Genomic DNA, 57,183 nt, shown 5'->3' on the forward strand with positions numbered 1-57,183 from the left:
ATCGCCGCCATCGCCGCGGGCCTGCCCGACACGGTCGCCGGTGTGCAGGAGAACCGCTTCTGTGCCTCGGGCCTGGAGGCCGTCAACCTGGCCGCCGCCAAGGTGCGTTCCGGCTGGGAGGACCTCGTCCTCGCGGGCGGTGTCGAGTCGATGTCCCGGGTGCCGATGGCCTCCGACGGCGGCGCCTGGTTCAACGACCCGATGACCAACCTCGAGGTCAACTTCGTGCCCCAGGGCATCGGCGCCGACCTCATCGCCACCATCGAGGGCTTCTCCCGCCGGGACGTCGACGAATACGCGGCCCTCTCCCAGGAGCGGGCCGCCACCGCGATGAAGGACGGCCGCTTCGACAGGTCGGTCGTCCCGGTGAAGGACCGCAGCGGCCTGGTCGTCCTCGACCACGACGAGCACCCGCGCCCCGGCACCACCGCCGACTCCCTCGCCAAGCTGAAGCCGTCCTTCGCGGACATCGGCGAACTCGGCGGCTTCGACGCCGTGGCGCTCCAGCAGTACCACTGGGTGGAGAAGATCGACCACGTCCACCACGCGGGCAACTCCTCCGGAATCGTCGACGGCGCCTCGCTCGTCGCGATCGGCTCCAAGGAGGTCGGCGAGCGCTACGGCCTCACCCCCCGCGCCCGGATCGTCTCCGCCGCCGTGTCCGGCTCCGAGCCGACCATCATGCTCACCGGCCCCGCCCCCGCCACCCGCAAGGCCCTCGCCAAGGCCGGACTGACCATCGACGACATCGACCTCGTCGAGATCAACGAGGCGTTCGCGGCGGTCGTGCTGCGCTTCGTGAAGGACATGGGCCTGTCCCTGGACAAGGTCAACGTCAACGGCGGCGCGATCGCGCTCGGCCACCCCCTCGGCGCCACCGGCGCGATGATCCTCGGCACCCTCGTCGACGAACTCGAGCGCCAGGACAAGCGCTACGGCCTCGCCACGCTGTGCGTCGGCGGCGGCATGGGCGTCGCGACCATCGTCGAGCGCATCTGACCCCCTCCCGACGGATCACACGGAGCACCTCCACATGAGCACTGAGTCCACCACCATCCGCTGGGAACAGGACCGCACCGGCCTCGTCACCCTGGTCATCGACGATCCGCACCAGTCCGCGAACACCATGAACCAGGCGTTCCGCGACTCCCTCGCCGCCGTCACCGACCGTCTGGAGGCCGAGAAGGACTCCATCCGGGGCGTCATCATCACCTCCGCCAAGAAGACCTTCTTCGCCGGCGGCGACCTGCGCGACCTCATCCGCGTCACGCCCGAGACCGCCCAGGAGCTGTTCGACGGCGGCATGGCCATCAAGCGGAACCTGCGCCGCATCGAGACCCTCGGCAAGCCGGTCGTCGCCGCCCTCAACGGCGCGGCCCTGGGCGGCGGTTACGAGATCGCCCTGGCCTGCCACCACCGCGTCGCCCTCGACGCGCCGGGCTCCAAGATCGGCTGCCCCGAGGTCACCCTCGGCCTGCTCCCCGGAGGCGGCGGCGTCGTCCGCACCGTCCGGATGCTCGGCATCGCCGACGCCCTGCTGAAGGTCCTCCTCCAGGGCACCCAGTACAACCCGCGCCGCGCACTGGACAACGGCCTCGTCGACGAGGTGGCCGACAGCCACGAGGACATGCTCGCCAAGGCCCGGGCCTTCATCGACGCCAACCCCGAGTCCCAGCAGCCCTGGGACAAGCCGGGCTACCGCATCCCGGGCGGCACGCCGGCCAACCCCAAGTTCGCCGCGAACCTGCCCGCCTTCCCGGCCAGCCTGCGCAAGCAGACGAACGGCGCCCCCTACCCGGCCCCGCGCAACATCCTGGCCGCCGCCGTCGAGGGCTCCCAGGTCGACTTCGAGACCGCCCAGGTCATCGAGGCCCGCTACTTCGTGGACCTCGCGGCCGGCCAGACCTCGAAGAACATGATCCAGGCGTTCTTCTTCGACCTCCAGGCCGTCAACTCCGGCGCGAACCGCCCCAAGGGCGTCGAGCCCCGCCCGGTCCGCAAGGCCGCTGTGCTCGGCGCCGGGATGATGGGCGCCGGCATCGCCTACTCCTGCGCCCGCGCCGGCATCGACGTCGTCCTGAAGGACGTCTCCCTGGAGGCCGCCCTCAAGGGCAAGGCCTACTCCGAGAAGCTGTGCGCCAAGGCCGTCTCCAAGGGCCGTACGACCCAGGAGAAGGCCGACGCGCTGCTCGCGCGCATCACCCCCACCGCCGAGGTCCAGGACCTGGCCGGCTGTGACGCCGTGATCGAGGCGGTCTTCGAGGACACCTCCCTCAAGCACAAGGTGTTCCAGGAGATCCAGAACGTCGTCGCCCCCGACGCGCTGCTGTGCTCCAACACCTCCACCCTGCCCATCACCGCCCTCGCCGAAGGCGTCGAGCGCCAGGCCGACTTCATCGGCCTGCACTTCTTCTCACCCGTCGACAAGATGCCGCTCGTCGAGATCATCAAGGGCGAGCGCACCGGCGAGGAGGCCCTCGCCCGGGCCTTCGACCTGGTCCGGCAGATCAACAAGACGCCGATCGTCGTCAATGACTCGCGCGGCTTCTTCACCTCCCGCGTCATCGGCCACTTCATCAACGAGGGCGTCGCCATGGTCGGCGAGGGCATCGAGCCCGCCTCCGTCGAACAGGCCGCCGCGCAGGCCGGCTACCCGGCCAAGGTGCTGTCCCTCATGGACGAACTGACGCTGACCCTGCCCCGCAAGATCCGGGCCGAGTCGAAGCGGGCGGTCGAGGAGGCGGGCGGCACCTGGACGGCCCACCCGGCCGAGGCCGTCATCGACCGCATGGTCGACGAGTTCGGCCGCACCGGCCGCAGCGGCGGCGCGGGCTTCTACGACTACGGCGACGACGGCAAGCGCACCGGCCTGTGGCCCGGACTGCGCGAGCACTACACCAGGCCCGGCCACCGGATCCCGTTCCGCGACATGCAGGAACGCATGCTGTTCTCCGAGGCGCTGGACACCGTCCGGCTGCTGGAGGAAGGCGTGCTGACCTCCGTCGCCGACGCCAACATCGGCTCCATCTTGGGGATCGGCTTCCCGGGCTGGACCGGCGGCGTGCTCCAGTACATCAACGGCTACGAGGGCGGCCTGCCCGGCTTCGTGGCCCGCGCGCGTGAACTCGCCCAGCAGTACGGCGAACGCTTCGCCCCGCCCGCCCTGCTGGTGGAGAAGGCGGAGAAGGGGGAGCGGTTCAGCGACTCAGCCCGCGTCTGACCCGCCGGAGCCCGAAGGCCCGGTGAGCCACTCGCCCAGCTCTTCCTTCAGCGACCGCTGGAAGGCGGTGAGGAGCGCCTGCACCACCAGCGGGTGCATATGCGCGGACAGGGACCGCACGTCCTGCGCGTCACGCTCCGCCACCTCACCGCGGAAGAGCCGGGACAGCTCCCGGGCCGCGGCGTGCGCGTGCTCGAGGAGCACCGTGCGCGCCCCGGAGATCGCCTCCTGGGAGAGCGGCACGTCCAGCAGTCCGGCGCCCAGCCGGAGCAGACCGAGGTCGGCCTGGTAGCCGTCGCCCGCTGGCCGGACCACGCCCATGGCCGCGAGCCGATCGACGTCCTCGTCGGCCAGCGGCCGTCCGGCCCGCCGCTCCAGGTCCGCCCGGGTGACGGTCTCCACGGTCTCCGGCGCCCAGGAGGCCACCACGGCCCGGTGGATGGCCAGGTCGCGCGCGCTCAGGTCCGGCGGCAGCTGCCGCAGGTAGCGCTCGATGCCGGACAGTGTCATGCCCTGCTGCTGCAGCTCCTCGATGAGCGCCAGCCGGGCCAGGTGCTCGCGCCCGTAGTGCCCCACCCGCCGCGGACCGAGCACCGGCGGGGGCAGCAGGCCCTTCGTGCCGTAGAAGCGGACCGTGCGCACGGTGACACCGGCCCGGGCCGCCAACTCGTCGATGGTGAGGGTCGGCTCCTCGGTGTCGGTCGTCATGTGCAGCAGTATCGCTGTCTCACCACTGCTGTGAAACCACTCGCGACTCGAGGGACAGCAGTGTGAGAAGTCGCGCTCTGTGACGTACGCCACCGCGTGAGCCGCGGGGCGTGGGGGAAGGTGGCCCCTTGGTCTGTGCCTTTACCGAGGGCGCGGACCTTATGTACGTCCGGAAGCCGAGCGCGACCCGCTCGGGCGCACCAGAGAGTGGATCCACCGTGAGCAAGGACGCCGTGAACACGGCTGCGGCCACGCCGCGTACCGATGCGGCCGCAGTGCCCGCGGACGCGGGCGACGCCGGATACAGCAAGGACCTCAAGGCCCGCCACGTCAACATGATCGCCATCGGAGGCGCGATCGGCACCGGACTCTTCCTGGGCGCGGGCGGCCGCCTCCACAACGCGGGCCCGGCCCTGGCGATCGCCTACCTGGTCTGCGGCGTCTTCGCCTTCTTCGTGGTCAAGGCCCTCGGTGAGCTCGTGCTCTACCGCCCCTCCTCGGGCTCCTTCGTGTCGTACGCGCGTGAGTTCCTCGGCGAGAAGGGTGCGTACGTCGCCGGCTGGATGTACTTCCTGAACTGGTCGACGACCGGCATCGCCGACATCACCGCGATCGCGCTCTACACGCACTACTGGAGCCTGTTCACCGACATCCCGCAGTGGGTGCTCGCGCTGGTCGCCCTCGCGGTGGTCCTGGTGGTGAACCTGATCTCGGTGAAGATCTTCGGCGAGATGGAGTTCTGGTTCGCGATCATCAAGGTCGCGACGCTCGTCGGCTTCATGCTCGTCGGCATCTTCCTGCTCGCCACGCAGCAGGAGGTGGGCGGCCAGACCCCGGGCCTGAGCGTCATCACCGACAACGGCGGCGTCTTCCCGCACGGCATGATGCCGGTCGTCCTGGTCATGCAGGGCGTGATCTTCGCGTACGCGGCGCTGGAGCTCGTGGGTGTCGCCGCGGGCGAGACCGCCGAGCCGGAGAAGGTCGTCCCGCGCGCGGTGAACTCGATCATGTGGCGCGTGGGCCTGTTCTACGTCGGTTCGGTCGTCCTGCTGGCCCTGCTGCTGCCGGGTTCGGTCTACTCGGCCGACCAGAGCCCCTTCGTCACCGTGCTGTCGAAGATCGGCGTCCCCGCCGCGGGCGACGTGATGAACCTGGTGGTCCTGACGGCCGCCATGTCCTCCCTCAACTCGGGCCTCTACTCCACGGGCCGGATCCTGCGCTCCATGGCGATGGCGGGCTCCGCCCCGAAGTTCACCGCACGCATGAACCGCAGCCAGGTGCCCTACGGCGGCATCCTGCTGACCTGCGGGGTGTGCGTGCTCGGCGTCGGCCTGAACTTCCTCGTGCCGGCCCAGGCCTTCGAGATCGTGCTGAACGTGGCCTCCCTCGGCATCATCAGCACCTGGGTGATCATCATGGTGTGCCACCTGGTCTTCGTCCGCCGCGCCAAGGCGGGTCTGATCAGCCGCCCCTCCTTCCGCCTTCCGGGCACCCCCGTCACGGAGATCGCCACGATCGTCTTCCTGCTGGCCTGCCTCGGCATGATGTGGAACGACCCCGAGGTGGGCCGCAAGACCCTCCTGCTCATCCCACTGATCGCTGCGATGCTGGTCGCAGGCTGGTTCGGCGTCCGCCGCAGGGTGTCCCGGACGGCGGACCAGGAACTGTCACAGCTGACGAAGTAGCGGGACGGGGCCCGTCGGGCCCCGGCGGGCCGGCTCAGCCCTGGCTGTCGAAGGCCGCTGTCAGGCAGGCGGTGAGGCGGTGGGCGAGGGTGCCGTCGGGGTCCAGGCGGGGGTTGAAGACCGCCACGGTGAGGCCCGCCGCCCCGCCGCCCGTCAGCGCCGTGCGCAGGACGGTCTCCAGCTCCTGCCAGGTCAGGCCGTCCGGCTGCCGGTAGTCGACGGCCGGCATGATCGCGTCGTCCAGGACGTCGACGTCGAGATGGATCCAGTACCCGGCGCCCGTGCCGTCACCGGTCAGCACCCGGACGGCGCGCCGGGCCGCCTCGGCCGCCCCGAGGGCGCGCACGGTGTCCAGTTCCATGGCGTGCAGTGCGGGCGGCAGCGGCTGCATCCCGTACCCCGCGGACTCCTCCGCGTCCCGGAACCCCACGGCGACGACGTCCTCGTCCCGCACGAGCGGGCCCCGGCCCTCCAGGTCGGCCAGCACGCGCGGGCCGCGCCCGGTGGCCAGGGCGAGTTCCATGGAGGCCACCTCGCCGGCTGGCTCTGCCGAGGGCTGGTAGAAGTCGCTGTGCCCGTCCAGGAACAGCAGACCGTGCCGCTCGCGGCGGCGCAGCGCGAGCAGGGTGCCGAGCAGCACGCTGCAGTCGCCGCCGAGCACGACGGGGAACCGGCCGGCGTCGAGGACCCCGCCCACGGCGTCGGCCAGCGCGACGGAGTACGCGGCGATGCCACCGGCGTTCAGAACCCCGGTGTCCGGGTCCCGCTCCGGATCGTACGGGGGCGGCTCGACCCGGCCCGCGCGCCGCGCCCCGAGCCCTTCGGCCAGCCCGGCCCCGAGGAGCGCCGCGGGCAGGTCCTCGACCCCGGTGGGGCGCAGCCCGAGCACGGACGGTGCCTCGACGATCGCCAGCTTCCGCACGTCCGGCTCCCTCGTCAGCCGCCTCGCCCTCACACGTCACGGTGTACGGGCCCCACGGTAGACGGCGGGGCCACCTTCGGCAGGCCGGGCGTCACCCTGACGGGGCAGCACAGGGACGCCCCGTGCGGGTGGCTGCCCGCCGCCGGGCCGATCCGGGTGGCGGGCCGTGCCGCGGGGTGCCCGCGGCCGGGCCGCGCCGGACGCCCCCGGCAGCGTGCCCCCAGCCGGGCCGCGCCGGACGCCCCCGGCAGCGGGCTTCCCGTCGCAGGGGCGCGTCGGCCACCCCACGACCCCCCGGATGTCAGTGCCCGTGCACCCCGTTCGTCGCGGCGATCCGCTTCCACGACCTCGGCTGGGACACGCCCTTCGCTCCCTTGGCCACCGCCGCGGCCCGGGCCGCCGGCACCCCCGGCTTCGACGGCTGGAAGAGCCACGTGTCGAAGAGCGCGGCCAGCGGCTTGCCCGAGACCTCCTCCGCGTACCGCCGGAAGTCCGCCACCGAGGCGTTGCCATGGGCGTACTCCGACGGCCAGCCCTTGAGGATCGCGAAGAACGCCTCGTCGCCGACCTTGTTGCGCAGCGCCTGGACGGCCAGTGCGCCACGGTCGTAGACCGCGATGTCGAACTGGTTCTCCGGGCCCGGGTCCCCGGGCTTCACCGTCCAGAACGGGTCGTCGGCGGGATGCGAGGCGTACACGTGGTCCGCGAGTTCCTGCGCCGTGCCCTCGCCCTCGTGCTCGGACCACAGCCACTGCGCGTACCGCGCGAACCCCTCGTTGATCCAGATGTCCTTCCAGCCCTTGAGCGACACCACGTCGCCGTACCACTGGTGGGCCAGCTCGTGGACGACCACCGACACGTTCGACCCGTTCGCGAACTGCCGGGGGCTGTAGAACGGCCGGGTCTGGGTCTCCAGCGCGTACCCGGTGTTCGTGTTCGGCACGTACCCGCCGAGCGCGCTGTACGGATACGGCCCGAAGTACCCGGCCAGCCAGTCCGCGATCTCCCCGGTCCGTTCGATGCTCGCCCGCGCCGCCCCGGCGTTCGCACCGAGGTCCGCGCTGTAGGCGTTGAGGACCGGGACGCCGCCCTCGGTCGTGCCGGTCGTGATGTCGAACTTCCCGACCGCGAGCGTGGCGAGATACGTCGCCTGCGGCTTGTCGGACCGCCAGTTCCAGCGCGTCCAGCCGAGCTTCGAACTCTTCGACTGGAGCGTGCCGTTGGAGATGGCCTGGGTGCCGTCCGGGACCAGCACGGAGACGTCGTAGGTCGCCTTGTCCAGCGGATGGTCGTTGGCGGGGAACCACCACGCCGCCGCCTCCGGCTCGTTCGCCGCGACACCCCCGTCCGGGGTGCGGTGCCAGCTGGTGAAGCCGAAGGCCTGCTTCGACGACGGCACCCCGCGGTAGCGCACGACGACCGTGACGGACGCACCCTTGGTCAACGGGGTCTTCGGCGTGATCTCCAGCTCCTGCTCGCCCGAGGTGCGGAACGAGGCCTTCGACCCGTTGACGCGCACCTCGCCGACGTCCAGCAGGAAGTCCAGGTTGAAGCTCGTCAGGTCCTGCGTGGCGCGGGCGACGAGCGTCGCCGTGCCCTCCAGTTCGTCCGTGGCGGGCTGGTACTTCAGCCGGAGGTCGTAGTGTGAGACGTCGTATCCGCCGTTGCCGTGGGCCGGGTAGTAGGGGTCGCCGATACCCGGCGCGCCGGGGGAGAGGGGGGCGGCCGATGCCGGGATCGCCAGCAGGAGAGAGGCCGCTGCAAGGGCTCCCGGCGCGATGATTCTGCGGTGCACGCAAGGCTCCAAGTCGTAGGGTCCCGAGGTCTTCCGGGGTCTGTCCGGAGCCTATTGACTCCCTGTGCCCCTGATCATGTCCATGGCCCCTGCTGTCACACGATCGCCATTCGGCCGACATGAAGCACCCGCCCCGACCGCTCATCCCGGACACGCCGGCCCGTCAGCTGCCCTCTTCTGCACAGGAGTTCACCGATGTACCGTCCGGCGCATGCCGAAACGCACGCGCTTCACGACCTGGAGACCGCTCGCGACGGCGGCCACGGCCGCCCTCTTGGCCACGCTTCTCACCCCGGCGGCCGCACAGGCCGCACCGGCCGCCCCGCCCGGGAGCGACCCCGTCCACTCCTACGAGAACGCCATCCGCGAGGCCGTCTGGGTGGACACCGGGCTCGACGGCGACCGGGACGGAAAGACCGACCGGGTCGCCGTCGACATCGTCCGCCCGCGCGAAACCGCCCGGCAGGGCCGCAAGGTCCCCGTCATCATGGACGCCAGCCCGTACTACTCCTGCTGCGGGCGCGGCAACGAGAGCCAGAAGAAGACGTACGACGCGCAGGGCCGTGTCGCACAGATGCCGCTCTACTACGACAACTACTTCGTGCCGCGCGGTTACGCCTTCGTCGGCGTGGACCTGGCCGGAACCAATCGCTCCGACGGTTGCGTCGACGTCGGCGGCCGTTCCGACATCCAGTCGGCGAAGGCCGTCGTCGACTGGCTGAACGGCCGGGCCAAGGCCTACACGAGCCGCACCGGCACCACCCGCGCCCAGGCCGGCTGGACCAACGGCCGCACCGGCATGATCGGCAAGAGCTGGGACGGCACCATCGCCAACGGCGTCGCCGCCACCGGCGTCAGGGGCCTGAAGACCATCGTCCCGATCAGCGCCATCTCCTCCTGGTACGACTACTACTTCCAGCAGGGCGCCCCGCTGTACGACTCCGGCCCCGAGTGGCTGTCGGACTACGTCGACAGCCCCGACGCCCGCGCCAAGTGCCAGGCCGTCCAGCAGAAGCTCGTCGACGGCGCGCCGCGCACCGGCGACCGGACCCCGCTGTGGACCGAGCGCGACTACGTGAAGGCCGCGCGCAAGGTCACGGCCAGCGTCTTCCTGGTCCACGGCATGCAGGACCTCAACGTCCGCATGAAGCACGTCGGCCAGTGGTGGGACGCCCTCGCGAAGAACGGAGTCGAGCGCAAGATCTGGCTGTCGCAGACCGGCCACGTCGACCCCTTCGACTTCCGGCGCGGCGCGTGGGTCAAGACGCTGCACCGCTGGTTCGACCACGAACTCATGGGCATCGACAACGGCATCGACCGCGAGCCCATGGCCGACGTCGAGCGCGCCCCCGACCGGTGGGAGACCTCCAGGACCTGGCCGCCGAGCGGCACCCGGACCGCCACCCTGCGTCCCGACCGGGGCGCCCAGTCCGGTGTCGGCACCCTCGGACTGCGCCGCGGCCACGGCACCGAGACCTTCACCGACGACCCGCAGCGGAGCGAGACCGACTGGGCCGCGCGGATCGACGAGCCGACCCCGGAGAAGGCCGGGTTCAGCACCCGACCGCTCACCCGGGACCTGCGCCTGGCCGGCTCCTCCCGGGTCACGGTCACCGCCACGCCCTCCACCCCGACGGCCCACCTCTCCGCCGTCCTCGTGGACGTCGGCCCCGCCACCATCCGCGACTACGCCGACACGGGCGAGGGCGTCACGACCCTCACGAACCGCACCTGCTGGGGCCCGAGCACTACCGGCGACAGCTCCTGCTTCAAGGAGACGAAGGCGAAGACCGCCGACGTCGGCTACACCGTCGTCAGCCGCGGCTGGGCCGACCTCGGCAACCACGCCTCCGACCACAAGGGCTCCCCGCTCACGCCGGGCAAGCGGTACACGATCACCCTCGGCCTCGCGGCGACCGACCATGTCGTCCCGAAGGGCCACCGCCTCGCACTGATCGTCGGGGGCACCGACCAGGGCCTCATCGACCCTCCCGCCGACAAGCCCGAGCTCACGCTCGACCTCGCCCGCACCTCGGCGCGCGTCCCGTTCACCGGCGGCGCCGCGGCCTTCGCCCGCGCCACCACGGGCAGCCACTCCGCCCTCTCCGGCGCCAGGCTCCTGGACGGCGTGCGGGAGCCGCGCACCACCCACCGCGTCCCGGAGGCGAGCCGGTGACCCGTGCAGGTGCCCTCGTCCTGACCACCGCGGCCCTCACGGCCTCCCTGGTCACCGCCCCGGCCCAGGCGTCCTCCGACTCCCCGCCGCGCACCGGCTTCGAGCAGTCGAACGGCGCCCGCTGGACCACCCAGCCCGAGGAGCAGGACTTCCTCAAGGCCGTCGACCGGGCCAGTGGCCGTGTCTCCATGACGCGCTTCGGCACGACGAAACAGGACCGCCCGCTCCAGCTGGTGCGGATCGGCAACCGTCCGAGCTCCAACAAGGTGCTGCTCGTCTGCAGCCAGCACGGCGACGAACCCTCCGGCCGCGAGGCCTGTCTCACCACCGTCCGCGACCTCGCGTACGCCCGCGACAGCCGCACCCGGCGTTTCCTGGACCGCACCACGGTCCTGGTCGTACCGACGGCCAACCCGGACGGCCGGGCAGCGAACACGCGCGGCAACGGCGACGGCGTCGACATCAACCGCGACCACCTCGCCCTGAAGACCGCGGAGGGCCGCGCCCTGGCCGCGGTCATCCGCGACCAGCGCCCCGGCATCGTCTACGACCTGCACGAGTACGGTGCCACACCCCGGTTCTACGACAAGGACCTCTTCGACCTGTGGCCGCGCAACCTCAACACCCACGATGCCGTCCACGACGAGGCCAGGATCCTGTCCGAGGCGTACGTCCGGCCCGCGGCCCGGCGGGCCGGCCACTCGACCGGGACCTACGGCATCTGGACCGACCCCGAGACCGGCGAGCCGGTCAAACAGGTCGCCGGAGACGGACAGGAGCGCATACTGCGCAACATGTCCGGTGTGAAGCACTCCGTCGGGCTGCTCATCGAGAGCCGCGTCGACCCGCTCAGCGAGGCGGAGAAGGCGGACGAGGCGCTCAACAACCGGCGCCGGGTCACCTCTCAACTGGACGCGCTCCAGGGCATGTTCGGATACACCGATGAGCGCCGGGCGCGCATCGGGGCGACGACGGCGCGGGCCCGGCTCGAGGGCTACGCCGACACCGGTCCCGTCTACGTCGGCGGCGCCGACAACGATGCGCCCGAACCGGATGAAATCATCCCGAACCCGCCCTGTGGCTATCGGCTCACCGCCGCCCAGTACGCCGAGGTGGGCGACGAACTCGCACTGCACGGAGTACGCGTGCGCAAGGACGGCGAGGGTGTGCTCGTGCCCCTGCGTCAGCCCCTGCGGGCACTTGTGCCCCTGCTGCTCGACGACCGGGCCGAGTACCACCTGACCGGAGGTTCATCCGAAACCGCATGCTGAGAGGGGTGAAATTCCGCCACACGTGGTAGCAGCGTTACGAGGACCCGCGTCCTCACCTGCTGTCCCGATGAAAGGTGCCGCCTGTGACGCAAGAACGACCAACCGACAAGGACTCCCCGGAGGGAGCCGCGCTGCCGGGGTCGGAAGCGGGACTGCCCGGTCAGGACCGGCCGCAGACCGACCGCATCGTCTTCGGCGTCACGGCGGTCCTCACCCTCGCCTTCGTGATCTGGGGCGCGACGGCGACCGACTCGCTCGAAGACGTCTCCACCAGCATGCTCGGCGGGCTGATGCACAACGGCGGCTGGGCGTTCATGCTCGCCGCCTCCGGCTTCGTCGTGTTCGCCCTCTGGCTCGCGATGAGCCGCTACGGCCGTATCCACCTCGGTGCGGAGGGCGAGGAGCCCGAGTTCCGCACCGTGTCGTGGGTCGCGATGATGTTCAGTGCGGGTATGGGCATCGGCCTGATGTTCTACGGCGTGAGCGAGCCGCTCTCGCACTACGGCACGCCCCCGCCGGGCACCGACCCGGCCGACTCCGGCGAACGCATGGAGACGGCCATGGCCACCACCCTGTTCCACTGGACGCTCCACCCCTGGGCGATCTACGCGGTGGTCGGCCTCGCCATCGCCTACAGCACCTTCCGCAGGCGCCGGCGGCAGACCATCAGCGCCGTGTTCACCCCGCTCATCGGCAAGAAGAACGCCAACGGCGGCATCGGCCGGGCCATCGACGTCCTCGCGATCATCGCGACCGTCTTCGGCTCCGCCGCCTCCCTGGGTCTGGGCGCGCTCCAGATCGGCTCCGGTGTCCAGGAGCTGAAGTGGATGGACGAGGTGAGCACCGGGCTGCTCGTCACGATCATCGCGGTGCTGACCCTGGCCTTCGTCGCGTCCGCCATCTCCGGTGTGGAGAAGGGCATCCAGTGGCTGTCCAACACCAACATGGTGCTGGCGCTGATCCTCGCCCTGTTCGTGTTCGTGGCGGGCCCGACCATCATCGTCCTGGACCTGCTGCCGACCTCGGTGTTCGCCTACCTCGGCGACCTTCCCCAGCTGGCCGGCCGGACCGAGGCGAGCGGGGGCGAGGGCGTCGCCGACTGGCTGGGCAGCTGGACGGTCTTCTACTGGGCGTGGTGGATCTCCTGGACGCCGTTCGTCGGCATGTTCATCGCCCGCATCAGCCGGGGCCGCACGATCCGCCAGTTCGTCGGCGGAGTCATCCTCGTGCCCAGCACGGTCAGCCTGATCTGGTTCGCGATCTTCGGCGGCTCGGCCATGAAGATGCAGGAGGAGGGCCGGCTCGGCAAGGAGGCGACACCGGAGGGGCAGCTCTTCGACGTGCTCCAGCAGTTCCCCGTCGCCACCGTCACGAGCCTGCTCGTGATGATCCTCGTCGGCATCTTCTTCGTCTCGGGCGCCGACGCGGCCTCCATCGTCATGGGCACCCTGTCGCAGAAGGGCGCGCTCGAACCGGGCCGGTTCGTGGTGGTGTTCTGGGGCGTGGTCACCGGTGCGGTGGCCGCGATCATGCTGCTGGTCGGCAGCGGCCAGGGCGACGCCCTGACCGGTCTGCAGAACCTCACGATCCTCGCGGCCGCGCCGTTCGTCGTCGTGATGATCTTCATGTGCGTCGCCCTCATGCGCGACCTGCGCCGTGACCCGGTGATCGTGCGCGAACAGATGGGCTCCGAGGCCGTCGAGATGGCCGTGATGGAAGGCCACAAGAAGTACGACGGAGAGTTCGAGTTCCGCGTCGGCCCGGGCCGCGGCCCGGACGTCGAAGGAGACCCGATCGGCAAGCACTGATCCGCACGGCGACGGCGGCCCGGGTGCTCGGCACCCGGGCCGCCCGCTGCCGTCCGCACGAGCCCCACGGCCGGCTCACGGGTCCCCTCACCCGGCCGGAACCGGAGGCCGGACCAGGTGCCGCGCGTCTCAGCCGGTGACCAGCCGGGCCGCCTCCTGCGCACACCCCCAGGCCACGGTGACGCCCGCGCCGCCGTGGCCGTAGTTGTGCACCAGGAGCCGCCCGTCCGGCAGGGTGTCACGCTCCAGCCGCACCGCGGGCCGGGTGGGCCTGAGGCCCACCCGGTGCCCCAGCACCCGGGCCCCGGCGATCTCCGGCCGGAGGGCCGCGCAGCGGCGGACGATCGCCTCCGCCGTCGCGGGGTCGGGCTCCGGCGACCACGCGTCCTCCTCGGAGGTACCGCCGAGGACGAGCCCGCCCGGCTGCGGGAACAGGTACGCGTGGTCCCCGGCCACGTCGGTGGAGACCAGCCAGGTGTCGATCCCGGGGTTCTCCACCACGACCAACTGCCCGCGCACCGGCCGCACGGAAGGGTCCGGCACGAGCTCCCGCGCGGCGAGTCCCGTGCAGTTGACCACGACCGGCGCGTCCGCCTCCGCGAAGGCGGACACCGTACGCGTCTCGACCACACCGCCCGCCGCGACGAACCGCTCCCGCAGCCACGGCAGATGGACCGGCATGTCGATGAGCGGCAGCCGAGCCCACAGGCCCGTGCCCGCGTACTCGTCGGGCGTGGCCGCCCGCAGCCCCGGCACCCGGCCCGCCAGCCATGCGCCGGCCTCGTCGAGGAGGGTCTCGCCCTGTACCCCTTCGACCATCCGTACGCCGGCCGGTTCGGTCCCCGCGGCCAGCTCCTCGTACACCTCCAGCGACCGCAGCGCCCACACGCGTGCCGTGGCGACCGGCTCGATCCGGTACGGCCACCACAACGCGCCCGCAACGGCGGAGGTGGTCGCCCCTACGGCGTCCCGCGTCCACACCCGCACCCGCCGGCCCCGCTCCGCCAGGGCCAGGGCGGTCGTCAGCCCGATCACCCCGCCGCCGACCACCACGATCTCGCCACTCAGCTCACTCGACATGCCGGGACCGTAGCGGAATCCGTCATGCCGTGCTCACATCACGCGCAGTGTGGGGATACTCACCGTATGTGTGCCGAGTACGCGACCTTCGGCCTGGCGCCCGCGATGCGGGCCGGGGGAGTCCGCAGCGACGGTGGTTACCGGGTCCACCGGGATTTCGTCGACTTCATCGTCGACGGACGCCCCCTGCTGTTCCAGCTCTCCGACCTCGACGCGGTCTCCCCGCTCGCCGCCGACGTCCCACCCGCGATCTTCACGGCGCAGGTCCGCAGCCTCCTCCTGGAGAGCCCGGCCCCGCTGCCCGACGGCCGCTACGTCGTCTACGGCTGCCCCGAGTGCGAGGACCTGGCCTGCGGCGCCGTCACCGCGGTGATCCGCAGCGACGGCGAGGACGTCATCTGGCAGGACTTCGCCTGGCAGACCGACGACCACGCCGACCTGGAGCTCAACGGCTACCACGGCATAGGTCCGTTCCGCTTCCGCGGCCCCGAGTACCGGACGGCGCTCGGCGCCCTGCTGAACGGCTCCGAGCCCGAATCCCGGCGCCGCGTCCTGCTGATCGGCGCTCGCGTCGCCGTCCTCGCCAAGCTGGCCGCCGCCTTGCGCACCATCGGCGTCGGCGCCGACATCTCCCAGAACGCCGACGGCGTACCCGCCGGCGAACTCCGCGGCTACGGCGCCGTCGTCCTCGGCCACGCGGCCGGGGAGCAGGAACGTGCCGCCGTCCGCCGCGCCTTCGAACGGGCAGGGGTCCCGGTCGCCCACGTCGACGGCCTCGCCCCGATCGTTCCGCTCCTCGTCGCCCAGGTCGAACATGCCCTGGACCGCACCCCGGCCGGCCGGCGCCGCCTCGCCGGCCTCACCGCGGCCGACGGCACAGCCGACGTCGAGGTCACCTCCCCGTGCCGGGTCACCCTGACCGCGTACCGCCTCGACCGGCTCTCCCGCACCCACACCCATGAGATCTTCGACGGCGTCCTCGAAGCGGGCCGCCACCGCCTCGCCCTCGACCCGAAGACGGCCAGGGGCCGCTCGTACGTCGTGGCGCGCACCTCCACCGGCGTCCTGGCGGCGGCCGTGCGGCACTGAGCGGCCCGGCGGCCAGTGCCGCGGCAGGCGACGTCCGCCCGTGAGGGCCGGGCGTCGCGACGAGGCGAACGTCGCCTGGCGCGGTACTAGGATCGACGCCCTGATGACTGCCACCCTCGTCGCCAAGAACCTCGCCGCCGGCCACGGTGACCGCTCGCTGTTCACCGGGCTCGACCTGGTCGTCGCCCCCGGCGATGTGATCGGCCTGGTCGGGGCCAACGGAGCAGGCAAGTCCACCCTGTTGCGGATGCTCGCCGGGCTCACCGCCCCCGAGCAGGGCGAACTGCGCCTGTCCCCGCCGGCCGCCACCGTCGGCCACCTCCCGCAGGAACCGGACCGCCGGCCCGGCGAGACCGTACGGGCGTTCCTGGCCCGCCGCACCGGCGTCGCCGAGGCCCAGCGCGTCATGGACGAGGCCACCCAGGCCCTGGTCGACGGGGCGCCCGGCGCCGACGACGCCTACGCCGCCGGCCTGGAGCGCTGGCTCGGCCTGGGCGGCGCAGACCTCGACGAACGCGCCGAGGAGGTCGCCGACGGCCTCGGTCTGGCGGTCGGCCTGGACCAGCCGATGACGTCCCTGTCCGGCGGCCAGGCGGCCCGCGCCGGACTCGCCTCCCTGCTCCTGTCCCGCTACGACGTCTTCCTCCTGGACGAGCCGACCAACGACCTCGACCTGGACGGCCTGGAGCGCCTGGAACGCTTCGTGCGCGGTCTGCGCGCCGGAACGGTGGTCGTCAGTCACGACCGCGAGTTCCTCACCCGCACCGTCACCAAGGTTCTCGAACTCGACCTCACCCAGCGGCAGATCAACCTCTTCGGCGGCGGCTACGAGGCCTACCTGGAGGAGCGTGAGGTCGCCCGCCGCCACGCCCGCGACGAGTACGAGGAGTATGCCGACAAGAGGGCCGCCCTCCAGGACCGCGCGCAGACGCAGCGCTCCTGGATGGACAAGGGCGTGAAGAACGCACGCCGCAAGGCGGGCAACGACAACGACAAGATCGGCCGCAAGTTCCGCAGCGAGGCCAGCGAGAAGCAGGCCGCGAAGGCCCGCCAGACCCAGCGCATGATCGAGCGCCTGGACGTCGTGGAGGAGCCCCGCAAGGAATGGGAACTGCGGATGGAGATCGCGTCCGCGCCGCGCTCCGGCGCGGTCGTCGCGACCCTGCGGGACGCCGAGCTGCGCCGCGGCGACTTCGTCCTCGGCCCGGTGTCCCTGCAGATCGACTGGGCGGACCGGGTGGCGGTGACGGGAGCGAACGGCGCCGGCAAGTCCACGCTGCTCGCCGCCCTCCTCGGCCGTGTCCCGCTGGACGCCGGGCACGCCGCGCTCGGCTCGGGCGTCCTGCTCGGCGAGGTCGACCAGGCCCGCAAGCTGTTCCACGGCGAGGAGTCGCTGCTCGACGCCTTCCGCACGGCAGTCCCGGACACCGAACCGGTCGAGATCCGCACCCTCCTGGCCAAGTTCGGCCTCAAGACGGACCACGTCCTGCGCCCCGCGGCGAGCCTCTCCCCGGGCGAGCGCACCCGGGCCGCGCTGGCACTGCTCCAGGGCCGGGGCGTCAACCTCCTGGTCCTCGACGAGCCGACCAACCACCTGGACCTGCCGGCCATCGAGCAGCTGGAGGCCGCCCTCGACGCCTACGAGGGCACCCTCCTGCTGGTCACCCATGACCGTCGCATGCTGGACGCCGTGCACGTGAACCGCCGCCTGGAGGTGGCGGACGGCAAGGTGACCGAGCGCTAGCGGGCCGTCAGACGTGTGGCCAGCTGCGGGTAGTCGACGACGAATCCCTCCTCGTCGAACTCCAGATCGCTGCGGAAGTCGCCCGAGGAGAAGCGGACGCGCCCTGGTCGCAGATGCGTGTAGGTCTGCCGCGACGGCCGCACGGCCAGGTCCGGCACCGACACCCAGGCCATCAGGAACTCCCGCTCCCCGGGCACCCGGTGGAGCCCGTGCCGGAGCACCGGCATGGTGTTGGTGAGCGGGCACAGCCCGAGGTCGCAGTCGAGTGCTCCGTCGACCGCGGGCAGCGGCTCGCCGTCCGCGGTCCACCGGCCGTGACCGTCGTGCCGCAGGTCGAGCGTGCGCAGGCCGCCCGCGGTCTCGGCCGTCACCCGCAGGCTACGGGTCACGAACCCGTCGGCCGTGTCGAGTTCGTACGTGACCCAGTACGGCTCGGGTTCGGTCCCGACGGCCCGCCCGCGCGCCCGCAACACGCCTTCCCCTTGCTCGGGCCAGGCGGTCTCGAACCCCCGGCCGGCGAACACTTCCCAGGTGATGGCGGACATACCTTCACTCTAAGCATGAAAGTGGGGTGAAGCCCCGCCATTCAGGGGCGCGGGGAACTGCGCGACCAGCCACAACGGACCCGCAGCTCCCCACGACGCCGGTCGTCAGCGACGACCGCCCTTCGGATCCACCAGCCCCGCCCGGCGCAACGCGTCAGCCATCGCACTGTTGGCCGGCGGCGCAGCCTGCCGCTGCTGACCACCGCGACCGCCGCCGCCCTGCCGCTGCTGCGGCGGACGACCGCCGCGCTGCCGGCGCTCACCCGGGCCGCCGCCCTGCTGCCCCTGCCGCGCCGCCTCGTCCTCCAGACGCAGCGTCAGCGAGATCCGCTTGCGCGGGATGTCGACGTCGAGGACCTTGACCTTGACGATGTCGCCGGGCTTCACCACGTCCCGCGGGTCCTTCACGAACGTCTTCGACATGGCGGAGACGTGCACCAGGCCGTCCTGGTGGACGCCGACGTCGACGAACGCCCCGAACGCGGCGACGTTCGTCACGACGCCCTCCAGGATCATCCCGGATGACAGGTCGGAGATCTTCTCCACGCCCTCCTTGAAGACGGCCGTCTTGAAGGCCGGGCGCGGGTCACGGCCGGGCTTCTCCAGCTCCTTGAGGATGTCGGACACCGTCGGCAGACCGAACGACTCGTCCACGAAGTCCTGCGGCTTCAGCGAGCGCAGCACCGCCGTGTTGCCGATCAGCGCGGCGACCTCCTGCCCGGCGGTCTTCACCATGCGCCGGACCACCGGATAGGCCTCCGGGTGCACGCTCGACGCGTCCAGCGGGTCGTCACCGCCGCGGATCCGCAGGAAGCCCGCGCACTGCTCGTACGCCTTCGGGCCGAGCCGCGCCACCTTCTTCAGCTCACCGCGGGCCTTGAACGGCCCGTTCTGGTCCCGGTGCGCCACGATGTTCTCGGCGAGCCCGGAGGTGATGCCGGAGACCCGGGCGAGGAGCGGGGCCGACGCCGTGTTGACGTCCACGCCCACGCCGTTCACACAGTCCTCCACCACCGCGTCCAGCGAACGCGACAGCTTCACCTCGGACAGGTCGTGCTGGTACTGGCCGACGCCGATCGACTTCGGGTCGATCTTCACCAGCTCGGCCAGCGGGTCCTGGAGCCGCCGGGCGATCGACACGGCGCCGCGCAGCGACACGTCCATGTCGGGCAGTTCCTGCGAGGCGAAGGCGGACGCCGAGTACACGGACGCGCCGGCCTCGGACACCATCACCTTGGTGAGGTTCAGCTCGGGGTGCTTGGTGATCAGTTCGCCGGCGAGCTTGTCGGTCTCGCGGGAGGCGGTGCCGTTGCCGATGGCGACCAGCTCGACCGCGTGCTCCTTCGCCAGCCGGGCCAGCTTGGCGATGGCCTCGTCCCACCGGTTGGCCGGGACGTGGGGGTGGATGACGTCCGTGGCGACGACCTTGCCGGTCGCGTCGACGACGGCGACCTTCACGCCGGTACGGAAACCGGGGTCGAGGCCGAGCGTGGCGCGGGTGCCCGCCGGGGCGGCGAGCAGCAGGTCGCGCAGGTTCGCCGCGAAGACCCGCACGGCCTCGTCCTCGGCGGCGGTGCGCAGCCGCAGCCGCAGGTCGATGCCGAGGTGGACGAGGATGCGGGTGCGCCACGCCCAGCGGACGGTGTCCTTCAGCCACTTGTCGCCGGGGCGGCCCCGGTCGGCGATCCCGAACCTGTGGGCGACGATCCCCTCGTACGAGGAGGGGCCGTCGGTCTGCTCCTCGGGCTCCAGGACGAGATCGAGGATCTCTTCCTTCTCCCCGCGCAGCATGGCGAGGACACGGTGCGAGGGCAGCTCCGTGAACGGCTCGGCGAAGTCGAAGTAGTCGGCGAACTTCGCCCCCGCCTCCTCCTTGCCCTCCCGCACCTTGGCGGCCAGCCGCCCGCGCACCCACATGCGCTCGCGCAGCTCGCCGATGAGGTCGGCGTCCTCCGAGAACCGCTCCGTGAGGATGGCCCGGGCGCCGTCGAGGGCTGCCTGCGGATCGGCCACGCCCTTGTCGGCGTCGACGAACGCGGCGGCCGCGGCGAGGGGATCGACGGACGGATCGCCCAGCAACCCCTCCGCCAGCGGCTCCAGTCCCGCCTCACGGGCGATCTGCGCCTTGGTGCGCCGCTTGGGCTTGTACGGGAGGTAGATGTCCTCCAGGCGCGCCTTCGTCTCGGCGCCCCGGATGCTCGCCTCCAGCTCCTCGGTGAGCTTGCCCTGCTCGCGCACCGAGTCCAGGATCGCCTTCCGGCGCTCCTCCAGCTCCCGGAGGTAGCGCAGCCGCTCCTCGACGCTGCGCAGTTGCGCGTCGTCGAGCATCTCGGTCGCTTCCTTGCGGTAGCGGGCGATGAAGGGCACCGTGGAACCGCCGTCGAGCAGTTCCACGGCGGCCCTGACCTGCCGCTCCCGTACGCCGAGCTCCTCGGCGATCCTGCCTTCGATGGACACTGCGTTGATGGACCCGTTGGACCCGGGTGTCGTCACGATCCCGTACCGCCTTCTCCACTGAGGTTGCGCGGCAATTGTGGCAGGTGACACCGACACCCGGGGATCAGGGCGGTACCCGGCAGGTCGCGGTCCGGATCAGGCCCTGCGGGTGGAGGACGAGGCTCCGCCGAACAGGCGGGCGAGGGCCCGGAAGGGCAGCGTCACAACGGTGGCGATGGCGCCGCCGATCTGGCGCAGCACGTCTGCGATGGCACGGAACACGGAAATTCCCCTTTCTCCACTGCCGGCCGCGCGGCCGGTGGAGTGCGGGTACCTCACAGACGCGTCACTATGCGTCATCCCTTGCCGATGAGATCCGCGGGGAAGGCCCCCGCCCCGAGCGCCGCGTGCGCGAACATCCCGCCCAGCTCGGTCAGCCGGGCCACTCCCTCCGGGCCCAGGTGCTCGTACGGGGCGCGGTCCAGACGGTCCGTCGCGTCCTCGATCTCCCGGCGCAGGGACGCGCCCTGCTCGGTGAGGTCGCCGGAAGCCTCCAGCAGTCCGCGTCCCCGCAGCCGTGCGCTCGCCGCGTTCCACTCGTCCCGGCTCCAGCCCCGGGTGCCGCACACCCACTTCGGGGTCATGCCCTTGCCCGTCGCCGTGTGGGTCACCATGGCCTCCAGCCCGTCGAGGCCCGCGGACGTCAGGGCTGCCAGGTGCCCGTCGCCCCGGTGCTCGCGCAGCAGGGTCGCCGCGTGCCAGTAGGCGAGGTGCGGCTCCTCGGGGACGGGCAGATCGGCGTGCGCCGAGTACAGCGGCCGGGCCGCGCGCGAGCAGGCCTCGGCGGCGCGCAGGGCGAGCCGTGCCGCCTCGGCCATCTCCGCCGATGCCAGGGCCTGCGCGCCGAGCAGGCGCCGCAGGGTCGCGTCGACCGCGCGCATGCGTGCCGCCAGGACCTGCGCGGGTGCGGCGGTCTCCCACACCGCCGGCACGTACCGGGCGACGAGCTCGTGCTTGTAGTTGTAGAAGGCGGCCGTCACGGCCCCCGCCCCGACCGGTCCGAAGGCGGCGGCCCGTACGGCGAAGTTCACGGCACGCGGGTCGGTGACCCCGACGGCGCCCAGCTCCCGCCCGAGGTCGGGGGAGAAGTAGTGCGCCGCGTGCAGCGAGTTGAGCACGTTGTGGCAGCGCCGGCCGGCGCGCGGCTCCAGAGCGGTGGTCGTCATGCCGGGCAGGTTACCAACCGCTTGGTATGTCCGTCAGGGCCGTGTGTCCCGTGGCAGGAAAGGTGGGGTACTCGTCCTTGCGGCCATGCTCGGCCGCCGCGAAGAATCGACGGCATGGCCCCCCGCACGGTTCTCGCCGTTCTCTTCGACGGCCTGCAGAGTCTCGACGTCACCGGGCCCGTGGAGGTCTTCGCGGGCGCGGAACTGCTCGCACCGGGTACGTACCGGATCCGCACCGCCTCTCTCGACGGGGCCCCCGTGCGGACCACCAGCGGCCTGACCCTCGTGCCCGACGGGTCTCTGACCACCGCACCGGACCCGGACATCCTCCTCGTCCCCGGCGGCACGGGCAGCCTGCGGCCCGACCCGCGCCTGGTGGCCTGGGTGCGCGAGAGGGGCCCGCGCGCCGGCCGCCTGGTCTCCGTGTGCACCGGCGCGGCCGTGCTGGCCGCGGCGGGCCTGCTGGACGGCCGCCGCGCCACGACCCACTGGGCGTACTGCGACCGGCTCGCCCGCGAGCACCCGTCCGTCACGATCGACCCCGACCCGGTCTACGTACGCGACGGACACATCGCCACCTCGGCCGGAGTCACCGCCGGGATCGACCTGGCCCTCGCCCTGGTCGAGGAGGACCTGGGCCGGGACTCCGCTCTCACCATCGCCCGCCACCTGGTGGTGTTCCTGCGCAGACCTGGGAGCCAGGCCCAGTTCAGCGCCCAGCTCGCGGCCCAGACCGCACAGCGCGAGCCGCTGCGGGACGTCCAGCGCTGGATCACCGACCACCCCGACGCGGATCTCTGCGTCGAGACCCTGGCCGCCCGCGCCCGCCTCTCACCCCGCCACTTCGCCCGCGCCTTCCGCGCGGAGACCGGTATGACACCGGGCCGCTACGTGGACCGCGTCCGCCTCGAACACGCCCGGCGCCTCCTGGAGGACACCGCCGACGGCGTCGAGGAGATCGCCCGCGCCAGTGGCTACGGCACGCCCGAGGCCATGCGCCGTGCCTTCGTCAGGACCCTGGGCACGCCCCCGGCCGAGTACCGCCGCCGCTTCCGCCCCGCGACCACGCCCTGAACCCCCGAATTCCGCCTGCTGAAGGGACCCCATGCAGATCGCCGTCGTCCTCTACGACCGCTTCACCGCCCTCGACGCCGTCGGCCCCTACGAGACCCTCGGCCGGCTCCCGGACGCGGAGACCGTCTTCGTCGCCGAGGAAGCCGGCCCCGTGCGCAACGATTCCGGGAACCTCGCGCTCGTCGCCGACCGGTCCCTGGCCGATGTACCCCACCCCGACATCATCGTGGTCCCCGGCGGCCCGGGCCCGCTCCCCCTCGCGGCGGACGGTCCCCTGCTCACCTGGCTGCGCACCGCCGACGCCACCAGTACCTGGACGACGTCCGTGTGCACCGGCTCCCTGCTGCTCGCCGCGGCCGGACTGCTCCGGGGCCGCCGCGCGACGTCCCACTGGCTGGCCCTGGAGGAACTGAAGCGCCACGGCGCCGACCCGACGGGGGAGCGGGTCGTCACCGACGGCAAGTACGTCACGGCTGCCGGTGTCTCCTCCGGCATCGACATGGGGCTGACCCTGCTCGGCCGGATCGCGGGCGACGACCACGCGCGGCTCGTCCAGCTCGGCACCGAGTACGACCCGCAGCCTCCCTACGACGCCGGATCACCCGAGAAGGCCCCCGCGCACCTCGTCGAACTGTTCCGCGAGCACTCCGGGGTCATCCTGACGTAGGCACGCTCCAGTCGAACCGCGGCTGCCGGCGCTCCAGGAACGCGGCGACACCCTCCGCGGTGTCGCCGCTCGCGCGGGCCTGCCCGGCCCAGTGCGCGTCCCGGTCCGTACGCCCGTCCGCGAACTCCTTGGCAGCCGCTTGCGTCAGCTGCGAGCGGGACACCAGGATCCGGGTGAACTCCTCGACCCGCTTGCCGAGTTCGCCCCCGGGCAGCACCTCGTCCACCAGCCCGGAGCGCAGCGCCCTCGGCGCGTCGATCAGCTCGCCGGAGAACAGCAGGTACTTGGCGGTGGCCGGCCCCACCAGGGACACCAGCCGCCGGGTCGAGGACGCCGGGTACACGATGCCGAGCTTCGCGGGGGTCACACCGAACAGCGCTCCCTCCTCGGCGAACCGCAGATCGCAGGCCGCGGCCAGCTGCGACCCGCCGCCCACGCAGTGGCCCCGGATCGCGGCCAGCGTCGGCTTCGGGAACGCGGCCAGCGCCTCCTCGGCCCGCACGGCCAGCCCCTGCGCCTCCTCCGGCGAGCCCCGCAGCGTCGAGATGTCGGCCCCGGCGCAGAACGTCCCGCCCTCGCCGGTCAGCACCAGCGCCCGCACGGCCGCATCGCCCGCGAGCTCCTCCAGCAGCGGCGGGAGAGAGCGCCACATGGCGGCCGTCATGGCGTTGCGCTTCTCGGGATGACGTATGACGACCGTCGCGACCGACCCGGTCGCACGGCACTGCAGCTGCGGCTCCATGCGCCGGATGCTATCCGGACGCCAAACCCGTACAACCCGAATAGTTCGCCAAGACGGCACAACAGGGACAGGACCAGTCCCACAACTGACCGTGTCATACGCCAACGGTCAGAAGCGTTCGATACCTGCTGACTTGTGTTCAGTCACGGGTGCGAGGCGCATCGTTCCCAACACTCGAGGTGTGGCGACAATCGAGCGCGAGGGTGGCGACCGGACTATGGACGACCAGGGGCGTGGGTTCGGTCCGCGCCCGGAGGGCGGTGCGGCGCCCCTCGGCCCGGCGCCCGCGGACCCGCTGCCGTACGAAGGGGTCTGGAGGTTCACCGCACCGGCGGTCGAAGCCTCGGTCCCGCAGGCACGGCACGCCGTACGGGACCTGCTGCGGCGTCAGGGAGTGCCGGTCTCGGACGACCTGGCCCAGGGGCTGCTGCTGATCGTCTCGGAGCTGGTGACGAACGCGGTGAAGCACGCGGCGGTGCTGTCGCCGACGATCGCCGTCGAACTGGCCGTCGGCGCCGACTGGCTCCGGGTGTCCGTGGAGGACAACCACCCCTACCGGCCCACCGCCCTGGAGACCGACCACGGCCGGACCGGGGGGCGGGGGCTGCTCCTGGTGCGCGAGGTCACCCGGGAGGCGGGCGGCATGTGCGAGGTCGATCACACCGCGAGCGGCGGCAAGGTGATCTGGGCCGCCCTGCCGCTCAAACCCGCGCGCTTCGCGTAGGGCCCGTCGCCGGGCCCCGGTCACCAGCCGGCCGAGGGGCCCGTCAGCTCCCTGATCGCCGGCCGGGCCGCGTCCAGGACGGTCATGAACCAGGACGAGAACGTGTCCTTGGCGTGCCGCTCCGCCAGCTCCGGAGGGGTCACGAACACCGTCGACGCCACCTCCTCCGGGTCCGGCCGCACCACGGCCTGCACCATGCCGACGAAGAGGTGGTTGTACTCCTGCTCCACCAGACCGGACTCAGGGTCCGGGTGGTTGTAGCGGACCGTGCCCGCCTCGGCCAGCAGCGACGGGGAGGCGCCGAGCTCCTCGAACGTGCGCCGCGCCGCCGCCGCGAAGGGCGCCTCGCCGGGGTAGGGGTGGCCGCAGCACGTGTTGGACCACACACCGGGGGAGTGGTACTTGCCCAGCGCGCGCTGCTGGAGCAGCAGCCGGCCGTACTCGTCGAAGAGGAACACGGAGAACGCCCGGTGCAGCTGTCCGGGCGGCTGGTGGGCGGCGAGCTTCTCCGCGGTGCCGATCGTCACGCCGTCCTCGTCGACCAGTTCCAGCAAAATCGCGTCTGCGGTGCCGTTCGACGGGTTGTGCGTCGCGGTGGCAGGTGTGATCGGCATACCCATCCTTCACATCGGTCTTCGCGCCCCAAGTCTGCCGTACGAATCCGGCACTCCCGGCACTTCGCGGCCGGCCCGCATGTCCCGCGCGGCGACGCGGACCGTGGCGGCACCGGTCGGACACCGGAAAGGGACCCGGTAGAGGATCGTGCCCGGCCAGGCAGGCGGAAAATCGTCCCCACCGGCTCTGTGGGGCTCAGGACGCGGGCGCGCGGCGGAGGGTTGCGTTCTCCGGCGCACAGGTGGCGCAGTGCGCCCCCCGCCTCACGCGTCTCCCGGCCACCGCGTCAGTGACAGAGCCGCGCCTCGTGCTCCGCGTGCCCGCTCGGTTCCAGCTGGAAGGTGCAGTGCTCCACGTCGAAGTGGTCACCGAGACAGCCCTGGAGCTCGTGCAGCATCTTCTCGTGCCCTATCGCGTTCAGGGCCTCCGGGCTGACGACGACATGCGCCGACAGCACCGGCATCCCGGAGGTGATCGTCCAGGCGTGCAGGTCGTGGACGTCCTCCACGCCGTCCGTGGCGAGGATGTGCGACCGCACCTCCGCCATGTCGACGTCCTTGGGAGCGGCCTCCAGCAGCACGGACAGCGTCTCGCTCAGCAACCTCCACGTGCGGGGCGCGATCATCAGCGCGATGACGAGCGAGGCGATCGGGTCGGCGGCCTGCCAGCCCGTGAGCATGATCACCACGGACGAGACGATCACCGTGACCGAGCCCAGGGCGTCGGCCGCCACCTCCAGGAACGCGCCGCGCACATTCAGGCTCTCCTTCTGCCCGCGCATCAGCAGCGACAGCGACACCAGGTTCGCCACCAGGCCGATCGCACCGAACAGCAGCGCCAGCCGGCCCTCGGTCTCCGCCGGCGTGATGAAGCGCTGGACCGACTCGTACACGACGTAGCCGCCGGCCCCGAGCAGCAGCAGACAGTTGGCCAGGGCGGCGAGGATCTCGGCCCGGGCGTAGCCGAAGGTGGCCCGCTCGCTGGGCGGCCGGTTCGCGAAGTGGATCGCGAGCAGCGCCATGCCGAGGCCCAGGGCGTCCGTCGCCATGTGCGCGGAGTCCGCGACGAGCGCCAGCGAGTCGGCCAGGGTACCGCCGACGACCTGCACGACCACGATGCCGAGCGTGATGGCCAGCGCGACGCGCAGCCTGCCGCGGTACGCCGAGGTCGCCGTACCGCCGGCCGCCGCGCCGTGCGCGTGCCCGTGATCGTGCCCAGCCCCCATGAGAAGTCAGCCTCCCTGCGTCCGCCTGATCGTGCTCGGGGACCCCAGTGAACTACGGGGAGGGGGTATCCGCAACGCGGCACTGAACACCGTTGTCATGTGCTCTGACCTGCGGAAACGAAGAGCAGGTCAGGACGCTTGCCCGGGGCGGGAGCCGTGGTGCAGCAGCCAGCCCCGCCAGGCCGACTCGGTCATCTCACGCACCCCGCGCCGGGCGGTCCAGCCGAGCTCGGCGGCCGCCCGGGCGGCCGAGGCCACCGCCCGGGGTGCGTCGCCGGGGCGGCGCTCCTCGACGAGCGGAGGCCGGCGGTCGCCGGTGACCTCACCGATGACCGTGACCAGTTCACGGACCGAGACGCCCTCGCCACGGCCGATGTTGACCGTCAGATCACCCTTGCCGCCGCCCCCGGCCAGTCGCCGGGCGGCCGCCAGATGGGCCTCGGCCAGGTCGGCCACGTGAATGTAGTCACGGACGCAGGTGCCGTCCGGGGTCGGGTAGTCGTCGCCGAAGATCCGGGGCGCCTCGTCGCGCGTCAGCCGGTCGAAGACCATCGGGACGATGTTGAAGACGCCTGTGTCCGCCAGCTCCGGCGCGGCGGCGCCCGCCACGTTGAAATAGCGCAGACATACGGTGGAGATCCCGTGTGCCTCCCCCGCCGCCCGCACCAGCCATTCCCCGGCCAGCTTGGTCTCGCCGTACGGGTTCACCGGGGCGCAGGGCGTGTCCTCCGTGATGAGGTCCACACCCGGGTCGCCGTACACGGCGGCCGACGAGGAGAACACGAAGCGCTCGATCCCGGCCCCGGCGACCGCGTCCAGCAGGGTCGCCAGACCGCCGACGTTCTCCCGGTAGTACCGCGTGGGCTGCGCGACGGACTCGGCCACCTGCTTGCGCGCCGCGAGGTGCACCACCCCGGTGACGCCGTGCTCGGCGAAGACCTGCCGCAGCAGGTCCCCGTCCAGCGAGGAGCCGCGCACGAGCGGTACCTCGGCGGGGAGCCGCGCGGGCACCCCGGCCGACAGGTCGTCCAGGGCGAGGACGCTTTCCCCGGCCTCGGTCATGGCCCTGGCCACATGTGCTCCGATATAGCCGGCACCGCCGGTGATCAGCCACGTCATGGTCGCCCACCCTATGCGGCCCCGGACACCGCCCGCGCAATGTCCTCGTTGTCCGCTTAAGGACGCGCGGTTTGTGAGGCGGGCCCCGGATCCACGATGATGATCGCGGCAAGGGCTCGTGCGAACCACGTCGATCCAGCCGCCGAACGGGCGGTGAACGTGGCCCTCCCGGCATCCGATAGCCTCTGCCGACATGCCGCCCGGGAGCCACCGGAGAAGGCGCCCCCACCATGTACGTCACCGGCGCGGAAGCGCCGGTACCCAGGGAGTGAATTCGGTTGCCGACCGCCATCCTCACCGGCCAGCCGGTCCCCGGATCGTCGATCGAGGCCGACCTGCGGTCCCTCGGGTTCGACCTCCGGACCGCGACCGACGCCGCCGAGGCCGAGACCCTCCTCGCCGAGGTGCCGGGCGACGAGCGGGTCGCCCTGGTCGACGCCCGCTTCGTGGGGCACCTGCACGCGCTGCGCCTCGGCCTCACCGACCCCCGGTTCCCGCTCGCCGCGATCCCCGGTGCCGTCACCGCCCAGCCCGCCGGGCGCCAGGCGCTGACCCGGGCGATGGCACGCGAGAACTCCGCGGGCGGCGGCACCACCCTCGTCGACAGCCTCGCCGACCGCATCCTCACCGCCCTGGACGCCGACGGCACGGCGGTGCACCGCCCCGAGCTGGGCAGTCTCGTCGCCGCCGTCCCCGCCGACCCCCAGGCGCGCAACGAGGCACGGCAGGCGGTCACGGACATCGACGACGAGGCCGTACGCCTGAAGTCCGCCGTGAAGGCCCGCGACGGCTTCTTCACCACCTACTGCATCAGCCCGTACTCCCGCTACATCGCCCGCTGGTGCGCCCGCCGCGGCCTGACCCCGAACCAGGTCACCACCGCCTCGCTGATCACCGCCCTCATAGCGGCGGCCTGCGCGGCCACCGGCACCCGCGGCGGCTTCGTCGCGGCCGGCGTCCTGCTGATCGCGTCCTTCGTGCTGGACTGCACCGACGGCCAGCTCGCCCGCTACTCCCTGCAGTACTCCACGCTCGGCGCCTGGCTGGACGCCACCTTCGACCGGGCCAAGGAGTACGCCTACTACGCGGGCCTCGCGCTCGGCGCGGCCCGCGGCGGTGACGACGTCTGGGCCCTCGCCCTCGGCGCCATGGTCCTGCAGACCTGCCGGCACGTCGTGGACTTCTCCTTCAACGAGGCCAACCACGACGCCACCGCCAACACCAGCCCCACCGCCGCCCTCTCCGACAAGCTCGACAGCGTCGGCTGGACGGTCTGGGTCCGGCGGATGATCGTCCTGCCCATCGGCGAACGCTGGGCCATGATCGCCGTCCTGACGGCGGCCACGACGCCCCGCATCACCTTCTACGCACTGCTCGTCGGCTGCGCCTTCGCCGCCACGTACACCACGGCCGGGCGGGTGCTGCGCTCCCTGACCCGCAAGGCCAGGCGGACCGACCGGGCGGCCGCTGCCCTGGGTGACCTCGCCGACAGCGGTCCCCTCGCCCGGGGCTTCGCCGAGGCGCTGAGGAAGCCCGCCCGCGGGCTGCCGGGCTTCGCCGCCCCCGCCGTCGCCCTGCTCGGCGCTCTCACCGTCGTCCTCACCGCGGCGCTGACGGACTTCGGCGGCCCCTGGCCCCCCGTCGCGGCCCTCGCCTACGCCCTGACCTCCGGCCTCGCCGTGGCCCGCCCCCTCAAGGGCGCCCTCGACTGGCTGGTCCCGCCGTTCCTGCGCGCCGCCGAGTACGGCACCGTCCTGGTCCTGGCGGCCAAGGCGGACGTGGGCGGAGCCCTTCCGGCGGCATTCGGGCTGGTGGCCGCGGTCGCCTACCATCACTACGACACCGTCTACCGCATCCGCGGCGACGCCGGAGCACCCCCGGCCTGGCTGGTGCGCTCCATCGGAGGGCAGGAAGGGCGGACGCTGCTCGTCACCGTCCTCGCCGCGCTGCTCACCGCCTCGCAGTTCAAGGTCGCGCTCACGGTTCTCGCCGTGGCCGTGGCCCTGGTGGTGCTCGTCGAGAGCATCCGCTTCTGGGTGGCCGCCCACCAGGGCGGCGCATCCGCCGTACACGATGAAGGAGAAACCGCATGATCGGCCTCGTGCTCGCGGCCGGCGCCGGCCGGCGCCTGCGTCCCTACACCGACAGCCTCCCCAAGGCACTGGTGCCGGTCGGCCCCGCGGGCATAGACGGCGAACCCACCGTCCTCGACCTGACCCTCGGCAACTTCGCCGAGATCGGTCTCACCGAGGTCGCGATCATCGTCGGCTACCGCAAGGAGGCCGTGTACGCGCGCAAGGAGGCCCTGGAGCAGAAGTACGGCCTCAAGCTCACCCTCATCGACAACGACAAGGCCGAGGAGTGGAACAACGCCTACTCCCTGTGGTGCGGGCGTGACGCCCTCAAGGACGGCGTGATCCTCGCCAACGGCGACACGGTCCACCCGGTCTCCGTCGAGAAGACGCTGCTCGCCGCCCGCAGCGACGGCAAGAAGATCATCCTCGCCCTCGACACGGTCAAGGACCTGGCCGACGAGGAGATGAAGGTCGTCGTCGACCCCGCCAAGGGCATGACGAAGATCACCAAGCTGATGGACCCCGCCGAGGCGACCGGCGAGTACATCGGCGTCACCCTGATCGAGGGCGACGCCGCCCCCGAGCTGGCCGACGCCCTCAAGGCCGTGTGGGAGACCGACCCGCAGCAGTTCTACGAGCACGGCTACCAGGAGCTGGTCGACCGTGGCTTCCGCATCGACGTGGCGCCGATCGGCGACGTCAAGTGGGTGGAGATCGACAACCACGACGATCTCGCCCGGGGCCGGGAGATCGCATGCCAGTACTGACGAGGCTCATCCCCTCGCCGCTCGTCGTGGACATCCGCGCGGGTGCCCTCGACGACCTGGCGTGCGTCCTCGCCGACGAGCGCATCTCGCACTCCGGCCGTCTCGCCGTCGCCGTCAGCGGCGGCTCCGGCGCCAGGCTGCGCGAGCGCATCTCGCCGAGCATGCCCGGCGCCACCTGGTACGAGGTCGGTGGCGGCACTCTCGACGACGCGGTCCGGCTGGCGAGCGACATAAAGGCCGGTCACTTCGACGCGGTCGTCGGCCTCGGCGGCGGCAAGATCATCGACTGCGCGAAGTTCGCCGCGGCACGCGTCGGCCTGCCCTTGGTCGCCGTGCCCACGAACCTCGCGCACGACGGCCTGTGCTCGCCGGTCGCCACCCTCGACAACGACGCGGGCCGCGGCTCCTACGGCGTGCCGAACCCGATCGCCGTCGTCATCGACCTGGACGTCATCCGTGACGCGCCGGTCCGCTACGTCCGCGCCGGCATCGGTGACGCGATCTCCAACATCAACGCGATCGCCGACTGGGAACTGGCCAACCGCGTCAAGGACGAGAAGATCGACGGACTCGCCGCCGCCATGGCCCGCCAGGCGGGCGAGGCGGTGCTCCGGCACCCGGGCGGGATCGGCGACAACGACTTCCTCCAGGTACTCGCCGAGGCGCTCGTCCTCACCGGCATCGCGATGTCGATCTCGGGCGACTCGCGGCCGGCCTCGGGGTCGTGCCACGAGATCAATCACGCCTTCGACCTGCTGTTCCCCAAGCGTGCCGCCTCCCACGGCGAGCAGTGCGGTCTCGGCGCGGCCTTCGCGATGTGGCTGCGCGGGGCGCACGAGGAGTCGGCGTACATGGCGGAGGTCCTGCGCCGGCACGGCCTGCCCGTGCTGCCGGGCGAGATCGGCTTCACGACGGACGAGTTCGTCAAAGCCGTCGAGTTCGCCCCGGAGACCCGGCCCGGCCGCTACACCATCCTCGAACACCTCGACCTGAACACCGAACAGATCAAGGACACGTACACCGACTATGTCAAGGCCATCGGTAGCTGAACTACGCCCCGTCGTTCACCCCGCCGGGGTGAAGGACCGGCGCAGCGGTGAGCACTGGATGGGACGCCTCTACATGCGTGAGGTGTCCCTGCGGGTCGACCGCTACCTGGTGAACACCAGGGTCACGCCCAACCAGCTCACGTACCTGATGACCGTTTTCGGTGTGCTCGCGGCCCCGGCACTGCTGGTGCCGGGGATCCCGGGCGCCGTCCTCGGCGTGGTGTGCGTCCAGATGTACCTGCTGCTGGACTGCGTCGACGGCGAGATCGCGCGCTGGAAGAAGCAGTACTCGCTCAACGGCGTCTACCTGGACCGCGTCGGCGCCTATCTCACCGACGCCGCCGTGCTCACCGGCTTCGGCCTGCGCGCCGCCGACCTGTGGGGCAGCGGCCGCATCGACTGGCTGTGGGCCTTCCTCGGCACCCTGGCCGCCCTCGGCGCCATCCTGATCAAGGCGGAGACCGACCTCGTCGGCGTCGCCCGGCACCAGGCCGGAAAGCCGCCGGTCCAGGAGACCGCCGCCGAGATGCGCTCCTCCGGCATGGCCCTGGCCCGCAAGGCCGCCGCCGCCCTGAAGTTCCACCGCCTCATCCTCGGTATCGAGGCGTCCCTGCTGATCCTGGTCCTGGCGATCGCCGACCAGGCCCGCGGCGACCTGTTCTTCTCCAGGCTCGGCGTGGCGGTGCTGGCCGGCATCGCGCTCGTGCAGACCCTGCTGCACCTGGTGTCCATCCTCGCCTCCAGCAGGCTGAAGTGAGCGGCATGAAGGTCGGCGCCGTCATCATCACCATGGGCAACCGGCCCGAGGAACTGCGCGCCCTGCTCGACTCGGTCGCCAAGCAGGACGGCGACCCGGTCGATGTGGTCGTCGTCGGCAACGGCTCGCCCGTCCCGGACGTCCCCGAGGGCGTCCGCACCATCGAACTGCCCGAGAACCTCGGCATCCCCGGCGGGCGCAACGTCGGCATCGAGGCCTTCGGCCCCTCCGGCCGGGACGTCGACATCCTGCTCTTCCTCGACGACGACGGCCTGCTCGCGGGCCACGACACCGCGGAGCTGTGCCGGAAGGCGTTCGAGGCGGACCCGAAGCTCGGCATCGTGAGTTTCCGCATAGCCGACCCGGAGACCGGCGTCACCCAGCGCCGCCACGTCCCCCGGCTGCGCGCCGCCGACCCGATGCGCTCCTCGCGCGTCACCACCTTCCTCGGCGGCGCCAACGCCGTCCGCACCCGCGTCTTCGCCGACGTCGGCGGACTCCCGGACGAGTTCTTCTACGCCCACGAGGAAACCGATCTCGCATGGCGGGCCCTCGACGCGGGCTGGATGATCGACTACCGGTCCGACATGGTGCTCTACCACCCGACGACCGCTCCCTCGCGGCACGCCGTGTACCACCGCATGGTCGCCCGCAACCGCGTCTGGCTGGCCCGCCGCAACCTCCCCGCACCGCTCGTCCCGGTCTACCTCGGCGTGTGGCTGCTGCTCACTCTTGTGCGCCGTCCCTCCCGCAGTGCGCTGCGGGCCTGGTTCGGCGGATTCCGCGAGGGCTGGACCACTTCGTGCGGGCCCCGCAGGCCCATGAAGTGGCGTACGGTGTGGCGGCTGACCCGGCTGGGCCGGCCCCCCGTCATCTGACAAGCTCGTATCCGGGAACACCCCGGGAACCCCCGGGCCGTACCCCGGCCCCGGCTCCTGCCGGACCGGCACAGGCCGAGCATCTCGAAGACGAAAGTTTCCACTAGTGAGTGAGACAACGCACGACGCCACGGTCGCGGTGACCCCGCCCGCGGCGCCCGACGAGGGCCTCACGGCGAGGGAACTCGCCGCCAAGCACGGGCTGACCGTGAGCGGCGCCCGTCCGTCCCTCATCGAGTACGTCCGTCAGCTCTGGGACCGGCGGCACTTCATCCTCGCCTTCTCCCGGGCGAAGCTGACCGCCCAGTACAGCCAGGCCAAGCTCGGCCAGCTGTGGCAGGTGGCCACGCCGCTGCTGAACGCGGCCGTGTACTTCTTCATCTTCGGCCTGCTCCTGGAGGCCGACCGGGGGCTGCCCCGCGAGGTGTACATCCCGTTCCTCGTCACGGGTGTGTTCGTGTTCACCTTCACGCAGAGCTCGGTCATGGCGGGCGTGCGCGCGATCTCCGGCAACCTCGGCCTGGTCCGCGCCCTGCACTTCCCGCGCGCCTCCCTGCCGATCTCCTTCGCGCTCCAGCAGCTCCAGCAGCTGCTGTTCTCGATGATCGTGCTGTTCGCCGTCACGATCGGCTTCGGCCACTACCCGGACCTGTCCTGGCTGCTGATCGTGCCGGTGCTCGTGCTGCAGTTCTGCTTCAACACCGGCCTCGCGCTGATCATGGCCCGGGCGGGCGCCAAGACCCCCGACCTCGCGCAGCTGATGCCGTTCGTGATGCGGACCTGGATGTACGCGTCGGGAGTGATGTTCTCCATCCCGATCTTCCTGGCGGACAAGCCGGCCTGGATCGCGAACCTCCTGCAGTGGAACCCGGCCGCGATCTACATGGACCTGATGCGCTTCGCCCTGATCGACGACTACGGCGCGAAGTTCCTGCCCGACCACGTCTGGGCGGCCGCGGGCGCCTGGGCCGTGCTCTTCGCCGTGGGCGGCTTCGTGTACTTCTGGAAGGCGGAGGAGAGGTACGGCCGTGGCTGAGCAGAAGCAGGACGCACGCGTCCCCACCGTCGTCGCGGACGACCTGCACATCGTCTACCGCGTCAACGGCGCCAAGACCGGCAAGGGCAGCGCCACCGCCGCCCTCAGCCGCATCCTCAAGCGCGGCGAGGAGCGGGGCGTGCGCAAGGTGCACGCCGTGCGGGGCGTCTCCTTCGTGGCGTACCGCGGCGAGGCCATCGGCCTGATCGGCTCCAACGGTTCCGGCAAGTCGACCCTGCTGCGGGCCATCGCCGGGCTGCTCCCCGCCGAGCAGGGCAAGGTCTACACCGACGGTCAGCCCTCGCTGCTCGGCGTCAACGCGGCCCTGATGAACGACCTCACCGGCGAACGCAACGTCATATTGGGCGGGCTCGCCATGGGCATGTCCCGGGAGGAGATCAAGGAGCGCTACCAGGACATCGTCGACTTCTCCGGCATCAACGAGAAGGGCGACTTCATCACGCTGCCCATGCGCACCTACTCCTCCGGCATGGCGGCCCGGCTCCGCTTCTCCATCGCGGCGGCCAAGGACCATGACGTCCTGATGATCGACGAGGCCCTGGCGACCGGCGACCGCAAGTTCCAGAAGCGCTCCGAGGACCGCATCCGGGAGCTGCGCAAGGAAGCCGGCACGGTGTTTCTGGTCAGCCACAACAACAAGTCCATCCGCGACACCTGCAACCGCGTCCTGTGGCTGGAACGCGGTGAGCTGCGCATGGACGGCCCCACCGACGAGGTGCTCAAGGAGTACGAGAAGTTCACGGGCAAGTAGCCGGCATCCGGCCAGGGCCCCGACGGAACTGCTCCGGCGGGGCCCGGCGTCTGCAAAGGAAACGTCAACTCCGGCCCATCTCAGGAATCTTGGGGCCAATCGGTGTGTTCTCGTGATGCGCGGTACACCCTGACGAACCGTGTCGCGTTGTACAACGTAAGCTGTACCGGTCCCGAAACACGGCAATCAGGGCGATAATGCGCGACACCGCCCGTCGGACCGCCGTGCGGACGGCTGGGCGGCGTGTCCGAAATAGTGCGTATTGGGTCGGCAGTGTAGAACGGGAGATGTGACGGCGATGGCTACGGAAACTCCCCAGCTCCACGCAGCACGTGCCGTCCCCGCCCCGGGCAGTCGGCGGTGACGGGAACCGGCACGGCGCGCCCCCTCGATCCGGAGCGCGGCACGCTCGACAAGGCCGCCGGCGAGAACTTCCCGGTGGCCCCCTTCTTCCTGCCCCGGGCCTGGCGCACCGACCTCATGGCCGTCTACGGCTTCGCCCGCCTGGTCGACGACATCGGCGACGGTGACCTCGCCCCCGGCGGCGCCGACGCCCGGCTGCTCGGCGTCTCCCCGCAGGGGGCCGAGGACCGGCTGGTGCTGCTCGACGCCTTCGAGGCGGACCTGCGCCGGGTCTTCGACTCGACCCCGCGGCACCCCCTGCTGCGCCGCCTCCAGCCGACCGTGCGCCGGTGCGCGCTCAGCCCCGAGCCGTTCCTCGGCCTGATCGCCGCCAACCGCCAGGACCAGCTGGTCGGCCGCTACGAGACCTACGACGACCTGCTCGCCTACTGTGAGCTGTCCGCCAACCCCGTCGGCCGTCTCGTCCTCGCGGTGACGGGCACCTCGACGCCCGAGCGGATCCGCCGATCCGACATGATCTGCACGGCCCTCCAGATCGTCGAGCACCTCCAGGACGTCGCCGAGGACCTCGCCCGCGACCGCGTCTACCTGCCCGCCACGGACATGAAGCGTTTCCACGTCAGGGAAGCGGATCTCGCCACGGAATCCGCCGGAGCGTCGGTCCGTGCGCTGATTGCGTACGAAGCGCAAAGGGCCCGGGAGCTGCTGAATGAAGGCGCCCCCCTGGTGGGTAGCGTCCACGGCAGGCTGAAGCTGCTGCTCGCAGGGTTCGTGGCGGGGGGGAGGGCGGCCGTCCACGCGATCGCCGCCGCCGGATACGACGTACTTCCCGGCCCGCCCAAGCCCGGCAAGGTCCGGTTGCTGCGTGAGGTGGGCGTGACTCTGCGAGGAGAGGGGTGATCCGGGCCGTGGAGTCGGAACCACACGCATCCCCGCCGGTCCTCGCCGCCTACAGCTACTGCGAGGCCGTCACCGGACGCCAGGCACGGAACTTCGCCTACGGCATCCGGCTGCTGCCGACGCCCCAGCGCCGTGCGATGTCGGCGCTGTACGCGTTCTCGCGGCGGGTCGACGACATCGGCGACGGCGCACTCGCCGACGACGTCAAGGTGGCCCGCCTGGAGGAGACCCGTGCGCTGCTCACCCGGATCCGCGAGGACCGGGTCGACGAGGACGACACCGACCCGGTCGCCGTCGCCCTCGCGCACGCCGCCGGGGCCTTCCCGATCCCGCTCGGCGGCCTGGACGAGCTCATCGACGGCGTCCTCATGGACGTACGCGGCGAGACGTACGAGACCTGGGACGACCTGAAGGTCTACTGCCGCTGTGTCGCGGGCGCGATCGGGCGGCTCTCGCTCGGCGTCTTCGGCACCGAACCCAGGGCGCGCGGGGTGGACCGCGCGCCGGAGTATGCCGACACGCTCGGGCTCGCGCTCCAGCTCACCAACATCCTCAGAGACGTCCGCGAGGACGCTGTCGGCGGGCGGACCTACCTGCCCGCCGACGATCTCGCCAAGTTCGGCTGCTCGGTCGGCTTCAGCGGGCCACGGCCACCGGAGGGTTCCGACTTCGCGGGCCTCGTGCACTTCGAAGTGCGACGGGCCCGCGCCCTGTTCGCCGAGGGTTACCGGCTGCTCCCCATGCTCGACCGGCGCAGCGGCGCCTGCGTCGCCGCCATGGCGGGCATCTACCGCCGCCTGCTCGACCGCATCGAGCGCGACCCGGAAGCCGTGCTGCGCGGCCGCGTCTCGCTGCCCGGCCGTGAGAAGGCCTACGTCGCGGTGCGCGGCCTGTCCGGTCTGGACACTCGGCACGTGACCCGGCGAACCGTCAGGAGGCGTGCGTGAGGCAGACAGAGGCGTACGTGCGGCGGACAGCGGCCGCCGCCGGCGGAAAGCGGCGCGCAACCCTCCGGCCCGGGGCCGCGTCCCTGACGGAGACGGCCCGCCGTGCACCGTTCGAGCAGCACGCCCGGGCCGCGGGGGAGGGCGCGCGATGACCCAGGGCACACGGTCCGCAGGACCGGCCGCACCGGCGCGGCACACCGTCGTGGTGGGCGGCGGGCTCGCCGGTGTCACCACCGCGCTCGCGCTCGCCGACGCCGGTGTGCGCGTCACCCTGCTGGAGGGCAGGCCGCGACTCGGCGGGCTCGCCTTCTCCTTCCGGCGCGGCGACCTCACCGTCGACAACGGCCAGCACGTCTACCTGCGTTGCTGCACCGCCTACCGCTGGTTCCTCGACCGCATCGAGGGCGCGGAGCTCGCCCCGCTGCAGGACCGGCTGGACGTGCCCGTCCTGGACGCCGCCCGGCCCGAGGGGCGACGGCTCGGCCGGCTCCGGCGGGACGCCCTGCCCGTGCCGCTGCACCTGGGGCGCAGCCTCGCCGCCTATCCGCACCTGTCGCTCGCCGACCGCGCCAGGGTGGGCCGGGCCGCGCTCGCGCTCAAGGGGCTCGACCTGACCGACCCGGCGCTGGACACCCGGGACTTCGGCAGCTGGCTCGCCGCGCACGGCCAGTCGGCGCGTGCCGTGCAGGCCCTGTGGGACCTGGTCGGGGTCGCCACCCTCAACGCGGTCGCCTCCGACGCCTCCCTGTCCCTCGCCGCGATGGTGTTCAAGACCGGTCTGCTCTCCGAGCCGGGTGCCGCCGACATCGGCTGGGCGCGCGTCCCGCTGGGCGACCTGCACGACCGGCTGGCCCGCAAGGCGCTCGACTCCGCCGGGGTGCGCACCGAGCTCCGTACCCGCGTCACCTCCGTCTCGCGGACCGGGGACGGGCAGTGGTCCGTCGAGGTACCCGGCGAGACGCTGGAGGCCGACGCCGTGGTCCTCGCCGTACCCCAGCGCGAAGCGCACGACCTGCTGCCGGCGGGCGCCCTCGACGCCCCCGAACAGCTTCTGCGGATCGGCACCGCGCCGATCCTCAACGTCCATGTCGTCTACGACCGCAAGGTCCTCGGCCGGCCGTTCTTCACCGCCCTCGGCAGCCCCGTGCAATGGGTCTTCGACCGCACCGAGGCGTCCGGGCTGCGCGAGGGGCAGTACCTCGCCGTGTCCCAGTCCGCCGCCCAGAACGAGATCGACGAGCCCGTGGCCCTGCTGCGCGAGCGGTACCTGCCCGAGCTGGAGCGGCTGCTGCCGCTGGCCCGCGGCGCCGCCGTGCGGGACTTCTTCGTCACCCGGGAGCGCACCGCGACGTTCGCTCCCACCCCCGGCGTCGGGAGCCTCAGGCCCGGCGCCCGCACCAAGGCATCCGGCCTCTACCTGGCCGGAGCGTGGACCGCCACCGGGTGGCCCGCGACCATGGAGAGTGCGGTCCGCAGTGGTGTGAGCGCGGCGGACGCCGTGCTGGGCGCCCTGGGCCGGCCCCGTCCGCAAGCCCTCTTCGATTTCGAGGAGGCGGCATGATGCCGGCCCAGGCCGGCGCGGCAGGCGGCCCCCGCACCCCCGGTACCGCAACAAGAGGAGAGACTGTGCCCACTGTGCCCCCGGCCTCGAGGACTGCCGAGGCGGTGGACGTGACCGCGCTGCTGGAGCGCGGCCGGACCCTGGCCACTCCGGTACTGCGGGCGGCCGTCGACCGCCTGGCCGCTCCCATGGACACTGTTGCCGCCTACCACTTCGGCTGGATCGACGCCCAGGGCAGGCCCGCGGAGGGGGACGGCGGCAAGGCCGTGCGCCCCGCCCTCGCGGTGCTGTCCGCCGAGGTCATGTCGGCCGCCCCCGAGACCGGTGTCCCCGGCGCCGTCGCCGTGGAACTCGTCCACAACTTCTCCCTCCTCCACGACGACCTCATGGACGGCGACGAGCAGCGCCGCCACCGCGACACGGTGTGGAAGGTGCACGGCCCCGCCCAGGCCATCCTGGTCGGCGACGCCCTGTTCGCCCTGGCCAACGAGGTGCTCCTGGAACTCGGCACCGTCGAGGCCGGCCGTGCCACCCGCCGCCTGACCACCGCCAGCCGTGCCCTGATCGACGGTCAGGCCCAGGACATCTCCTACGAGCACCGCGACCGCGTCAGCGTCGAGGAGTGCCTGGAGATGGAGGGCAACAAGACCGGCGCCCTGCTCGCCTGCGCCAGCTCCATCGGTGCGGTCCTCGGCGGTGCCGACGACCGCACCGCCGACACCCTCGAGAAGTACGGCTACCACCTGGGCCTCGCCTTCCAGGCCGTCGACGACCTGCTCGGCATCTGGGGCGACCCGGTCTCCACCGGCAAGCAGACCTGGAGCGACCTGCGCCAGCGCAAGAAGTCCCTGCCCGTCGTGGCGGCGCTCGCCGCGGGCGGCTCCGCCTCGGAGCGGCTCGGCGAGATTCTCGCCGCCGACGCCAAGGCCAGCGACTTCGAGAACTTCTCCGAGGAGGAGTTCGCGGCCCGCGCCGCCCTCATCGAGCAGGCCGGCGGCCGGGAGTGGACCGCCGACGAGGCCCGCCGTCAGCACACCATCGCCATCGAGGCCCTCGACGCCGTCGACATGCCCGACCGGGTGCGGGAACAGTTCACGGCCCTCGCGGACTTCGTCGTCGTACGAAAGAGATGATCACTATCGGCCGAATAGCCCTCGCGTAGTCGCCGGCCGGTGCCGCGAGTCATCACGCAGCACCGGCCGACGGCGGACCCACAGCAGATGCACACCATGCAGGACTGCACGAAGGGGAAGCCATGACAGCGACGACCGACGGAAGCACCGGGGCCCTGCCACCCCGAGCCGCCGCGGCCAGCGACACCGACACGCACACCCCCGGGGCGGCCGGGGTACCGGAAGCCGCCGCACGCGCCGCCCGGCGTGCCACCGACTTCCTGCTCTCGCTCCAGGACGCCGAGGGCTGGTGGAAGGGCGACCTCGAGACCAACGTCACGATGGACGCCGAGGACCTGCTGCTCCGTCAGTTCCTCGGCATCCGCGACGAGAGGACCACGCGGGCCGCCGCCCTCTTCATCCGCGGCGAGCAGGGCGAGGACGGCACCTGGTCCACCTTCTACGGCGGACCGGGCGAACTGTCCGCCACCATCGAGGCGTACGTCGCCCTCCGCCTCGCCGGTGACGCCCCCGACGCCCCGCACATGGCGAAGGCCTCCGCGTGGATCCGCGCGCAGGGCGGCATCGCCGCCGCCCGGGTCTTCACCAGGATCTGGCTGGCGCTCTTCGGCTGGTGGAAGTGGGAGGACCTGCCCGAACTCCCCCCGGAGCTCGTCTTCTTCCCGAAGTGGGTGCCGCTCAACATCTACGACTTCGGCTGCTGGGCGCGGCAGACCATCGTCCCGCTGACGATCGTCTCCGCGAAGCGGCCGGTACGCCCCGCACCCTTCCCGCTCGACGAGCTGCACACCGACCCGGACCGGCCCAACCCGCCCAAGCCCCTCGCCTCACCGTTCAGTTGGGACGGCGCGTTCCAGCGGATGGACAAGGGCCTGCACGCCCTGCGGAAAGTCGCCCCGCGCCGGCTGCGCAGGGCCGCCATGAACAGCGCTGCCCGCTGGATCATCGAGCGGCAGGAGAACGACGGCTGCTGGGGCGGCATCCAGCCTCCGGCCGTGTACTCGGTCATCGCCCTGCACCTGCTCGGCTACGACCTCGAACACCCCGTGATGCGCGAGGGATTGGCGTCCCTGGACCGGTTCGCCGTGTGGCGCGAGGACGGGGCCCGGATGATCGAGGCCTGCCAGTCGCCCGTGTGGGACACCTGCCTGGCGGCCATCGCCCTCGTCGACGCCGGGCTGCCCCCCGACCACCCGCAGTTGGTGAAGGCGGCCGACTGGATGCTGGGCGAGGAGATCGTCCGGCCCGGTGACTGGTCCGTGAAGCGGCCCGGGCTGCCGCCCGGTGGCTGGGCCTTCGAGTTCCACAACGACAACTACCCCGACATCGACGACACCGCCGAGGTGATTCTCGCGCTGCGCCGGATCACCCACCACGACCCGGAGCGGCTGGACCGGGCCGCCGCGCGCGGCATGCGCTGGACGCTCGGCATGCAGTCGAGGAACGGCGCCTGGGCCGCGTTCGACGTCGACAACACCAGCCCCTTCCCGAACCGGCTGCCGTTCTGCGACTTCGGCGAGGTCATCGACCCGCCCTCCGCGGACGTCACCGCGCACGTCGTCGAGATGCTCGCGGTGGAGGGGCTCGCCCACGATCCGCGCACCCGGCGCGGCATCGAGTGGCTGCTGGCCGAGCAGGAACCGGACGGCTCGTGGTTCGGGCGCTGGGGCGTCAACTACATCTACGGCACCGGGTCCGTCGTCCCCGCCCTGACCGCCGCAGGCCTCCCTGCCGCGCACCCGGCGATCCGGCGGGCCGTCGTCTGGCTGGAGTCGGTCCAGAACGACGACGGCGGCTGGGGCGAGGACCTGCGCTCCTACAAGTACGTCAAGGAGTGGAGCGGCAAGGGCGCCTCGACCGCCTCGCAGACGGCGTGGGCGCTGATGGCCCTGCTCGCGGCGGGGGAGCGGGACTCCAAGGCCGTCACACGCGGCGTCGAGTGGCTCGCCGCCACCCAGCGGGAGGACGGCTCCTGGGACGAGCCGTACTTCACGGGGACGGGCTTCCCGTGGGACTTCTCGATCAACTACCACCTCTACCGGCAGGTCTTCCCGCTGACCGCGCTCGGCCGCTATCTGCACGGAGAGCCCTTCGCCGAACGGCTCCGGGGGAGCGGCCGGGCCGGGGGACTCCGCGCGGCCGAGGCCGGGGAGCACCGCGGGGGCGGCGCCGGTACGCCGCCGCCCGAGGCCCGGGAACACCGGAGGGGCGGCCTCGGCGCGCCGCTCGCCGAGGCCGAGGGGAGCTGATGAGCGCACAGACCGCCCAGGTCCCGCTGCTGATCGCCTGCGCGCTCGGCATCGAGCAGTTCGCCCTGCGCGCGGGCGGCCGGGGCGGGGCCGGCGGACCGGTCACGGTGCTGCGGACGGGCATGGGACCGGCGGCCGCCGAGCGGGCCGTCACCCGCGTGCTGGGCGACCCGGCCCTGCACGCCGCCGCCGTCCTGGCCACCGGCTTCTGCGCGGGACTCGCGCCGGACATGCACCCCGGCGATCTGGTCGTCGCCGAGGAGACCCGGGACCCGCGCGGCACGACGCCCTGTGTCGGAACCGAACTGCTGGTGAAAGAGCTGGCCCGCGCGCTGCCCGGGCGGACCGTGCACACCGGCCCGCTGACCGGCTCCGACCACGTCGTGCGCGGCCCCGAACGGTCCGCTCTGCGGGCTACCGGCGCGATCGCCGTCGACATGGAGTCCGCCGCCACGCTCCTGAGCGCCGTGCGCGCCGGCGAGCGCCCGGTTGCGGCCGTCCGGGTGGTCGTGGACGCTCCTGAACATGAACTCGTCCGGATCGGCACGGTGCGCGGTGGAATATCAGCTTTCCGTGTTCTTCGTTCCGTTCTTCCCGCTTTCTTCGAATGGCACCGTTCCTTGCTGCTCCCCAGGAGGTGAGCCAGATGGCCATGCCGCTCCGACAGTCCATCAAGGTCGCTACATACTTGGCTGAACAGAAGATCCGCCGACGGGACAAGTTCCCGCTGATCGTCGAGCTGGAGCCGCTGTTCGCCTGCAACCTCAAGTGCGAGGGCTGCGGCAAGATCCAGCATCCGGCCGGGGTGCTCAAGCAGCGGATGCCGGTCGCCCAGGCCGTGGGGGCGGTCATGGAGTCCGGCGCCCCGATGGTGTCCATCGCCGGCGGCGAGCCGCTGATGCACCCGCAGATCGACGAGATCGTCCGCCAGCTGGTGGCCAAGCGGAAGTACGTTTTCCTCTGCACCAACGCGATGCTGCTGCGCAAGAAGATGGACAAGTTCACGCCGTCGCCCTACTTCGCCTTCGCGGTGCACATCGACGGCCTGCGGGAGCGGCACGACGAGTCGGTCGCCAAGGAGGGCGTGTTCGACGAGGCTGTGGAGGCGATCAAGGAGGCCAAGCGGCGCGGCTTCCGGGTCACCACCAACTCGACCTTCTTCAACACCGACACCCCGCAGACCATCATCGAGGTGCTGAACTTCCTCAACGACGACCTCAAGGTCGACGAGATGATGATCTCGCCGGCCTACGCCTACGAGAAGGCCCCCGACCAGGAGCACTTCCTCGGCGTGGAGCAGACCCGCGAGCTGTTCAAGAAGGCCTTCTCCGGCGGCAACCGGCGGCGCTGGCGGCTCAACCACTCGCCGCTCTTCCTGGACTTCCTGGAGGGCAAGGTCGACTTCCCGTGCACCGCGTGGGCGATCCCGAACTACTCGCTTTTCGGCTGGCAGCGCCCCTGCTACCTGATGAGCGACGGCTACGTGCCGACGTACCGGGAGCTGGTCGAGGACACCGACTGGGACAAGTACGGCCGCGGGAAGGACCCGCGCTGCGCCAACTGCATGGCGCACTGCGGCTACGAGCCGACCGCCGTCCTCGCCACCATGGGATCGCTCAAGGAGTCCCTGCGCGCCATGCGCGAGACGGTCTCCGGGAACCGGGAGTGATGTCATGACCGCTGTCCCGCTGGGTGTCCCCGAGGTGCCGGTCCGGCCGGTCGCGCGGCGGCGCGTCTCGCGCCGCATCCAGGTCGGTCCGGTACCGGTCGGGGGCGGGGCCCCGGTGTCGGTGCAGTCGATGACGACGACCCGCACGTCGGACGTCGGCGCCACGTTGCAGCAGATCGCGGAGCTGACCGCGTCCGGCTGCCAGATCGTCCGGGTCGCCTGCCCCACGCAGGACGACGCGGACGCCCTCGCGACCATCGCGCGCAAGTCGCAGATCCCCGTGATCGCGGACATCCACTTCCAGCCGAAGTACGTGTTCGCCGCGATCGAGGCGGGCTGCGCGGCCGTCCGCGTCAACCCCGGCAACATCAAGCAGTTCGACGACCGGGTCAAGGAGATCGCCCAGGCGGCGAAGGACCACGGCACGCCGATCCGCATCGGCGTCAACGCCGGATCGCTGGACCGGCGCCTGCTCCAGAAGTACGGCAGGGCAACCCCCGAGGCGCTCGTGGAGAGCGCGCTGTGGGAGGCGTCCCTGTTCGAGGAGCACGGCTTCCGGGACATCAAGATCTCCGTCAAGCACAACGACCCGGTCGTGATGATCGAGGCGTACAGCCAGTTGGCCGAGCAGTGCGACTACCCGCTGCACCTGGGCGTGACGGAGGCCGGACCGGCCTTCCAGGGCACGATCAAGTCGGCGGTGGCGTTCGGGGCGCTGCTCTCGCGCGGCATCGGCGACACCATCCGGGTGTCGCTGTCCGCGCCGCCGGCCGAGGAGGTCAAGGTCGGCATCCAGATCCTCCAGTCCCTCGGGCTCAAGGAGCGCCGGCTGGAGATCGTGTCGTGCCCGTCCTGCGGGCGCGCCCAGGTCGACGTCTACAAGCTCGCCGAGGAGGTCACGGCCGGACTCGACGGCATGGAGGTGCCGCTGCGCGTCGCCGTCATGGGATGTGTGGTCAACGGGCCCGGCGAGGCGCGGGAGGCCGATCTGGGGGTCGCCTCCGGCAACGGCAAGGGGCAGATCTTCGTCAAGGGCGAGGTCATCAAGACCGTCCCGGAATCCAGGATCGTCGAGACGCTGATCGAAGAGGCGATGAAGATCGCCGAACAGATGGAGCAGGACGGCGTGGGGTCGGGGGAGCCGGCCGTCACCGTGAGCTGAACAGCACGGAACCGAAGGGGGCCCGAGCGTGACGATACTGGAGAGCATCCGGGGACCACGCGACCTGAAGGCGCTGTCCGAGGCGGAACTGGGGGAACTGGCTGATGAGATCCGGGAGTTCCTGGTGCACGCGGTCGCCAGGACCGGTGGTCACCTGGGACCCAACCTGGGCGTGGTGGAGCTGACCATCGCCCTGCACCGGGTCTTCGAGTCACCGGCCGACCGGATCCTCTGGGACACCGGTCACCAGAGCTACGTCCACAAACTGCTCACCGGCCGCCAGGACTTCTCCAAGCTGCGCGGCAAGGGCGGCCTGTCCGGCTACCCCTCCCGTGAGGAGTCCGAGCACGACGTCATCGAGAACAGCCACGCCTCCACCGCCCTCGGCTGGGCCGACGGACTCGCCAAGGCCCGTCAGGTGCAGGGCGAGAAGGGCCATGTCGTCGCGGTCATCGGCGACGGGGCCCTCACCGGCGGCATGGCCTGGGAGGCCCTGAACAACATCGCGGCCGCCAAGAACCGCCCGCTGATCATCGTCGTCAACGACAACGAACGCTCCTACGCCCCCACCATCGGCGGCCTCGCCAACCACCTCGCGACGCTGCGCACGACCGACGGCTACGAGCGGGTGCTCGCCTGGGGCAAGGACGTGCTGCAGGGCACGCCCCTGGTCGGCAGCACCCTCTACGAGGCCCTGCACGGCGCGAAGAAGGGCTTCAAGGACGCGTTCGCCCCGCAGGGCCTCTTCGAGGACCTGGGCCTGAAGTACGTGGGGCCGATCGACGGGCACGACACCGGGGCCGTGGAGTCCGCGCTGCGGCGCGCCAAGCGCTTCCACGGGCCGGTGCTGGTCCACTGCCTCACGGAGAAGGGCCGCGGCTACGAGCCCGCCCTCGCCCACGAGGAGGACCACTTCCACACCGTCGGCGTGATGGACCCGCTGACCTGCGCACCGCTCTCCCCGTCGGGCGGTCCCTCCTGGACCTCGGTGTTCGGCGAGGAGGTCGTCAGGATCGGCGAGGAGCGCGAGGACGTGGTGGCGATCACCGCCGCCATGCTGCACCCGGTCGGTCTCGGAGCCTTCGCCGAGCGGTTCCCTGACCGGGTGTGGGACGTCGGCATCGCCGAGCAGCACGCGGCCGTGTCCGCAGCGGGCCTGGCGACGGGCGGCCTGCATCCCGTCGTCGCCGTCTACGCCACCTTCCTCAACCGCGCCTTCGACCAGCTCCTGATGGACGTGGCCCTGCACCGCTGCGGGGTGACCTTCGTGCTCGACCGGGCCGGGGTCACCGGCGTCGACGGAGCCTCCCACAACGGCATGTGGGACATGTCCGTCCTCCAGGTCGTGCCCGGGCTCAGGATCGCCGCGCCGCGCGACGCCGACCAGCTGCGCGCCCAGCTGCGCGAGGCGGTCGCCGTGGACGACGCGCCGACGCTGCTGCGGTTCCCGAAGGAGTCCGTCGGCCCGTCGGTCCCGGCCGTGGACCGGGTGGGCGGACTGGACGTGCTGCACCGTTCTCCCCGGCCGCAGGTTCTCCTGGTGGCCGTCGGTGTGATGGCGCCGGTCTGCCTCCAGGCCGCCGAGCTGCTCGAAGCGCGCGGCATCGGCTGCACCGTCGTCGACCCCCGCTGGGTCAAGCCCGTCGACCCGGCGCTCCCGGGCCTCGCCGCCGAGCACCGGCTGGTGGCCGTCGTCGAGGACAACAGCCGCGCCGCCGGGGTCGGTTCGGCCGTGGCGCTGGCCCTGGGCGACGCCGACGTCGACGTGCCGGTGCGGCGGTTCGGCATCCCCGAGCAGTTCCTCGCGCACGCCAAGCGGGCCGAGGTGCTCGCCGACATCGGCCTGACACCCGTCGAGGTCGCCGGACGGATCAGCGCGAGCCTGGCCGTCAAGGAAGAGCTGTCCAAGGAGCCACTGGAATGACCACCGCCGAATCCGCGTCGGAGTCGTCGCAGGCCGGGGAGTTCGACCTCGGCAAGCTGCTGGCCGAGCGCGGGGCCGAGCGCTACGAGCTGCACACCCGGTACCTCAACCACCAGCTCCCGCGCATGCTGCACACCATCGGCTTCGACAAGGTCTACGAGCGCGCCGAGGGCGCCTACTTCTACGACGCGGAGGGCAACGACTACCTGGACATGCTCGCCGGGTTCGGGGTGATGGGCCTCGGCCGCCACCACCCCGTGATCCGCAAGGCGCTGCACGACGTCCTGGACGCGCAGCTCGCCGATCTCACCCGGTTCGACTGCCAGCCGCTGCCCGGCCTGCTCGCCGAGAAGCTGCTCGCGCACAGCCCGCACCTGGACCGGGTGTTCTTCGGCAACAGCGGCACCGAGGCCGTCGAGGGCGCGCTGAAGTTCGCCCGGTTCGCCACGGGCAGGCCCAGGGTCCTGTACTGCGCACACGCCTTCCACGGCCTGACCACCGGCTCCCTCTCCGTCAACGGCGAATCCGGCTTCCGCGACGGCTTCGCGCCGCTGCTGCCCGACACGGCCGTACCGCTCGGCGACCTGGACGCGCTGGAGCGGGAACTGAGGAAGGGCGACGTCGCCGCGCTGATCGTCGAGCCGATCCAGGGCAAGGGCGTGCTCGAGGGCCCGCCCGGCTGGCTGCGGGCCGCCCAGGAACTGCTGCGCCGCCACAAGGCGCTGCTCATCGCCGACGAGGTGCAGACGGGCCTCGGCCGGACCGGCGACTTCTACGCCTACCAGCACGAGGACGGAGTGGAGCCCGACCTGGTGTGCGTGGCCAAGGCGCTCTCCGGCGGCTATGTGCCGGTCGGCGCCACCCTCGGCAGGGACTGGATCTTCAAGAAGGTCTACTCGTCGATGGACCGGGTGCTGGTCCACTCGGCGAGCTTCGGGTCCAACGCGCAGGCCATGGCGGCCGGCCTCGCGGTGCTGTCGGTGATGGAGAGCGAGCAGGTCGTCGCCAATGTCCGGGCCACCGGGGAGCGGCTCAGGTCCCGGCTCGCGGAGCTGACGGACCGCTACGAGATGCTCGCGGACGTCCGCGGCCGGGGCCTGATGATCGGCATCGAGTTCGGACGGCCCCGGTCGCTCAAGCTGCGCAGCCGCTGGGCCATGCTCCAGGCCGCCCGCAAGGGGCTCTTCGCGCAGATGGTCGTCGTACCGCTGCTGCAGCGGCACCGGATCCTCACCCAGGTGTCCGGCGATCACATGGAGGTGATCAAACTGATCCCGCCGCTGATCATCGGCGAGCGCGAGGTGGACCGGTTCGTCGACGCCTTCACGGCTGTGATGGACGACGCGCACAACGGCGGACTGGTGTGGGACTTCGGCAAGACACTCGTCAAGCAGGCCGTGGCCAACCGCTGAACCACGGCCGACCCCGGGCTCTTTGCCTCTGAGGCAAGGAATTTGCCGGTGAGGCAAGTCTCCGGCTGAATGGAGGCATGAGCTCCTCCGAGACCGAGCGGCCCCGAGGGACCGACTCGCCGGCCGACCAGGCGGACGGTGCGCTGCCCACGGTGGTGGCGCCCCGGCTGCGGGCCCTGCGACGCCAGGCCTCCCTGACGCTGGAGGCCGCGGCCCGCTCCGCCGGGCTGTCGCCCGCCCACCTCTCCCGGCTGGAGACCGGGCAGCGCCAGCCCTCGCTGCCGATGCTGCTGGCACTCGCCCGCATCTACGGTACGACGGTCTCCGAACTGCTCGGCGAGACGGTCGCCGAACGGGACGCCGTCATCCGCGCCGCCGACATGGAACCCACTGCGGCAGGCGGCTGGACCTACTGGCAGGCCGGCGCCCCCGGCCGCGGGATGCAGGCCCTGCGCGTCCACGTCCCCCACGGCTCCCAGGGCGACATCGTGCGCGTCCACCCTGGCGAGGAGTGGCTCCACGTGCTGCGCGGCCGGCTGCGGCTGCGCCTCGGGGACACCACCCACCGGCTGGCGGCCGGCGACAGCGCCCACTTCGACTCGCTCACCCCGCACCGGATCGCCGCCGAGGACCACGACGGCGTCGAACTGCTCTTCGTCCACACCCTGCTGCAGAGCCCCACGGCCGCCCTGTGCCTGGGCTCCAACCCCGGAGACATGACATGAGCAACTTGGAGGAGAAGTTCCCCCGAGCCCTGTGGGTGAGGCTGTTCGTCTATCTCATCGCCGGCCACATCTTCGCCGCCTTCGTGTACCTGCTGTTCGAGGTCGGCGCCAAGTAGCCCCCCGTCACCTCAGTCGAGGAGCCGCTCGCGCAGCCGCTCCCGCGTCTCCGCGGAGAGGCCGAGCCCCTTCTCCAGGTAGGTGCCGACGCCGCCCCACGTCTCCTCGATGGTGTCGAAGGCCGCGCTCAGGTACTCGGCGCGCGCGTCGAAGAGGGGGCTGAGCAGTTCCATGACCTCGGGGGAGTAGGCCGAGGCGGCGGAGCTGGAGCGGTGCACCTTGTAGCGGCGGTGCTTGGCGTTCGACTTCAGGTAGTCCTCGACGATCGCCTCGCGCTCGACGCCCACGGCGAGCAGCGTCACCGCGATGGACAGACCCGCGCGGTCCTTGCCCGCCGCGCAGTGCATCAGCGCGGGGACGCTGTCCTGCGCGAGCGCGTGCAGCACCCGGGAGTGCTCGCCGGTGCGGTGCTTGATGATCGTGCGGTACGAGGCGATCATGCGGCCCGCGCCCTTGCCGTCTGCGAGGATCTCGCGGAGCTGGTCCAGGTCGCCGTCGCGGACCATCTTCCAGAACTCGGCGCCGTCGGCGGGGTCGCTCAGCGGCAGGTTCACATTGCGCACGCCGGGCAGCTCGACGTCCGGCCCTTCGAGCTTCTGGTCGGCCGCGTTGCGGAAGTCGAAGATGGTGTGCAGGCCCAGAGTCGTCAGGAATGCGGCGTCCTCCCCGGTCGCGTGGGCGAGGTGGCCGCTGCGGAAGAGTACCCCCTGGCGCACCCGCCGTCCGTCCACGGTCGGAAGTCCGCCCACATCACGGAAGTTGCGCACTCCGGCCAGCTCGGGCTCGGTCGACGGGACCTGCTGTGTCACGAGGGCTCCTCCCCTTCGGCGCCGCCGGCGCGGCTCGTCGGCGGGCGTCACTCGACGATACGACATGCCTGCCTGGGGCAATGAGTTGTCCACAGGCGTTGCCCGGAGCCCCCGCGGCACTCGATGATGTTGCCGCCTGGTCGCACCTGGTCGGGCTTGTTCGAATCTGTGAGGGCATGATGCTGGACATCTCCGACGACGGTCGTACATGGGTGCTCTCCGGGCCGGCCAGCAGCTACGCCGTCCACGTCACCGACCGGGACGAGCTGCTGCACCTGCACTGGGGCCCCCGCATCGGCCTGGCCGACGCCGAGGCCCTCGCCCGCCGGCCGCTGCCGGACTTCTGGCCCTTCGAGTCCACGCTCGACGGGCGCGAGGAGTACCCGGTCGAAGGCGGTGCCCGCTTCGTCCGCCCCGCCCTGTCCGTGCGCACGGCCGGACGGCGGGGCACCGAGTGGGCCTACCAGGGACACGACGCCGAGGACGGCGAGCTGCGGCTTCGCTTCCGCGACGGCGACCTGGACATCACGCTGCGCTACCGGATGCGCCCCTCGGCGGATGTCGTCGAGCGCTGGGTGACCCTGGGCAACCGGGGACCGGCCGTCGAGCTGCTGCGCGCCGACTCCGCCACCTGGACCCTGCCCGACCGCGACACCTGGCGGCTCTCCCAGCTGCACGGCCGCTGGGGCGCCGAGTCCCGGCTGACCCGCTCCGGCCTCACCCACGGCGAGAAGGTCATCGGCAGCCGCCGTGGTCACACCTCCCACCAGCACCTGCCGTGGGTCGCCCTCGACACCGAGGCCACCGAGGAGCACGGCGAGGTCTACAGCTGCGCCCTGGGCTGGTCCGGGTCCTGGCGCATCGCCGTGGCCCAGCTCCCGGACGCGCGCGTGCAGATCACCGGCGGTGCCGGCCACGACGACTCCGGCCTGCTGATGCTCGGCACGGGCGAGTCGTACACGACCCCCGTCTTCGCCGGGCTCTACAGCGACGGCGGCTTCGGCGGGGCGAGCCGCGCCTGGCACGCCTACCAGCGGGCCCATGTGATCCCGGACGCCGGGCGGGACCGGCCGGTGCTGTTCAACTCCTGGGAGGCCACCGAGTTCGACATCTCCGAGGAGCAGCAGCGGGCGCTCGCCGAGCGGGCCGCGGCCATGGGTGTCGAGCTGTTCGTGGTCGACGACGGCTGGTTCGGGGCACGCACCAGCGACCGGGCCGGCCTCGGCGACTGGACCCCGAACCCCGGCCGTTTCCCGGGCGGACTGAAGCCGCTCGCCGACCACGTGCACAGCCTCGGCATGCAGTTCGGGATCTGGGTGGAGCCCGAGATGGTCAACCCGGACAGCGACCTGTACCGGGCGTATCCCGACTGGGTTCAGTACCAAACAGGACGAAAGCGGACGGAATTCCGTAATCAGCTCGTACTGAACCTCGCGCGTGAGGACGTCCGGGAGTACCTGTGGGAGCAGCTCGACGGGCTCCTTTCCAGTGCGCCGATCGACTACGTCAAGTGGGATTTCAACCGCTGCTTCACCGACGCCGGATGGCCGGACGACGCCTACCCGCAGCGGCTGTGGGTCGACCACGTCCACGGCCTGTACGCCTTGCTGGACCGGCTGCGGGCCGCCCATCCGGGGGTGGCCTTCGAGTCCTGCTCGGGTGGCGGCGGCCGGATCGACCTCGGTGTGCTGAGCCGCACGGACCAGGTGTGGACCTCCGACAACACCGACCCCCTCGACCGGCTCGCCATCCAGCACGGCTTCAGCCAGATCCATCCGGCCCGGGTCATGGCCGCCTGGGTCACGGACAGCCCGAACGCCATGCTCAACCACCGGGCCAGTTCGCTGCGGTTCCGGTTCGTCAGCGCCATGGCCGGGGTGCTCGGAGTCGGCGGCGACCTCACGCAGTGGACGCCCGGGGAACTCGCCGAGGCGGGCGAGTGGGTGGGGTTGTACAAGGAGATCCGACCCCTGGTGCAGCGCGGCGACCTGTACCGGCTGCGGCCCCCGCAGGGCGGGCTGAGCGCCGTGCAGTACGTCCTCGGCGACGAGACCGTCGTCCTCGCCTGGCTCCAGGCGCAGCGCTACGGCGAGTCCGTTCCGGCGCTCCGGCTGCGCGGACTCGACCCGGAGGCATCGTACGAATGCCTCGAAACGGGCGAAGTTCACCGTGGGGGGCTCCTGCTGCACCACGGGTTGCGGGTCGGTCTGCGCGGAGACCTGGATGCCACGGTCGTCCGGCTTAAGCGGAAGTAGTCGTTCTGTCCGAATGGGGAATTTCGGCCGCTAAGGCATGACGTGCCCCGATCGTAAAGGAGATGGGGTCGGGGTGCGTGACCATCGTCATATTCGTGACGATCCGCTGTCGCCATGTTCACGTAATCCCCGTATTGTTCAGGGGTATTGAGCAAAGCGGGAGATCGGTAATCCACGCTCGGTGACAGCGCACGTGCCCACGTGTCGGGAAAAATGTCGTCAGCGGCAACCGCAAGCTTGTCCCATTGCGTCTCGGTCGCTTACGTTCCACACCAATCCGGACGGACGCCTAATCCTGCCGCCGCCCGGAGCCCGCACACACTGACCCGAAGCACGGCAGGAGCGGGGGACCCACAGGTAAGACGCCTGTTCCGGTTCCCGGAACGGCTTGGGGTTCAGCCGCGCCCCCGCGGCCGGGCATCTCCAGCCCGCACCCGACAGCTCACCTCGCAGGCGACGGAGAGGAATTCGCCATGCCCGCGAAGGGTAAGCACCGCCGTCCCAAGACCCAGCGTTTCACCCGCTCCATCGCCGTCGCCGGAACCGGTGGGGCCGCTCTCGCCCTGCCGCTCATGGGGGCCGCCGGCGCCCATGCCGCTACGCCGCAGTCGGCTCCGGAAAAGGCCGTGCAGTCCGCTCCGGCCACCGGGAAAAAGGCCGCCGAAAAGAACCATGGCGCCCACACGTACACCGTGAAGGCCGGAGATTACCTCGCCAGGATCGCCGACCAGCAGAATGTCAGCGGCGGTTGGAAGAAGCTCTACGCGGACAACCGTGAGGCCGTGGGCTCCGACCCCTCGCTGATCCACCCGGGCCTGAAGCTCTCGATCGGCAAGAAGGCGGCGACCGCCCCGAAGGCCTCGGCCCCCTCCGCGCCGAAGGCCTCGGCCCCGAAGCCCTCCGCCGCCGAGTCGGCCCCGAAGGCCCAGAGCGCCGCGAAGCCGGCCGCCGCCAAGCCCGCCGCCGAGAGCAACTCCAGTGGCTACACCCTGCCGGTGGCCGGTGTCACTGTCGGCACCCCGTACCACATGTCCGGCAGCATGTGGTCCAGCGGCTACCACACCGGTGTCGACTTCGTCGTTCCGACCGGCACGTCCCTCAAGGCCGTCGGCGCCGGCACGGTCGTCTCCGCCGGCTGGGGCGGCGCCTACGGCAACCAGGTCGTCATCAAGCTGAACGACGGCCACTACGCCCAGTACGCCCATCTGTCCCAGCTCTCCGTGTCGGCCGGTCAGACCGTGACCGCCGGACAGCAGGTCGGCCTCTCCGGAGCGACCGGCAACGTCACCGGACCGCACCTGCACTTCGAGATCCGCACCACGCCGGACTACGGTTCGGACGTGGACCCGGTCGCCTTCCTGCGCTCGCACGGCGTCTCCGTCGGCTGACCCACCGCACGACCACCTGCCTGACACGCCTCCGAAGGCCGGACCCCGATCCCCGGGTCCGGCCTTCGGTGTGTGCGCGTGGGGGCGCCCGCCCCAGGGGATCGACAGGCGACGGCAGTTGGGGCGGAGTACGTGCTCGCCTGGACCGCGACCCCGTCGCCGAGGGCGGGGCCGACGACCGGGTCTCGGACCTCGGCAACTTCTGGAACGCGACGACGTCCGCTCCCCGGACGACCTTTTCGCGACCCCGCGCGGCGGGTCCCTCGACGAGTACGACCACCTCACGACGTACTACGCGGGCTGCACGAGTGGCCACTTCGCCTTCCGGGCCGTCTGGAGCCATTTCCGGATCAGCGGGTTCCGGGTCTGGCGGCTCACCCCGAAACATCCCTGACAAGCGGGGTATTCCGGAGTTGGCGAACACTTTAGGAGTGGCTTATCTCACCGCCCGTCAACCCTTTCCTACGGTCGCGTAAGTCACATTCGAAGGTGAATCATGAGCTGCTGTGGCAGACGATTCGAAGAGTGACAGCAGAGCAGTGATCGGGTCGTACGTGGCGGTGGGGGACAGCTTCACCGAGGGCGTCGGCGATCCCGGCCCCGACGGGGCGTTCGTCGGCTGGGCCGACCGGTTCGCCGTCCTGCTCGCCGACCGCAGGCCCGAGGGCGACTTCCGGTACACCAATCTCGCCGTACGCGGAAAGCTCCTCGACCAGATCGTGGCGGACCAGGTGCCGCGGGCCGTCGACATGGCCCCGGACCTCGTCTCGTTCTGCGCCGGGGGCAACGACATCATCCGGCCCGGCACCGACCCGGACGAGGTGGCCGAGCGCTTCGAACGGGCGCTGGCCCAGCTCACCGCCGTGTCCGGCACGGTCATGGTGACGACCGGTTTCGACACCCGTGGCGTGCCCGTGCTCAAGCACCTGCGCGGCAAGATCGCCACGTACAACGGACATGTGAGGGCCATCGCCGACCGGTACGGCTGCCCGGTGCTCGACCTGTGGTCCCTGCGCAGCGTGCAGGACCGCCGGGCCTGGGACGCCGACCGGCTGCACCTGTCGCCCGAGGGGCACACGCGCGTGGCGCTCCGCGCGGGCCAGGTGCTCGGCCTCGACGTGCCGGCCGACCCCGAGCAGGCGTGGCCCCCGCTGCCCCCGCGCGGCGCGCTCGACGTGCGGCGGGACAACGTCGCCTGGGCGCGCGAGTTCCTGGTGCCGTGGATCGGGCGCCGGCTGCGTGGGGAGTCGTCCGGCGACCACGTGACGGCCAAGGGCGCGCTGTCGCCGGACGACATCAGGATGCGGATCGCGTCGGTGGCGTGACGGTGGCCGGATGTGCGGGGCGTGCGGCGTCTGCTCGCCGAACGCCGGTGCCGGCCGTGTGGCCCGGCCGCCCGCACGCCCGGCCCGCACCGCCACCGCGGACACGACTGCAGTACCGTGGAACGCCGCGCATCGACGGAATGCGACGGGACACGGTCACGGCTCTCCTACTGCTGTGGGGTCCCGCGCCCTGCGCTGGGGGGGGCGGCATGTCCGGATCGTCCGCGGTGCCGATCTGGTGGCGGACGACCACGTTCGCCGCGCCTTGCACGCCCATGACGGCGATCTCCTGCGCAGCGGCTCGACCTCGAGTCCGCTCTCGACTCGCTGCGACCGGAGTCGTTCGGTGACTGGCGGCGCACAGGAGCCTGACGGTCGTGTCAGGCTCCCGGTGTCCGCGCGCTGCCGCGACGGTCAGCCGGCGGCGCCCGCACCCGGCGCCAGCCGCCACAGGGAGGTCACTTCCGCCTTCCGGGCGGAGTGCAGCGGATCAGCGGGGTCATGGGCCCGGGGATGCAGCGGCCGGGCGTCGAGACGCCCCGCCACCGTCAGGCCCGCCCGGGCGAACAGTTCGGTCAGCTCCGTGCGGGAGCGCAGCCCCAGGTGCTCGGCGAGGTCCGAGATGACGAGCCACCCCTCACCGCCCGGTTCCAGATGGGCGGACAGTCCGTCGAGGAAGCCGCGGAGCATCCGGCTTTCCGTGTCGTACACCGCGTGTTCGAGCGGCGTCCGGGCCCTGCCGGGAAGCCACGGCGGGTTGCAGACGATCAACGAGGCCCGGCCGTTCGGGAACAGGTCGGCCTGCTGGATGTCCACGGTGGACGACAGGCCCAGTCGGTCGATGTTCTCCCGCGCGCAGGAGAGCGCACGAGCGTCGAGGTCCGTGGCCACGACCCGGCGGACGCCGCGCCGCGCCAGGACGGCGGCCAGAACCCCCGTGCCGGTGCCGATGTCGAACACCGTGCCCTGTGACGGCAGCGGCGCATCGGCCACCAGGTCGACGTACTCGCCCCGCACCGGGGAGAACACACCGTAGTGCGGTGTGATCGACTCGCCGAGCGCCGGCACGTGGACCCCCTTCTTGCGCCATTCGCCGGCCCCGAGGACCCCCTGCAGCTCGCGCAATGACACAACATAGGGTTCATCGCACCGCCCGTATGCCTGCTCGCAGGCCAGCCGCACGTCCGGGGCCCGGCGCAGGGGGATGACATGCCCCGCCTCGACCGGCACGAGCAGCATGCCCAGAATCCGCGCCCGCCTCGACTGCGCTTGACGGTACAGATGGAAGCTCTGCCCCGGTGACGTCCCCCGCTTCGGCGGTTTACGGTCGACGCGGCGTGCCATCGCCCGCAGTAACTGACGGGCGTTCTGGAAGTCGCCGTTCCATAACAGCGAGGTCCCCTCGCACGCGAGACGGAACGCGGTGTCGGCGTCCGTCCGGTCATCGGCCACCAGCACCTGTTTCGGCGGTGGCGCGCCGCTCTCCGACCGCCACAGGGCGCAGCGCTCCTCTCCCGAACTCTCAGGCCGGCGAATGATGTGCTCCTTGCTCACCCGCTCATCATCTCCCGCGCCGCCGCCGGTCTTCGAACCGGTCCGTGACGGTCAGCGGCCCACATCGCGGCAGCCAGCGTCCTCGGGGGACTCCCGGCGGGCTCCCAGGCTCAGTTCACGAGAGAGGGCCTCCTCCACCCACTCCTGTGCCCGCGCTCGCGCCACCGCGCCCTCGTAGGACGTCAGCTGGACGGCCAGGCCGTCGAGAAGGGCGGTGAGGCGGAGGGCCGCCCCGTGCGGGTCGGGGCAGTGGAACTCGCCGGCGGCCACGCCCTCCGCGATGACCTCGGCGATGGCCGCCTTCCACTGTCTGTCCAGGTCCTGGGCGACCTCCCGCAGCACGGGGTCGCGCAACGCCGCCGCCCAGCCCTCGATCCACAGGCGCCAGCCCTTGGCCTGCCCCGTCGGGGCGTACCACCGTACGGCCGACCGCAGGCGGCGCAGCGCCGGCGAGCGGCGGCCCAGCAGCCTGCGCAGATGGGCCA

The 57,183-nt window shown here is 71.7% G+C and carries 49 protein-coding genes, 1 pseudogene and 1 riboswitch (2 of these 51 cut by a window edge); of the genes and pseudogenes, 35 read left to right on the forward strand and 15 right to left on the reverse strand.

The annotated features are described in order from the left end of the window. Positions 1-999, forward strand: partial view of an acetyl-CoA C-acetyltransferase gene (locus tag AB0937_RS18490; RefSeq protein WP_366712910.1) — the 3' portion only. The gene continues 216 nt to the left of window position 1, outside the view; 999 of the gene's 1,215 nt are visible here — the last part of the coding sequence; its start codon lies off the left edge, out of view; the stop codon is at positions 997-999. A 34-nt stretch (positions 1,000-1,033) separates the two neighbouring features. Further along, positions 1,034-3,220 carry a 3-hydroxyacyl-CoA dehydrogenase NAD-binding domain-containing protein gene (locus tag AB0937_RS18495; RefSeq protein ID WP_366712912.1) on the forward strand — a complete coding sequence of 729 codons (2,187 nt, stop codon included), beginning with the start codon at positions 1,034-1,036 and terminating at the stop codon, positions 3,218-3,220. Here the strand turns inward: AB0937_RS18495 and AB0937_RS18500 are convergent. Continuing rightward, positions 3,206-3,928 carry a MerR family transcriptional regulator gene (locus AB0937_RS18500; protein ID WP_366712913.1) on the reverse strand — a complete coding sequence of 241 codons (723 nt, stop codon included), beginning with the start codon at positions 3,926-3,928 and terminating at the stop codon, positions 3,206-3,208. The two genes, AB0937_RS18495 and AB0937_RS18500, sit on opposite strands and share 15 nt — an antisense overlap. Before the next feature lie 218 nt (positions 3,929-4,146). On the opposite strand from AB0937_RS18500, the gene AB0937_RS18505 reads away from it, so the two are divergent. Beyond that, a complete protein-coding gene (locus AB0937_RS18505) occupies positions 4,147-5,613 on the forward strand; it encodes an amino acid permease (protein WP_366712915.1) in 1,467 nt (488 codons plus the stop codon). 34 nt (positions 5,614-5,647) lie between these two features. Here AB0937_RS18505 and AB0937_RS18510 read toward each other — a convergent pair whose 3' ends face one another. Further along, positions 5,648-6,535: an arginase family protein gene (locus tag AB0937_RS18510; protein ID WP_366712916.1), complete on the reverse strand. Its 888-nt coding sequence runs from the start codon at positions 6,533-6,535 to the stop codon at positions 5,648-5,650. 301 nt (positions 6,536-6,836) lie between these two features. After that, entirely contained in the window at positions 6,837-8,330 is a 1,494-nt protein-coding gene (locus tag AB0937_RS18515) for a M1 family metallopeptidase (RefSeq protein ID WP_366712918.1), read from the reverse strand. 211 nt (positions 8,331-8,541) lie between these two features. Here AB0937_RS18515 and AB0937_RS18520 point away from each other — a divergent pair, with 211 nt between their 5' ends. The 3 genes from AB0937_RS18520 to AB0937_RS18530 all read left to right on the forward strand — a co-directional run bounded on the left by AB0937_RS18520 (position 8,542) and on the right by AB0937_RS18530 (position 13,585). Then, entirely contained in the window at positions 8,542-10,506 is a 1,965-nt protein-coding gene (locus AB0937_RS18520; protein ID WP_366712920.1) for a Xaa-Pro dipeptidyl-peptidase, read from the forward strand. After that, positions 10,503-11,777: a M14 family metallocarboxypeptidase gene (locus tag AB0937_RS18525; RefSeq protein ID WP_366712922.1), complete on the forward strand. Its 1,275-nt coding sequence runs from the start codon at positions 10,503-10,505 to the stop codon at positions 11,775-11,777. The genes AB0937_RS18520 and AB0937_RS18525 overlap by 4 nt, the downstream gene beginning before the upstream one ends. A gap of 83 nt (positions 11,778-11,860) precedes the next feature. Beyond that, positions 11,861-13,585, forward strand: a complete 1,725-nt coding sequence (locus AB0937_RS18530) for a BCCT family transporter (protein ID WP_366712923.1) — start codon at positions 11,861-11,863, stop codon at positions 13,583-13,585. 129 nt (positions 13,586-13,714) lie between these two features. On the opposite strand, the gene AB0937_RS18535 is transcribed toward AB0937_RS18530, so the two are convergent. Then, complete coding sequence (locus AB0937_RS18535) at positions 13,715-14,665, reverse strand: FAD-dependent oxidoreductase (protein ID WP_366712925.1); 951 nt, start codon at positions 14,663-14,665, stop codon at positions 13,715-13,717. A 66-nt stretch (positions 14,666-14,731) separates the two neighbouring features. On the opposite strand from AB0937_RS18535, the gene AB0937_RS18540 reads away from it, so the two are divergent. Together AB0937_RS18540 and AB0937_RS18545 are read left to right on the forward strand one after the other, a co-directional pair. Further along, positions 14,732-15,754 carry an oxidoreductase gene (locus AB0937_RS18540; RefSeq protein WP_366712926.1) on the forward strand — a complete coding sequence of 341 codons (1,023 nt, stop codon included), beginning with the start codon at positions 14,732-14,734 and terminating at the stop codon, positions 15,752-15,754. A gap of 103 nt (positions 15,755-15,857) precedes the next feature. After that, on the forward strand, positions 15,858-17,498 hold the full coding sequence (locus AB0937_RS18545) for an ABC-F family ATP-binding cassette domain-containing protein (protein ID WP_366712928.1): 1,641 nt from the start codon (positions 15,858-15,860) through the stop codon (positions 17,496-17,498). On the opposite strand, the gene AB0937_RS18550 is transcribed toward AB0937_RS18545, so the two are convergent. The 4 genes from AB0937_RS18550 to AB0937_RS18565 form a co-directional block, all read right to left on the reverse strand. Beyond that, positions 17,495-18,043 (reverse strand): putative glycolipid-binding domain-containing protein, encoded by a 549-nt coding sequence (locus tag AB0937_RS18550; protein ID WP_366712930.1) that lies wholly within the window; start codon positions 18,041-18,043, stop codon positions 17,495-17,497. The genes AB0937_RS18545 and AB0937_RS18550 overlap by 4 nt on opposite strands. A gap of 105 nt (positions 18,044-18,148) precedes the next feature. Next, entirely contained in the window at positions 18,149-20,536 is a 2,388-nt protein-coding gene (locus tag AB0937_RS18555; protein ID WP_366712932.1) for a Tex family protein, read from the reverse strand. A 99-nt stretch (positions 20,537-20,635) separates the two neighbouring features. Next, on the reverse strand, positions 20,636-20,761 hold the full coding sequence (locus AB0937_RS18560; protein ID WP_267889763.1) for an LPFR motif small protein: 126 nt from the start codon (positions 20,759-20,761) through the stop codon (positions 20,636-20,638). Between the two features lie 74 nt (positions 20,762-20,835). Further along, complete coding sequence (locus AB0937_RS18565; protein WP_366712935.1) at positions 20,836-21,705, reverse strand: hypothetical protein; 870 nt, start codon at positions 21,703-21,705, stop codon at positions 20,836-20,838. A gap of 114 nt (positions 21,706-21,819) precedes the next feature. Between AB0937_RS18565 and AB0937_RS18570 the strand changes: the two genes are divergently transcribed. Continuing rightward, on the forward strand, positions 21,820-22,779 hold the full coding sequence (locus AB0937_RS18570; protein ID WP_366712937.1) for a GlxA family transcriptional regulator: 960 nt from the start codon (positions 21,820-21,822) through the stop codon (positions 22,777-22,779). A 31-nt stretch (positions 22,780-22,810) separates the two neighbouring features. Further along, positions 22,811-23,446 carry a DJ-1/PfpI family protein gene (locus AB0937_RS18575; RefSeq protein ID WP_366712939.1) on the forward strand — a complete coding sequence of 212 codons (636 nt, stop codon included), beginning with the start codon at positions 22,811-22,813 and terminating at the stop codon, positions 23,444-23,446. Here the strand turns inward: AB0937_RS18575 and AB0937_RS18580 are convergent. After that, positions 23,433-24,188 (reverse strand): enoyl-CoA hydratase/isomerase family protein, encoded by a 756-nt coding sequence (locus AB0937_RS18580; RefSeq protein ID WP_366712941.1) that lies wholly within the window; start codon positions 24,186-24,188, stop codon positions 23,433-23,435. The two genes, AB0937_RS18575 and AB0937_RS18580, sit on opposite strands and share 14 nt — an antisense overlap. Positions 24,189-24,405: 217 nt before the next feature. Here AB0937_RS18580 and AB0937_RS18585 point away from each other — a divergent pair, with 217 nt between their 5' ends. Next, the gene (locus AB0937_RS18585; RefSeq protein WP_366713126.1) at positions 24,406-24,912 is read left to right on the forward strand and encodes an ATP-binding protein; all 507 of its coding nucleotides are present in this window, start codon (positions 24,406-24,408) and stop codon (positions 24,910-24,912) included. Positions 24,913-24,932: 20 nt separating this feature from the next. Here the strand turns inward: AB0937_RS18585 and idi are convergent, their stop codons facing one another. The 3 genes from idi to galE form a co-directional block, all read right to left on the reverse strand. Continuing rightward, positions 24,933-25,526, reverse strand: coding sequence for an isopentenyl-diphosphate Delta-isomerase (gene idi, locus AB0937_RS18590; protein WP_104780368.1), 594 nt, complete (start codon positions 25,524-25,526; stop codon positions 24,933-24,935). 287 nt (positions 25,527-25,813) lie between these two features. Beyond that, positions 25,814-26,752 carry a cation diffusion facilitator family transporter gene (locus tag AB0937_RS18595; RefSeq protein ID WP_366712943.1) on the reverse strand — a complete coding sequence of 313 codons (939 nt, stop codon included), beginning with the start codon at positions 26,750-26,752 and terminating at the stop codon, positions 25,814-25,816. Positions 26,753-26,881: 129 nt separating this feature from the next. After that, entirely contained in the window at positions 26,882-27,871 is a 990-nt protein-coding gene (gene galE / locus AB0937_RS18600; RefSeq protein WP_366712945.1) for a UDP-glucose 4-epimerase GalE, read from the reverse strand. 278 nt (positions 27,872-28,149) lie between these two features. Between galE and AB0937_RS18605 the strand changes: the two genes are divergently transcribed. The 20 genes from AB0937_RS18605 (at position 28,150) to AB0937_RS18700 (ending at position 49,366) form a co-directional block, all read left to right on the forward strand. After that, positions 28,150-29,964 (forward strand): DUF5941 domain-containing protein, encoded by a 1,815-nt coding sequence (locus AB0937_RS18605; RefSeq protein WP_366712946.1) that lies wholly within the window; start codon positions 28,150-28,152, stop codon positions 29,962-29,964. Further along, entirely contained in the window at positions 29,961-30,713 is a 753-nt protein-coding gene (locus AB0937_RS18610) for a phosphocholine cytidylyltransferase family protein (RefSeq protein ID WP_366712948.1), read from the forward strand. The genes AB0937_RS18605 and AB0937_RS18610 overlap by 4 nt, the downstream gene beginning before the upstream one ends. Beyond that, the gene (locus tag AB0937_RS18615; RefSeq protein WP_366712950.1) at positions 30,701-31,762 is read left to right on the forward strand and encodes an iron-containing alcohol dehydrogenase family protein; all 1,062 of its coding nucleotides are present in this window, start codon (positions 30,701-30,703) and stop codon (positions 31,760-31,762) included. The genes AB0937_RS18610 and AB0937_RS18615 overlap by 13 nt, the downstream gene beginning before the upstream one ends. Further along, entirely contained in the window at positions 31,740-32,519 is a 780-nt protein-coding gene (locus AB0937_RS18620; protein ID WP_234846803.1) for a CDP-alcohol phosphatidyltransferase family protein, read from the forward strand. The genes AB0937_RS18615 and AB0937_RS18620 overlap by 23 nt, the downstream gene beginning before the upstream one ends. Positions 32,520-32,524: 5 nt before the next feature. After that, positions 32,525-33,397 (forward strand): glycosyltransferase, encoded by an 873-nt coding sequence (locus AB0937_RS18625; protein WP_366713127.1) that lies wholly within the window; start codon positions 32,525-32,527, stop codon positions 33,395-33,397. Between the two features lie 106 nt (positions 33,398-33,503). Continuing rightward, positions 33,504-34,433 (forward strand): ABC transporter permease, encoded by a 930-nt coding sequence (locus AB0937_RS18630; protein WP_366712951.1) that lies wholly within the window; start codon positions 33,504-33,506, stop codon positions 34,431-34,433. Beyond that, positions 34,426-35,205, forward strand: coding sequence for an ABC transporter ATP-binding protein (locus tag AB0937_RS18635; RefSeq protein WP_366712953.1), 780 nt, complete (start codon positions 34,426-34,428; stop codon positions 35,203-35,205). The genes AB0937_RS18630 and AB0937_RS18635 overlap by 8 nt, the downstream gene beginning before the upstream one ends. A 360-nt stretch (positions 35,206-35,565) precedes the next feature. After that, positions 35,566-36,468 carry a squalene synthase HpnC gene (hpnC, locus tag AB0937_RS18640; protein WP_366712954.1) on the forward strand — a complete coding sequence of 301 codons (903 nt, stop codon included), beginning with the start codon at positions 35,566-35,568 and terminating at the stop codon, positions 36,466-36,468. Then, positions 36,465-37,415 carry a presqualene diphosphate synthase HpnD gene (gene hpnD / locus AB0937_RS18645; RefSeq protein ID WP_366712956.1) on the forward strand — a complete coding sequence of 317 codons (951 nt, stop codon included), beginning with the start codon at positions 36,465-36,467 and terminating at the stop codon, positions 37,413-37,415. The genes hpnC and hpnD overlap by 4 nt, the downstream gene beginning before the upstream one ends. 17 nt (positions 37,416-37,432) lie before the next feature. Beyond that, complete coding sequence (locus AB0937_RS18650; protein ID WP_366713128.1) at positions 37,433-37,567, forward strand: DUF6380 family protein; 135 nt, start codon at positions 37,433-37,435, stop codon at positions 37,565-37,567. Then, positions 37,564-38,976 carry a hydroxysqualene dehydroxylase HpnE gene (hpnE, locus tag AB0937_RS18655; protein ID WP_366712957.1) on the forward strand — a complete coding sequence of 471 codons (1,413 nt, stop codon included), beginning with the start codon at positions 37,564-37,566 and terminating at the stop codon, positions 38,974-38,976. Before AB0937_RS18650 ends, hpnE begins: the two co-directional genes overlap by 4 nt. Positions 38,977-39,041: 65 nt before the next feature. Continuing rightward, positions 39,042-40,109 carry a polyprenyl synthetase family protein gene (locus AB0937_RS18660; protein ID WP_366712958.1) on the forward strand — a complete coding sequence of 356 codons (1,068 nt, stop codon included), beginning with the start codon at positions 39,042-39,044 and terminating at the stop codon, positions 40,107-40,109. 122 nt (positions 40,110-40,231) lie between these two features. Further along, entirely contained in the window at positions 40,232-42,358 is a 2,127-nt protein-coding gene (gene shc, locus AB0937_RS18665) for a squalene--hopene cyclase (protein WP_366712959.1), read from the forward strand. After that, positions 42,358-42,999, forward strand: coding sequence for a 1-hydroxy-2-methyl-2-butenyl 4-diphosphate reductase (locus AB0937_RS18670; RefSeq protein ID WP_366712961.1), 642 nt, complete (start codon positions 42,358-42,360; stop codon positions 42,997-42,999). Before shc ends, AB0937_RS18670 begins: the two co-directional genes overlap by 1 nt. A 5-nt stretch (positions 43,000-43,004) precedes the next feature. Continuing rightward, complete coding sequence (hpnH, locus tag AB0937_RS18675; RefSeq protein WP_189588126.1) at positions 43,005-44,027, forward strand: adenosyl-hopene transferase HpnH; 1,023 nt, start codon at positions 43,005-43,007, stop codon at positions 44,025-44,027. A 4-nt stretch (positions 44,028-44,031) separates the two neighbouring features. Further along, entirely contained in the window at positions 44,032-45,189 is a 1,158-nt protein-coding gene (ispG, locus tag AB0937_RS18680; RefSeq protein ID WP_366712963.1) for a flavodoxin-dependent (E)-4-hydroxy-3-methylbut-2-enyl-diphosphate synthase, read from the forward strand. A 28-nt stretch (positions 45,190-45,217) separates the two neighbouring features. Further along, a complete protein-coding gene (gene dxs, locus AB0937_RS18685; RefSeq protein ID WP_366712964.1) occupies positions 45,218-47,113 on the forward strand; it encodes a 1-deoxy-D-xylulose-5-phosphate synthase in 1,896 nt (631 codons plus the stop codon). After that, entirely contained in the window at positions 47,110-48,525 is a 1,416-nt protein-coding gene (locus AB0937_RS18690) for an aspartate aminotransferase family protein (RefSeq protein WP_366712965.1), read from the forward strand. Before dxs ends, AB0937_RS18690 begins: the two co-directional genes overlap by 4 nt. A 77-nt stretch (positions 48,526-48,602) precedes the next feature. Next, a complete protein-coding gene (locus AB0937_RS18695; RefSeq protein WP_366712966.1) occupies positions 48,603-49,250 on the forward strand; it encodes an XRE family transcriptional regulator in 648 nt (215 codons plus the stop codon). After that, complete coding sequence (locus AB0937_RS18700; RefSeq protein WP_234846817.1) at positions 49,247-49,366, forward strand: DUF6126 family protein; 120 nt, start codon at positions 49,247-49,249, stop codon at positions 49,364-49,366. The genes AB0937_RS18695 and AB0937_RS18700 overlap by 4 nt, the downstream gene beginning before the upstream one ends. A 12-nt stretch (positions 49,367-49,378) precedes the next feature. On the opposite strand, the gene AB0937_RS18705 is transcribed toward AB0937_RS18700, so the two are convergent. Next, positions 49,379-50,176, reverse strand: a complete 798-nt coding sequence (locus AB0937_RS18705) for a tyrosine-protein phosphatase (RefSeq protein WP_366712967.1) — start codon at positions 50,174-50,176, stop codon at positions 49,379-49,381. Positions 50,177-50,355: 179 nt separating this feature from the next. Here AB0937_RS18705 and AB0937_RS18710 point away from each other — a divergent pair, with 179 nt between their 5' ends. The 4 genes and pseudogenes from AB0937_RS18710 (at position 50,356) to AB0937_RS18725 (ending at position 55,144) form a co-directional block, all read left to right on the forward strand. After that, on the forward strand, positions 50,356-52,431 hold the full coding sequence (locus AB0937_RS18710; RefSeq protein ID WP_366713129.1) for an alpha-galactosidase: 2,076 nt from the start codon (positions 50,356-50,358) through the stop codon (positions 52,429-52,431). 314 nt (positions 52,432-52,745) lie between these two features. Continuing rightward, positions 52,746-52,900: riboswitch (cyclic di-AMP (ydaO/yuaA leader) on the forward strand. Positions 52,901-52,904: 4 nt separating this feature from the next. Beyond that, entirely contained in the window at positions 52,905-53,819 is a 915-nt protein-coding gene (locus tag AB0937_RS18715) for a peptidoglycan DD-metalloendopeptidase family protein (protein ID WP_366712968.1), read from the forward strand. A gap of 152 nt (positions 53,820-53,971) precedes the next feature. After that, positions 53,972-54,213: pseudogene (locus tag AB0937_RS18720) on the forward strand (DUF6250 domain-containing protein); the annotation flags it as partial. A 145-nt stretch (positions 54,214-54,358) separates the two neighbouring features. After that, entirely contained in the window at positions 54,359-55,144 is a 786-nt protein-coding gene (locus AB0937_RS18725) for an SGNH/GDSL hydrolase family protein (protein WP_366713131.1), read from the forward strand. Positions 55,145-55,558: 414 nt separating this feature from the next. Here AB0937_RS18725 and AB0937_RS18730 read toward each other — a convergent pair whose 3' ends face one another. Together AB0937_RS18730 and AB0937_RS18735 are read right to left on the reverse strand one after the other, a co-directional pair. Continuing rightward, positions 55,559-56,698, reverse strand: coding sequence for a class I SAM-dependent methyltransferase (locus tag AB0937_RS18730; protein WP_366712969.1), 1,140 nt, complete (start codon positions 56,696-56,698; stop codon positions 55,559-55,561). Between the two features lie 51 nt (positions 56,699-56,749). Next, a protein-coding gene (locus tag AB0937_RS18735; protein WP_366712971.1) for a TetR/AcrR family transcriptional regulator crosses the window boundary here: on the reverse strand, positions 56,750-57,183 show its 3' portion. It continues 208 nt past the right edge of the window; 434 of the gene's 642 nt are visible here — the last part of the coding sequence; the start codon falls outside the window, past its right edge — the gene reads right to left on this strand; it ends in the stop codon at positions 56,750-56,752.

It is taken from the genome of Streptomyces sp. NPDC047880 (genome assembly GCF_040706515.1).
Classification (GTDB): Bacteria; Actinomycetota; Actinomycetes; order Streptomycetales; family Streptomycetaceae; genus Streptomyces.

Excerpts from the sequence above, each read along its gene's own strand:
- AB0937_RS18495 (WP_366712912.1), top strand. The coding sequence starts at position 1,034 with ATGAGCACTGAGTCCACCACCATCCGCTGGGAACAGGACCGCACCGGC.
- AB0937_RS18500 (WP_366712913.1), bottom strand. The coding sequence starts at position 3,928 with ATGACGACCGACACCGAGGAGCCGACCCTCACCATCGACGAGTTGGCG.
- AB0937_RS18520 (WP_366712920.1), top strand. The coding sequence starts at position 8,542 with ATGCCGAAACGCACGCGCTTCACGACCTGGAGACCGCTCGCGACGGCG.
- AB0937_RS18535 (WP_366712925.1), bottom strand. The coding sequence starts at position 14,665 with ATGTCGAGTGAGCTGAGTGGCGAGATCGTGGTGGTCGGCGGCGGGGTG.
- AB0937_RS18540 (WP_366712926.1), top strand. The coding sequence starts at position 14,732 with ATGTGTGCCGAGTACGCGACCTTCGGCCTGGCGCCCGCGATGCGGGCC.
- AB0937_RS18545 (WP_366712928.1), top strand. The coding sequence starts at position 15,858 with ATGACTGCCACCCTCGTCGCCAAGAACCTCGCCGCCGGCCACGGTGAC.
- AB0937_RS18550 (WP_366712930.1), bottom strand. The coding sequence starts at position 18,043 with ATGTCCGCCATCACCTGGGAAGTGTTCGCCGGCCGGGGGTTCGAGACC.
- AB0937_RS18565 (WP_366712935.1), bottom strand. The coding sequence starts at position 21,705 with ATGACGACCACCGCTCTGGAGCCGCGCGCCGGCCGGCGCTGCCACAAC.
- AB0937_RS18570 (WP_366712937.1), top strand. The coding sequence starts at position 21,820 with ATGGCCCCCCGCACGGTTCTCGCCGTTCTCTTCGACGGCCTGCAGAGT.
- AB0937_RS18575 (WP_366712939.1), top strand. The coding sequence starts at position 22,811 with ATGCAGATCGCCGTCGTCCTCTACGACCGCTTCACCGCCCTCGACGCC.
- AB0937_RS18580 (WP_366712941.1), bottom strand. The coding sequence starts at position 24,188 with ATGGAGCCGCAGCTGCAGTGCCGTGCGACCGGGTCGGTCGCGACGGTC.
- AB0937_RS18585 (WP_366713126.1), top strand. The coding sequence starts at position 24,406 with ATGGACGACCAGGGGCGTGGGTTCGGTCCGCGCCCGGAGGGCGGTGCG.
- idi (WP_104780368.1), bottom strand. The coding sequence starts at position 25,526 with ATGCCGATCACACCTGCCACCGCGACGCACAACCCGTCGAACGGCACC.
- AB0937_RS18595 (WP_366712943.1), bottom strand. The coding sequence starts at position 26,752 with ATGGGGGCTGGGCACGATCACGGGCACGCGCACGGCGCGGCGGCCGGC.
- galE (WP_366712945.1), bottom strand. The coding sequence starts at position 27,871 with ATGACGTGGCTGATCACCGGCGGTGCCGGCTATATCGGAGCACATGTG.
- AB0937_RS18610 (WP_366712948.1), top strand. The coding sequence starts at position 29,961 with ATGATCGGCCTCGTGCTCGCGGCCGGCGCCGGCCGGCGCCTGCGTCCC.
- AB0937_RS18615 (WP_366712950.1), top strand. The coding sequence starts at position 30,701 with ATGCCAGTACTGACGAGGCTCATCCCCTCGCCGCTCGTCGTGGACATC.
- AB0937_RS18620 (WP_234846803.1), top strand. The coding sequence starts at position 31,740 with ATGTCAAGGCCATCGGTAGCTGAACTACGCCCCGTCGTTCACCCCGCC.
- AB0937_RS18625 (WP_366713127.1), top strand. The coding sequence starts at position 32,525 with ATGAAGGTCGGCGCCGTCATCATCACCATGGGCAACCGGCCCGAGGAA.
- hpnE (WP_366712957.1), top strand. The coding sequence starts at position 37,564 with ATGACCCAGGGCACACGGTCCGCAGGACCGGCCGCACCGGCGCGGCAC.
- shc (WP_366712959.1), top strand. The coding sequence starts at position 40,232 with ATGACAGCGACGACCGACGGAAGCACCGGGGCCCTGCCACCCCGAGCC.
- AB0937_RS18670 (WP_366712961.1), top strand. The coding sequence starts at position 42,358 with ATGAGCGCACAGACCGCCCAGGTCCCGCTGCTGATCGCCTGCGCGCTC.
- hpnH (WP_189588126.1), top strand. The coding sequence starts at position 43,005 with ATGGCCATGCCGCTCCGACAGTCCATCAAGGTCGCTACATACTTGGCT.
- ispG (WP_366712963.1), top strand. The coding sequence starts at position 44,032 with ATGACCGCTGTCCCGCTGGGTGTCCCCGAGGTGCCGGTCCGGCCGGTC.
- AB0937_RS18690 (WP_366712965.1), top strand. The coding sequence starts at position 47,110 with ATGACCACCGCCGAATCCGCGTCGGAGTCGTCGCAGGCCGGGGAGTTC.
- AB0937_RS18695 (WP_366712966.1), top strand. The coding sequence starts at position 48,603 with ATGAGCTCCTCCGAGACCGAGCGGCCCCGAGGGACCGACTCGCCGGCC.
- AB0937_RS18700 (WP_234846817.1), top strand. The coding sequence starts at position 49,247 with ATGAGCAACTTGGAGGAGAAGTTCCCCCGAGCCCTGTGGGTGAGGCTG.
- AB0937_RS18710 (WP_366713129.1), top strand. The coding sequence starts at position 50,356 with ATGCTGGACATCTCCGACGACGGTCGTACATGGGTGCTCTCCGGGCCG.
- AB0937_RS18715 (WP_366712968.1), top strand. The coding sequence starts at position 52,905 with ATGCCCGCGAAGGGTAAGCACCGCCGTCCCAAGACCCAGCGTTTCACC.